The organism is Micromonospora trifolii, assembly GCF_022229005.1.
Lineage (GTDB): Bacteria > Actinomycetota > Actinomycetes > Mycobacteriales > Micromonosporaceae > Micromonospora > Micromonospora trifolii.
Genome location: NZ_JAKKFD010000022.1, coordinates 115,344 through 172,606, shown reverse-complemented (window position 1 = coordinate 172,606; position 57,263 = coordinate 115,344). Strand labels below are relative to the sequence as shown.

The 57,263-nt window shown below is 68.1% G+C and carries 48 protein-coding genes, 1 tRNA gene and 1 pseudogene (1 of these 50 only partly in view); 25 read left to right on the top strand and 25 right to left on the bottom strand.

The window, feature by feature from the left end:
- The 9 genes from NIE79_RS15640 to NIE79_RS15600 all read left to right on the top strand — a co-directional run.
- A partial coding sequence (locus tag NIE79_RS15640) for a tyrosine-type recombinase/integrase (RefSeq protein ID WP_238679278.1) occupies positions 1-370 on the top strand: 370 nt, incomplete at its 5' end.
- Positions 371-549: 179 nt separating this feature from the next.
- Positions 550-1,473: a ParA family protein gene (locus tag NIE79_RS15635; protein ID WP_238679277.1), complete on the top strand. Its 924-nt coding sequence runs from the start codon at positions 550-552 to the stop codon at positions 1,471-1,473.
- 41 nt (positions 1,474-1,514) lie between these two features.
- On the top strand, positions 1,515-2,537 hold the full coding sequence (locus tag NIE79_RS15630; RefSeq protein ID WP_372471561.1) for a segregation and condensation protein A: 1,023 nt from the start codon (positions 1,515-1,517) through the stop codon (positions 2,535-2,537).
- A complete protein-coding gene (gene scpB, locus NIE79_RS15625; protein ID WP_238679275.1) occupies positions 2,530-3,513 on the top strand; it encodes an SMC-Scp complex subunit ScpB in 984 nt (327 codons plus the stop codon). The genes NIE79_RS15630 and scpB overlap by 8 nt, the downstream gene beginning before the upstream one ends.
- Positions 3,500-4,270, top strand: a complete 771-nt coding sequence (locus tag NIE79_RS15620) for a pseudouridine synthase (protein ID WP_238679274.1) — start codon at positions 3,500-3,502, stop codon at positions 4,268-4,270. Before scpB ends, NIE79_RS15620 begins: the two co-directional genes overlap by 14 nt.
- A gap of 196 nt (positions 4,271-4,466) precedes the next feature.
- Positions 4,467-5,147, top strand: a complete 681-nt coding sequence (gene cmk / locus NIE79_RS15615; RefSeq protein WP_238679273.1) for a (d)CMP kinase — start codon at positions 4,467-4,469, stop codon at positions 5,145-5,147.
- A gap of 76 nt (positions 5,148-5,223) precedes the next feature.
- The gene (gene der / locus NIE79_RS15610) at positions 5,224-6,630 is read left to right on the top strand and encodes a ribosome biogenesis GTPase Der (protein WP_238679272.1); all 1,407 of its coding nucleotides are present in this window, start codon (positions 5,224-5,226) and stop codon (positions 6,628-6,630) included.
- Between the two features lie 219 nt (positions 6,631-6,849).
- A tRNA-Pro gene (locus tag NIE79_RS15605) sits at positions 6,850-6,923 on the top strand.
- A gap of 221 nt (positions 6,924-7,144) precedes the next feature.
- A complete protein-coding gene (locus tag NIE79_RS15600; protein ID WP_238679271.1) occupies positions 7,145-8,077 on the top strand; it encodes a GNAT family N-acetyltransferase in 933 nt (310 codons plus the stop codon).
- 142 nt (positions 8,078-8,219) lie between these two features.
- On the opposite strand, the pseudogene NIE79_RS15595 reads toward NIE79_RS15600, so the two are convergent.
- Positions 8,220-9,080 (bottom strand): annotated as a pseudogene (locus NIE79_RS15595) (replication initiator); the annotation flags it as partial.
- A 346-nt stretch (positions 9,081-9,426) separates the two neighbouring features.
- Here NIE79_RS15595 and NIE79_RS15590 point away from each other — a divergent pair.
- The 3 genes from NIE79_RS15590 (at position 9,427) to NIE79_RS15580 (ending at position 11,727) form a co-directional block, all read left to right on the top strand.
- The gene (locus tag NIE79_RS15590) at positions 9,427-9,885 is read left to right on the top strand and encodes a hypothetical protein (RefSeq protein WP_238679269.1); all 459 of its coding nucleotides are present in this window, start codon (positions 9,427-9,429) and stop codon (positions 9,883-9,885) included.
- Between the two features lie 432 nt (positions 9,886-10,317).
- A complete protein-coding gene (locus NIE79_RS15585; protein WP_238679268.1) occupies positions 10,318-10,851 on the top strand; it encodes a hypothetical protein in 534 nt (177 codons plus the stop codon).
- A gap of 510 nt (positions 10,852-11,361) precedes the next feature.
- Entirely contained in the window at positions 11,362-11,727 is a 366-nt protein-coding gene (locus NIE79_RS15580) for a hypothetical protein (RefSeq protein ID WP_238679267.1), read from the top strand.
- Between the two features lie 157 nt (positions 11,728-11,884).
- On the opposite strand, the gene NIE79_RS15575 is transcribed toward NIE79_RS15580, so the two are convergent.
- Both NIE79_RS15575 and NIE79_RS15570 read right to left on the bottom strand, forming a co-directional pair.
- On the bottom strand, positions 11,885-12,241 hold the full coding sequence (locus tag NIE79_RS15575; RefSeq protein WP_238679266.1) for a hypothetical protein: 357 nt from the start codon (positions 12,239-12,241) through the stop codon (positions 11,885-11,887).
- 70 nt (positions 12,242-12,311) lie between these two features.
- Entirely contained in the window at positions 12,312-12,707 is a 396-nt protein-coding gene (locus tag NIE79_RS15570) for a hypothetical protein (RefSeq protein ID WP_238679265.1), read from the bottom strand.
- A 744-nt stretch (positions 12,708-13,451) separates the two neighbouring features.
- Between NIE79_RS15570 and NIE79_RS15565 the strand changes: the two genes are divergently transcribed.
- Positions 13,452-17,324 carry a ThuA domain-containing protein gene (locus NIE79_RS15565; protein ID WP_238679264.1) on the top strand — a complete coding sequence of 1,291 codons (3,873 nt, stop codon included), beginning with the start codon at positions 13,452-13,454 and terminating at the stop codon, positions 17,322-17,324.
- 205 nt (positions 17,325-17,529) lie between these two features.
- Here NIE79_RS15565 and NIE79_RS15560 read toward each other — a convergent pair whose 3' ends face one another.
- Positions 17,530-19,218 (bottom strand): hypothetical protein, encoded by a 1,689-nt coding sequence (locus NIE79_RS15560; RefSeq protein ID WP_238679263.1) that lies wholly within the window; start codon positions 19,216-19,218, stop codon positions 17,530-17,532.
- 474 nt (positions 19,219-19,692) lie between these two features.
- Here NIE79_RS15560 and NIE79_RS15555 point away from each other — a divergent pair, with 474 nt between their 5' ends.
- A complete protein-coding gene (locus tag NIE79_RS15555) occupies positions 19,693-21,837 on the top strand; it encodes an MMPL family transporter (RefSeq protein ID WP_238679262.1) in 2,145 nt (714 codons plus the stop codon).
- A gap of 185 nt (positions 21,838-22,022) precedes the next feature.
- Here the strand turns inward: NIE79_RS15555 and NIE79_RS15550 are convergent, their stop codons facing one another.
- The 9 genes from NIE79_RS15550 to NIE79_RS15510 all read right to left on the bottom strand — a co-directional run bounded on the left by NIE79_RS15550 (position 22,023) and on the right by NIE79_RS15510 (position 29,145).
- On the bottom strand, positions 22,023-23,474 hold the full coding sequence (locus NIE79_RS15550) for a HAMP domain-containing sensor histidine kinase (protein ID WP_238679261.1): 1,452 nt from the start codon (positions 23,472-23,474) through the stop codon (positions 22,023-22,025).
- Positions 23,471-24,202 carry a response regulator transcription factor gene (locus tag NIE79_RS15545; protein ID WP_238679260.1) on the bottom strand — a complete coding sequence of 244 codons (732 nt, stop codon included), beginning with the start codon at positions 24,200-24,202 and terminating at the stop codon, positions 23,471-23,473. The genes NIE79_RS15550 and NIE79_RS15545 overlap by 4 nt, the downstream gene beginning before the upstream one ends.
- Positions 24,141-24,782 (bottom strand): SDR family NAD(P)-dependent oxidoreductase, encoded by a 642-nt coding sequence (locus NIE79_RS15540; RefSeq protein ID WP_238679259.1) that lies wholly within the window; start codon positions 24,780-24,782, stop codon positions 24,141-24,143. Before NIE79_RS15540 ends, NIE79_RS15545 begins: the two co-directional genes overlap by 62 nt.
- 196 nt (positions 24,783-24,978) lie before the next feature.
- Positions 24,979-26,172 (bottom strand): MFS transporter, encoded by a 1,194-nt coding sequence (locus tag NIE79_RS15535; protein WP_238679258.1) that lies wholly within the window; start codon positions 26,170-26,172, stop codon positions 24,979-24,981.
- Positions 26,169-26,756, bottom strand: a complete 588-nt coding sequence (locus NIE79_RS15530) for an ArsR/SmtB family transcription factor (protein WP_238679257.1) — start codon at positions 26,754-26,756, stop codon at positions 26,169-26,171. Before NIE79_RS15530 ends, NIE79_RS15535 begins: the two co-directional genes overlap by 4 nt.
- Positions 26,657-27,064, bottom strand: coding sequence for a transposase domain-containing protein (locus NIE79_RS15525; protein WP_372471562.1), 408 nt, complete (start codon positions 27,062-27,064; stop codon positions 26,657-26,659). Before NIE79_RS15525 ends, NIE79_RS15530 begins: the two co-directional genes overlap by 100 nt.
- 208 nt (positions 27,065-27,272) lie before the next feature.
- Positions 27,273-27,722, bottom strand: coding sequence for a hypothetical protein (locus NIE79_RS15520; protein WP_238679256.1), 450 nt, complete (start codon positions 27,720-27,722; stop codon positions 27,273-27,275).
- Positions 27,723-27,735: 13 nt separating this feature from the next.
- Complete coding sequence (locus NIE79_RS15515) at positions 27,736-28,320, bottom strand: hypothetical protein (RefSeq protein ID WP_238679255.1); 585 nt, start codon at positions 28,318-28,320, stop codon at positions 27,736-27,738.
- A gap of 270 nt (positions 28,321-28,590) precedes the next feature.
- A complete protein-coding gene (locus NIE79_RS15510) occupies positions 28,591-29,145 on the bottom strand; it encodes an alpha/beta hydrolase (RefSeq protein ID WP_238679254.1) in 555 nt (184 codons plus the stop codon).
- 492 nt (positions 29,146-29,637) lie between these two features.
- Between NIE79_RS15510 and NIE79_RS15505 the strand changes: the two genes are divergently transcribed.
- From NIE79_RS15505 to NIE79_RS15495, 3 genes are all read left to right on the top strand, one after another.
- Positions 29,638-30,702, top strand: a complete 1,065-nt coding sequence (locus NIE79_RS15505; protein ID WP_238679253.1) for a trypsin-like serine peptidase — start codon at positions 29,638-29,640, stop codon at positions 30,700-30,702.
- A 163-nt stretch (positions 30,703-30,865) separates the two neighbouring features.
- On the top strand, positions 30,866-31,135 hold the full coding sequence (locus NIE79_RS15500; protein ID WP_238679252.1) for a hypothetical protein: 270 nt from the start codon (positions 30,866-30,868) through the stop codon (positions 31,133-31,135).
- A 104-nt stretch (positions 31,136-31,239) separates the two neighbouring features.
- Positions 31,240-33,432: an ATP-binding protein gene (locus NIE79_RS15495; RefSeq protein ID WP_238679251.1), complete on the top strand. Its 2,193-nt coding sequence runs from the start codon at positions 31,240-31,242 to the stop codon at positions 33,430-33,432.
- Positions 33,433-33,587: 155 nt separating this feature from the next.
- Here the strand turns inward: NIE79_RS15495 and NIE79_RS33710 are convergent, their stop codons facing one another.
- The 9 genes from NIE79_RS33710 to NIE79_RS15455 all read right to left on the bottom strand — a co-directional run bounded on the left by NIE79_RS33710 (position 33,588) and on the right by NIE79_RS15455 (position 42,423).
- Entirely contained in the window at positions 33,588-33,722 is a 135-nt protein-coding gene (locus NIE79_RS33710) for a hypothetical protein (protein WP_007458894.1), read from the bottom strand.
- A 240-nt stretch (positions 33,723-33,962) separates the two neighbouring features.
- Positions 33,963-35,216 (bottom strand): iron-containing alcohol dehydrogenase, encoded by a 1,254-nt coding sequence (locus tag NIE79_RS15490; protein WP_238679250.1) that lies wholly within the window; start codon positions 35,214-35,216, stop codon positions 33,963-33,965.
- A gap of 1 nt (position 35,217) precedes the next feature.
- Entirely contained in the window at positions 35,218-35,358 is a 141-nt protein-coding gene (locus tag NIE79_RS15485; RefSeq protein WP_238679249.1) for a hypothetical protein, read from the bottom strand.
- The gene (locus NIE79_RS15480; protein WP_238679248.1) at positions 35,355-36,815 is read right to left on the bottom strand and encodes an NAD-dependent succinate-semialdehyde dehydrogenase; all 1,461 of its coding nucleotides are present in this window, start codon (positions 36,813-36,815) and stop codon (positions 35,355-35,357) included. The genes NIE79_RS15485 and NIE79_RS15480 overlap by 4 nt, the downstream gene beginning before the upstream one ends.
- Before the next feature lie 242 nt (positions 36,816-37,057).
- On the bottom strand, positions 37,058-38,134 hold the full coding sequence (locus NIE79_RS15475; protein WP_238679247.1) for an ABC transporter ATP-binding protein: 1,077 nt from the start codon (positions 38,132-38,134) through the stop codon (positions 37,058-37,060).
- On the bottom strand, positions 38,134-39,201 hold the full coding sequence (locus NIE79_RS15470) for an ABC transporter ATP-binding protein (protein ID WP_238679246.1): 1,068 nt from the start codon (positions 39,199-39,201) through the stop codon (positions 38,134-38,136). Before NIE79_RS15470 ends, NIE79_RS15475 begins: the two co-directional genes overlap by 1 nt.
- Complete coding sequence (locus tag NIE79_RS15465; protein ID WP_238679245.1) at positions 39,201-40,112, bottom strand: carbohydrate ABC transporter permease; 912 nt, start codon at positions 40,110-40,112, stop codon at positions 39,201-39,203. The genes NIE79_RS15470 and NIE79_RS15465 overlap by 1 nt, the downstream gene beginning before the upstream one ends.
- The gene (locus NIE79_RS15460) at positions 40,112-40,957 is read right to left on the bottom strand and encodes a carbohydrate ABC transporter permease (RefSeq protein ID WP_238679244.1); all 846 of its coding nucleotides are present in this window, start codon (positions 40,955-40,957) and stop codon (positions 40,112-40,114) included. The genes NIE79_RS15465 and NIE79_RS15460 overlap by 1 nt, the downstream gene beginning before the upstream one ends.
- A 101-nt stretch (positions 40,958-41,058) precedes the next feature.
- Positions 41,059-42,423 (bottom strand): extracellular solute-binding protein, encoded by a 1,365-nt coding sequence (locus NIE79_RS15455; protein WP_238679243.1) that lies wholly within the window; start codon positions 42,421-42,423, stop codon positions 41,059-41,061.
- 387 nt (positions 42,424-42,810) lie between these two features.
- On the opposite strand from NIE79_RS15455, the gene NIE79_RS15450 reads away from it, so the two are divergent.
- The 5 genes from NIE79_RS15450 (at position 42,811) to NIE79_RS15430 (ending at position 50,215) form a co-directional block, all read left to right on the top strand.
- The gene (locus NIE79_RS15450) at positions 42,811-43,554 is read left to right on the top strand and encodes a GntR family transcriptional regulator (RefSeq protein ID WP_238679242.1); all 744 of its coding nucleotides are present in this window, start codon (positions 42,811-42,813) and stop codon (positions 43,552-43,554) included.
- Positions 43,555-43,644: 90 nt separating this feature from the next.
- On the top strand, positions 43,645-44,214 hold the full coding sequence (locus NIE79_RS15445; protein WP_238679241.1) for a DJ-1/PfpI family protein: 570 nt from the start codon (positions 43,645-43,647) through the stop codon (positions 44,212-44,214).
- Positions 44,215-44,233: 19 nt separating this feature from the next.
- Complete coding sequence (locus NIE79_RS15440) at positions 44,234-45,055, top strand: alpha/beta fold hydrolase (RefSeq protein ID WP_238679240.1); 822 nt, start codon at positions 44,234-44,236, stop codon at positions 45,053-45,055.
- A gap of 331 nt (positions 45,056-45,386) precedes the next feature.
- Positions 45,387-46,184 carry a hypothetical protein gene (locus NIE79_RS15435; protein WP_238679239.1) on the top strand — a complete coding sequence of 266 codons (798 nt, stop codon included), beginning with the start codon at positions 45,387-45,389 and terminating at the stop codon, positions 46,182-46,184.
- 32 nt (positions 46,185-46,216) lie between these two features.
- A complete protein-coding gene (locus tag NIE79_RS15430; RefSeq protein WP_238679238.1) occupies positions 46,217-50,215 on the top strand; it encodes a protein phosphatase 2C domain-containing protein in 3,999 nt (1,332 codons plus the stop codon).
- A 228-nt stretch (positions 50,216-50,443) separates the two neighbouring features.
- Here NIE79_RS15430 and NIE79_RS15425 read toward each other — a convergent pair whose 3' ends face one another.
- Together NIE79_RS15425 and NIE79_RS15420 are read right to left on the bottom strand one after the other, a co-directional pair.
- Complete coding sequence (locus NIE79_RS15425; RefSeq protein WP_238679237.1) at positions 50,444-51,004, bottom strand: DinB family protein; 561 nt, start codon at positions 51,002-51,004, stop codon at positions 50,444-50,446.
- 211 nt (positions 51,005-51,215) lie between these two features.
- Positions 51,216-53,333: a double winged helix-containing putative transcriptional regulator gene (locus tag NIE79_RS15420; RefSeq protein WP_238679236.1), complete on the bottom strand. Its 2,118-nt coding sequence runs from the start codon at positions 53,331-53,333 to the stop codon at positions 51,216-51,218.
- A gap of 280 nt (positions 53,334-53,613) precedes the next feature.
- Between NIE79_RS15420 and NIE79_RS15415 the strand changes: the two genes are divergently transcribed.
- On the top strand, positions 53,614-54,306 hold the full coding sequence (locus NIE79_RS15415) for an SMI1/KNR4 family protein (protein ID WP_238679235.1): 693 nt from the start codon (positions 53,614-53,616) through the stop codon (positions 54,304-54,306).
- A gap of 135 nt (positions 54,307-54,441) precedes the next feature.
- Here NIE79_RS15415 and NIE79_RS15410 read toward each other — a convergent pair whose 3' ends face one another.
- Positions 54,442-55,686 carry a PQQ-dependent sugar dehydrogenase gene (locus NIE79_RS15410; protein ID WP_238679234.1) on the bottom strand — a complete coding sequence of 415 codons (1,245 nt, stop codon included), beginning with the start codon at positions 55,684-55,686 and terminating at the stop codon, positions 54,442-54,444.
- Positions 55,687-55,874: 188 nt separating this feature from the next.
- On the opposite strand from NIE79_RS15410, the gene NIE79_RS15405 reads away from it, so the two are divergent.
- Both NIE79_RS15405 and NIE79_RS15400 read left to right on the top strand, forming a co-directional pair.
- Entirely contained in the window at positions 55,875-56,384 is a 510-nt protein-coding gene (locus NIE79_RS15405) for a hypothetical protein (protein ID WP_238679233.1), read from the top strand.
- A 167-nt stretch (positions 56,385-56,551) separates the two neighbouring features.
- Positions 56,552-57,263, top strand: partial view of a low temperature requirement protein A gene (locus NIE79_RS15400; RefSeq protein WP_238679232.1) — the 5' portion only. Its footprint extends 524 nt past the window's final position; only the first 712 of its 1,236 coding nucleotides appear in the window; its start codon is at positions 56,552-56,554; its stop codon lies beyond the right edge, outside the window.

The following is a 57,263-nucleotide window of genomic DNA, read 5'->3' as shown; positions in this document are numbered from 1 at the left end:
CGGGTCTGCCGTCCACGCCGTCCGCGCCTACCTGGTCCGGGCCCGCCCCGGGCTGGCCGCCGCCGGCCGCGGCACCCCGGCGGTGTTCCTCAACGCCCGCGGTGGCGCGCTGTCCCGCCAGGGCGCGTGGGGCATCCTGCGCCGCGCCGCCGACCGGGCCGGGCTGCCCGTCGACGGGCCCGCCGCCGTCTCCCCGCACACCCTGCGCCACTCCTACGCCACCCATCTGCTCGACGGCGGCGCCGACGTTCGGGTGGTCCAGGAGCTGCTCGGCCACGCGTCGGTGACCACCACCCAGGTCTACACGTTGGTCACCGTGGAGCGGTTGCGCGAGGTGTACGCCACCGCGCATCCGCGCGCCCTGGGCTGAACCGGTAGCGGTCGACGCCGACACGCCGGGCCGGTGCCGAACCCCCTGCTGGTCGGTGGCGTACAGTCGGCATCGGCGCGGACCTCCTGGAGCGACACGACCGGGGTGCGCAGCGGCGCCGCGAAGGACGTCGGACGGCTCCGACGCCGGGTGGGTCGTCGGGAGGGGGCAACGAGCACATGGCTGGCAACGGTGAGCGTGCCGAGACCTGGACGTCGGAGCTTCGCGAGCAGCAGGCCACGCTCGGCGCGGACCTGGGTCCTGCGGACCCGGCTGCCTACACGATGCGCAAGCCCATCCCCGAGCCGATGCCCACCGACCGGCACGGCCCCGCGCGCATCATCGCGATGGCCAACCAGAAGGGTGGCGTCGGTAAGACCACCACCACCATCAACCTGGGCGCCGCTCTCGCCGAGTACGGCCGCAAGGTGCTGCTCGTCGACTTCGACCCGCAGGGCGCGCTCTCGGTGGGGCTGGGCGTCAACCCGCACAACCTCGACCTGTCCATCTACAACCTGCTCATGCAGGACGACATCCTCGCCGAGGACGTCGTCATCAAGACCGACGTGGCGGGCCTGCACCTGCTGCCGGCCAACATCGACCTCTCCGCGGCCGAGATCCAGCTCGTCAACGAGGTCGCCCGGGAGATGGCCCTGGCCCGGGTCCTGCGCACGGTCCGCAAGGAGTACGACTACATCCTGATCGACTGCCAGCCGTCACTCGGCCTGCTGGCGATCAACGCGTTGACTGTCGCGCACGGCGTGCTCATCCCGCTGGAGTGCGAGTTCTTCAGCCTGCGCGGTGTGGCACTGCTGCTCGACACCATCGACAAGGTGCGCGAGCGGCTCAACTTCGACCTGGAGCTCGAAGGCATCCTCGCCACCATGTACGACAGCCGCACCACGCACTGCCGCCAGGTCCTCCAGCGGGTGGTGGAGGCGTTCGGCGACAAGGTCTACCAGACGGTCATCACCAAGACGGTGAAGTTCCCCGAGTCCACCGTGGCCGGTGCCCCCATCACCACGATGGACCCGGCCTCCTCCGGGGCACGTAACTACCGTCAGCTGGCCCGCGAGGTGATCGCCGCCCAGTCGGAGCGGTAGCCGGAACGCCCGGTGCCCGCCTCGTGGACTACGGTCGTCCGGTGACCGCGCCACCCCTCGACCCACCCGAGACCGCCGCTGCGGCCGTGGTCGACGGTGTGCAGCCCGCCGGGTTCACGGTCCGGCTGGCCAACTTCACCGGTCCGTTCGACCTGCTGCTGCAACTGATCGGCAAGCACAAACTCGACGTCACCGAGGTGGCCCTGCACACGGTCACCGACGAGTTCATCGCCTACATCAGGGCAATGGGCGACGACTGGGACCTGGACGAGGCCAGCGAGTTCCTCCTCATCGCCGCGACCCTGCTCGACCTGAAGGCTGCCCGGCTGCTGCCCGCCGCCGAGGTCGAGGACGAGGCCGACCTCGCCCTGCTGGAGGCACGGGACCTGCTCTTCGCCCGGCTGTTGCAGTACAAGGCGTACAAGGAGGCGGCGGCGCACATCGCCGAGTTGGAGGCCGTCGGCGGCCGACGCTATCCACGCGCCGTCAGCCTGGAGGCCCGCTACGCCGAGGCGCTGCCCGACCTGGTGCTCGGCATCGGCCCCCAGCGGCTGCTGAAGCTGGCCGTGAGGGCGATGACCCCGAAGCCGGTGCCGGAGGTCTCCATCGCCCACGTGCACATGGTCCGGGTCAGTGTCCGGGAACACGCGGCGATCCTCACCGCCCGGCTGCGCCGGGCCGGCATCGCCACGTTCTCACTGCTCTGCGCGGACTGCGAGGCCACCCTGGAGGTGGTGGCCCGGTTCCTCGCGCTGTTGGAGTTGTACCGGGAGGGCCTGGTCTCCTTCGTGCAGGAGCAGGCCCTGGAGGAGCTGACAGTGCGCTGGACCGGCCCGGTCGACGGCGACACCGAGCTGCACGTCGACGAGTACGCCGGAACCCCGGCCGACCTGGAGGCTGGGCCTGAGCCTTCGGGGTCTGAGCCTTCGGGGTCTGAGCCTTTGGGGATTGGGCCCGCGCTGGTGGCGATTGAGCCTGGGCCGGCGGGGGCTGACCGTGCGTCGACGGGGGAGGCCGGCGGGCCGGACGGGACGGGAACGACGGAGGGTGCGCGGGATGAGTGACGAGCAACGTCGGGACTCGCTGGCCGACCAGGCCGCCGCCTGGGTCCCCCCGTGGGACCGCCCCCGCCCGCCCGCCGCCGCCGACCTCCCCGCGTCGCCGGACGAGTCAGCCACGGCACCGGACACCGAAGAACCCGAAGCGGCACCGCCCCGACCGGAGCCCGGCGCCGCCGCCACTTCCGTCGAGCCGAACGTGGTCGCGTCGGACTCGGCGCAGGCTGACCCGGATGGACCCGGCCCGGTCGAGGTGGGCCCGGGTCAGCCACATCGCGGTGAGGCGGCTGCGGACGAGGTGGGCTCGGCGGGACCGGACCTCGGCGGGGTGACGGAGACCACGGTGGGCGAGTCGGGTGGCGCTGGGGACGTACCCCGGCGGCAGTTGGCGGGGCGGCGGCGGGCGACTGTCGCGCCGGAGCCCGCGCCCGAGCTGTCCGACGCCGAGCTGCGCGGCGCGTTGGAGGCGATCCTGCTGGTCGTCGACGAGCCGGTCAGCGAGCTGGTGCTGGCCCAGGTGCTGGAGCAGCCCGCCGAACGGGTCGGGCCGATGCTCGACGAGATCGCCGCCGGTTACACAGCGGCCGGGCACGGGTTCGAGTTGCGGCGGGCGGCCGGCGGGTGGCGGCTGTACACCCGGCCGGAATACGCTACGTACGTTGAGCGGTTCGTGTTGGACGGGCAGTCCGTGCGGCTGACCCAGGCGGCGCTGGAGACGCTCGCCGTGGTTGCGTACAAGCAGCCGGTGACCCGTTCGCGAATCTCAGCCATCCGGGGTGTGAACTGCGACGGGGTCATCCGTACGCTGGTCACCCGTGGCCTCATCGAGGAGTGCGGCACCGAACAGGACAGCGGGGCGTTCCTCTACCGGACCACCACGTTGTTCCTGGAGAAGCTCGGGCTGAACACCGTCGACGAGCTGCCGCCCCTCGCACCCTTCCTGCCCGACGACGTAGAAGAGCTTGCTGATGCGACCCGATAACCGTTCCCCCAAAGCCGACGCGCCCGTCTACGAGGGGGCTGAGCGCCTGCAGAAGGTGCTCGCCGCCGCCGGCGTGGGTTCCCGGCGTGCCTGCGAAGACCTGATCTTCCGCCGCCGGGTCACGGTGGACGGGCGGGTCGCCAAGCTCGGCGACAAGGTCGACCCGGCCACCTCCGTGATCCACGTGGACGGGGAGCGTCTCCAGGTCGACGTTCGCCTGGTCTACGTGGCGATGAACAAGCCGCGTGGGGTGGTTACCACCATGGCGGACGAAAAGGGACGCAACGAGCTGGCCGACTTCATCGGCGCGCGGCTGGAGCAGCGGGTCTACCACGTCGGGCGGCTCGACGCGGACAGCGAGGGCCTGCTGTTGCTCACCAACGACGGCACCCTCGCCCACAAGCTCATGCACCCCTCGTACCAGGTGCTGAAGACCTACCTCGCCGAGGTGGTCGGGCCGATCCCGCGCAACCTGAGCAAGCGGCTGCTGGCCGGCGTCGAGCTGGAGGACGGGCCGGTCAAGGTCGACTCGTTCAAGGTGGTGGACACCCTGGGCAAAAGCGCCCAGGTGGAGCTGAGCCTGCACGAGGGCCGCAAGCACATCGTCCGGCGGCTGATGGACGAGGTAGGTCACCCGGTCACCCGGCTGGTGCGTACCTCGATCGGCCCGATCCGGCTCGGTGACCTGCGGACCGGGCGGATCCGGCGGCTGACCAACGCCGAGGTCGCCGCCCTGTTCAACGTGGTGGGTGACTGACCCCCGAGTTCGGGGTACGGCAGCCGGTAGGCTCCACCGATGGCCGGGACGCGGCCGTCCGGGTGGCGTGGGTCGCCTCCGGCGGCGTCGCGCGCGGGTCCGCTAGGGGCCCCGGGCATGATTGATGACGATTGACAAACCGCTTGCGGCGCCAGATCACCGGGCGATCCGTGAGGTACGGGCTGAGGAGGACACGGTGGAGGAAAACGTACGGGCCGGGCGATGTGTGGTCGCTGTGGACGGGCCGTCCGGTTCGGGTAAGTCCACCGTGTCGCGGCGGCTCGCCGTGAGCATCGGTGCGCGTTACCTGGACACCGGGGCGATGTACCGGGCGATCACGTGGGCGGTGCTGCGCTCCGGCGTGGATCTCACCGACGCCGCGTCGGTGGCAAAGGTCGCCGGCGAGGTCAACCTGCGCATCGGCACCCACCCGCAGGGGTACGCGGTGACCATCGACGGTGTGGGCGTTGACGCCGACATCCGTGGCACCGAGGTGACCGGCGCGGTTTCCGCCGTCGCCGCCGTGCCGGCTGTCCGTGAGCTGCTCGTCACCCGGCAGCGCGAGATGATCGCCAACGCTGGTCGGATGGTGGTCGAGGGTCGCGACATCGGCTCGGTCGTGGCGCCGGACGCCGACCTGAAGGTCTTCCTGACCGCCTCCGAGGCGGCCCGTGCCGCCCGGCGCAGCGCCGAGGACGCCGCCGACGTGGCGGCCACGGCCGCCGATCTGGCCCGGCGGGACCGGCTCGACTCGACCCGCAAGGTCAACCCGCTGGCCCAGGCGCCCGACGCGGTGGTGCTGGACACCACCGATCTGGGCATCGACGAGGTCGTGGCGCGGCTGCGCGAGCTGCTCACCGAGCGGGGCGTGGCATGAGCGAGCGGAGCGAGCGAATCATCGGGCTCAGTGCGGTTGTGTCTCATGACGCTTCGCAGCGAAGCGGAGGAGTGGCATGAGTAGCGATGGTGGTGGCTGGGTCGAGCTGCGTGAGCCCGAGGTCGTCGTCGAGGAACCGAGCGGCCCGCAGCCGGTGGTGGCCGTTGTCGGCCGCCCCAACGTGGGCAAGTCGACGCTTGTCAACCGGATCATCGGCCGCCGGCAGGCGGTCGTCGAGGACGTTCCTGGCGTGACCCGCGACCGGGTTCCCTACGACGCGCAGTGGAACGGCCGGGCGTTCACAGTGGTGGACACCGGCGGTTGGGAACCGGACGCGAAGGACCGGGCCGCGGCCATCGCGGCGCAGGCCGAGACGGCAGTCGTCACCGCCGACGTGGTGCTCTTCGTGGTCGACGCGATGGTGGGCTCCACCGACGTGGACGAGGCCGCGGTGAAGATGCTGCGGCGCAGTGCCAAGCCGGTGATCCTGGTGGCCAACAAGGCCGACAACAACTCCATCGAGATGGAGGCCACCTCGCTGTGGTCGCTCGGCCTCGGTGAACCGTTCCCGGTGTCCGCGCTGCACGGACGCGGCTCCGGCGACCTGCTGGACGCCATCCTCGCCGCGCTGCCGGAGGCGCCGACGATCCTGGAGAACCGTCCGCGTGGACCGCGCCGGGTGGCGCTGGTCGGGCGGCCGAACGTCGGCAAGTCCAGTCTGCTCAACCGGTTCTCCGGCGAGGAGCGGGCGGTCGTCGACTCGGTGGCGGGCACCACTGTGGACCCGGTGGACAGCCTGGTCGAGATCGGCGGTCAGACCTGGCAGCTGGTCGACACGGCCGGGCTGCGCAAGCGGGTCGGCAAGGCCAGCGGCACCGAGTACTACGCCAGCCTGCGTACCGCCGGCGCGATCGAGGCCGCCGAGGTGGCCGTGGTGCTGCTGGACTCCAGCGAGCCGATCAGCGAGCAGGACCAACGGATCCTGTCGATGGTGACCGAGTCGGGCCGGGCGCTGGTCATCGCGTTCAACAAGTGGGACCTGGTCGACGCCGACCGTCGGTACTACCTGGACAAGGAGATCGACCGGGAGCTGCGCCGCATCCCCTGGGCGATCCGGCTGAACCTGTCGGCGATGACCGGCCGTGCCGTGGACAAGCTGGCCCCCGCCCTGAACAAGGCGCTGGCCAGCTGGGAAACCCGCGTGCGGACCGCGCACCTCAACCAGTGGCTGACCGCGCTGGTGCAGGCCACCCCGCACCCGGTGCGTGGTGGGCGGGCGCCGAGGATCCTGTTCGCGACGCAAGCTGGTGTGGCGCCGCCACGGTTCGTGCTCTTCACCACGGGCCCGCTGGACGCCGGTTACCAGCGCTTCGTCGAGCGCAAGCTCCGCGAGGAATTCGGGTACGAGGGCAGCCCGATCGAGATCTCGGTCCGCCCGCGCAAGAAGCTCGGCCCCGGCGGCCGAGGCAAGGCGCACGGCTGACCCGGTCCAGTTCTGCCGAATGCCGGATGGGCGATCCTGCCCATCCGGCATTTCTGTCCGTCCGTCCATTCACCCACCCTCCTAGGACGCTTTAGGGGTTGTGCGGTGGCTCCTTGTGGGGTGGTTCGGCTGCGTCGCGATGCCGGTGGGGCCTGTGCGGACGGGCCGGAGCTGCTGCGCTAAGCTGTACCGGCTGCCGCGGGGGAAACCACGCGGGGGCGGGACGTGGCGCAGCTTGGTAGCGCACTTGACTGGGGGTCAAGGGGTCGTCGGTTCGAATCCGGCCGTCCCGACAGAATGAAACCGCAGGTCAGAAAGGCTGGTCCGAAACATCGGGCCAGCCTTTCTGGCTTTCTGGGGACCACGCCGGTCAAGTGCGCCGTCCGGCAGCGCTCCTTGACCGCTAGTCAAGCCAGGTGACCAGCCCTGTTGCCCTACCGAATCGTTTTCTTCGCGCCGTCAAGGCAGCCTCGGCCCCTGCCAGAGATGGTGCAAGCTTCGCTAGCCTCTGCACGTGATCTCCTACCGCCCGACCGCCCCCGCAGACGTCGACCGTGTGACCTCGTGGATCGTGACCGAGCCCGTTGGGTGGATCCCCGCCGACCGTTACCTGAGCGACTTGGCTGAGGGCATGTACCGGCCGGAGTGGACATGGATTGCTGAGCGCGACGGCCAGGTCGTGGGACGGGCATTGTGGTGGGGGCCGAAGGGCAGCCCGCATCCGGTCGCGCTCGACTGCCTCGACGTGGATCCTGCCGTGGACGACCGTGCCGCCGTCGCTGGCGAGCTGATCGGGGCCGCGCTGGCCGGGTTCCCGGCGTCGGTTCAGTATGCGATCAAGGTGACCGGTGGCTGGCGCGACGATCCGGCCACCTCGGCAGCCGTGGAGTGGCGGCGGGCGGCGGCGCACGCGGCGGGCCTCACCCGGGAGGTGGAGCGGCTGCAGTTCGAGTGGGCGCCCGCCGACGGGGTGCCCTCTGTGGCCGGCAGGCTGCGGTTCGCCGAGGCCTCTGACGAGGATTTCCTCGCCGCGTTCAGGCGAATCGCCGAGGGCAGCCTGGACGCCCAGACTCGTGCGAACCTGACCGCCAAGGGCGTGGACGCGACCGCACGAGAGGAGATGGACTTCTATCTCAGGGCGCCGGGCAAGCGGGAGTGGTGGCGGATTGCCTACACGCGCCAGGGCGAGGTGGCGGGCATGGCGATTCCCTCCGCGACCCCGTACAGCGTGAACGTCGGCTATCTCGGTGTGGTGCCGGAGTTCCGCGGGCGCGGCTACGTGGACGAGGTGCTCGCCGAGATCACCCGCCTTCACGCGGCAAACGGGGAGGCGCGTATCACCGCCACCACCGACATGGCCAACGCGCCTATGGCGGCCGCTTTCGCTCGCGCTCGGTACCGCAACACGGAGATCCGGATCAACCTTTCCAACGACGTCCAGCCCTAGACGAGTAAAGGCCAGCGCCTGGGGACCAGATGGGGACCACACGGTGTGCGTGGCGGCGGCCGGTATGCCGTCGACTGCACAGTCTTATCGTGGGGGATGGCGTGTGTGACGTGCGTGGGCGTGTGGCGAGGCGCCCTGGGGGTCAAGGGGTCGTCGGTTCGAATCCGGCCGTCCCGACGCAGGTCAGAGGCCATCCGGATTCTTCCGGGTGGCCATTTTTGATCTTGTACAGCAGCGAAGTGCAGGCGCGGCTCTTGGTGGCGATGTGTCCGCCGTAGCCGAACTGGTGCGTCCAGCGGCGAAGCCGGGCGTAGTCGGGGTGCTCACCGATGTCCCAGCACGCGCGGATCAGTCGGCCGAGGCGCGTGCCGGGGCCGCCGTGAATCTCAACGGAGAGGTCGTCAACGCGGCGCAGGCGCAGGCCGGTTACCTCGGTGCTCTTGGTGACGTACATGGCGATGTAGCCGGTGATCTGGGCGAGGTTGACCTCAGTGCCGGGCGCGTTGACGTGCTTGAGATCCAAGCCCTTGTCACCCCACGCGATGTGCCAGCCCTGCCCGCCGTTGGCGGGGTGCGGGGCGGAGGTGTAGGCCGTCTTGAGGAAGGCGGCTTCCACGGCGTCGGCGAACATCTGCCGGGCGATGGCGGCCGGCGGGCGCACGATCGCCCCAGGGCAGTCGGGGTTGTAGCCGTCGAGGCGGATGAGGGCGTGGTAGTGGATGACGCCGCGTACCTGAAATTCGTAGACCTTGATGTAGCGGCGGCGTAGGTCGACGCCGTGGGTGCGGCCGAGGCGGCGTAGCTCCCGGTCGGCTTGTTGGATGGTGCGGCGCCACAGCTCGGGTGCTTCGTGGTTCCAGACGACCTGGCCGGTGTGGTCGTAGCAGTCCAGGCACAACGGCTGCCCGAGGTGGGTGTCTGCGGCCTTGTGGCGCTGGCCGCAGCGCAGCTCGACACCGTGGGGGCAGGTCCGGCCGAACGGGTGGCACACCGAGGCCCGGCAGGTGCAGCCGTCCTTCTTGCGGCAGGATCCTAGAAGCCGACGCCCATGCTCGCATCAGCAACTCGGCGCAACAGCCTCGTGGGCCAGCCGACTGGAACACCTACCGCCTCCCGCGTTGATCTCAACCCACCGATGGGAACCGAAGAAGCGCGCACGGACGGCGGCAGATCCGTGCTGCGGTCAGCGCGTGACGCTTCGAATCCGAGGCAGCCCACGTCTGTCATGATCTCGGTGCAACTGGATCCGACGACGGCACCGCGTCCAAGGCCATCGCCCCCGCCCTCAACGACCTCCGGCACTGCCGCTTCGGATCGACTACAGCAGCTGGCATACCTGGAGGTGCTTCATGCGAGAAAACCATCCCATCGATCGACTCGTGGTCGCGCTCGAAGGCGAGGTATCCGCATCAATCGTCAGCGCGATGCAAGCGTCGATCGAAAGGCTTGCTGGCCGGCGGGCCTGGGTCCTCGGTCCGCCGGTCTTCCTCGACCAGTCAGATGAGCACGGCTCTCACTGGGTGGGGTTCGGGCTGATGCTTTATACAGCTCTGCCCCCTTGGGGAGAGCAGATCGATCCTCAGGTGGACAGGGCGCATCTTGAGGAGGTCAAGGAGCTGCTCGGCGAAGTCTGTCGTATCTCGGATGAGTATGGTGCCTCATTCCAGGCTGAGTACGCCGGCGAACTTCTAGGCATGGTCGAGTCTGGTCAGATGGACTCTGGGCTTGAGGTCACACTGATAGGCGAGTGGGAGCGTGTTCTCAACGCCGCGAGCCCCCGTGGAATGACACCGGGCAGCAACGCATGACGTGGTCGATGGGTGTCCCGCAGACACGCCCTCGATTCGACACGACAGGACGCTGTGTCGGCGGCCAGCCTGTTGCCCCTGGCTTGCCGGATCTGTCGCACATCAGCTGGCGGATTACACACGTTGATTCTCAGCTCGTGTGAGAATTTTCTGTACGGGATCAAGGCGGCTCGCTTCGCAGGCCGCTCGCGCCGCCGACCAGGGGCCGACCCACACCGACTTCCGCTACCTTCGCTTACCGAGCGTAGTTGACGTCGTGCCTACCAAACGGGGAGTGGCGAGCCAACCCGCGCGTTGTCTGCGGCACGAGAACGCGTACCCGCCAGCGGAGCGGGGCCAAGGGTATGACCGGGACTGACAGACCAAGATGTGTAGGCAAGAATCGAGGGGCGAAGACCAACGTTTTGTCAGTGACTGAGCATGGGGGAACGCGTGCAGGTTGCCCTGCTGGCAGCGCTATCTGGATTGATCGGAATTGTCCTGGGGCGGTTTTGGGACGCCCGCTCGGAGTCGCTGCGCTGGCGTCGGGACCAGCGGATGCAGAGTTACCAGGCTGTGGCCGGGGAGTTCTACCGGTATCGGGAGGCGATCCGTGAGCTGGGTCGCGCACCCGGCCCAGGATCGGAGCACGACGAAAGACGTGCCGAGGCCAGCAAGCTGCGTACCGACTGGAACCGTTGTTTAGCCACGCTTTGGCTGCACGGTTCCGAACGGGCGGCGGCCTGTGCCTTGTCCGTTGACCACCAGTTGAGCAAGTTGGGTACCCGGGCGGCAGAAGAGGGAATCCCTGACGAGCAGTGGTCGACGTACCGGGAGCCGGCCCTGGTGGCGTATGACGACTTCGTCGATGCCATCCGGAGTGATCTCAGACTATCGCCACTGGCGGCGCTGCGAGCGGGGGCGGCTACGCGCGCTTTAGGGTCGCCGGCTGGCCCGAAGGCTCCGAACCTTGACACCGTGGACTAGAACTCACTCGATTCGAGAGAAGTCGAAGCTGTGCCGCCCGTTGCTGGATGGCCGCTCGTCACGCAATGCCATCAACCGGAACCGTCGGCCGGTGGTCAAGACAGCCGATCAGGGGGCGGCTGACCTCGATGCGGCTTTGTATGGCAAGCGCTTCTGTCGTTGATCTTGTGATGGTGTGGGTTAGCTGGGTAGGAGTATTCGTTTGCGGAGTAGGTCGAACGTGACCACCTCGCGGGCCGCCGCGCTAACGGCCGTGACCAGCGTGGACACACCGTTGTACGCGTTCGGCAAGCCCGGCACGCCAGACGGGAAAGCGCAGGGTACGCCGTTCACCGCGATACTCGCCGTCGATGGCCGGGACATTGGTGCGTCGCCGAGGCTGACCTGGTCCCCGGCCGAGGAGGGATCGCAGCTGGCGACCGTTCCCGGTGCCCGGCGGGAGAGACGATGACGACACCACCAACGCCCCTGAAGCCTGGCCGGCATCGTCGCTGGTGGTAGGTTCTGACCGTGCTCATCACCGTCGTGGTGGTGGTTGGCGCCTGTGCCGTTGGCTGGGTGCGACAGTTCGGCGTTCCGCTGATGGATCGTGACTACAGTGCGGAAACGTTTGTTGTGGAGAATCATCTGGAGAGCAAGCTGGCGGTTGAGGTGACAGGCGGCGTCCCCATCACCCACAGCGTGTCTGCCACGAGCTCGGCATTGATCCCGCTGCGAGGCAGTTGCGGGCGGTTCATGCGGCTGGTGGCCCGAGATCCGGCCGGTCGAGAGATCGCCAGTCTGGATGACGCGCTGTGTGAGCCGTGTACCTGGGTAATCGAGGCCGACGGTTCGACGCAACTGCTGCGTGAGCACCGCTGGCCCTACCCTGGATAGTGCGCGCTCAACCCGGCCGCAGTGGCCGCCAGTTCATCTGGAGCGACGGGCGCGAGCGACGGCAGACATCCATGGCCCCCGTTGGACCGCCCAGCCAGCTAAGCCCTACTGCTGGCGCAGCTTGTCGACGGCCGATCGTTCCTTCGCACCGAGCGAGTCATCCGGCGAGTTCTCGCAGAGGACTTGTTTGGTCGTCGCTCCACAGTTCGATCGAGTAGCGCAGGCCAAGACCGGCGAGGACGGCACCGAGTTCGTCTACGCGGGATGGATCAACGACGCCGCTGAGAAGGCGTTCATCGGGTGACGACTCAACCAGTTCGATGCACACCCACTCGTGCTCGACCTCATACTCAGTCCACGAGCTTGCACGGGCACGCCAGCCTGCACGTACGAACATTTCAGCCAAGACCTTCGCCCTCGGGGCATGGGGGATGCGGCCATAGAGGTTGTTGCCGAGAACGGCTAGGTGGTCGGCAAGACGCGGCCCGGGCGTACCGCCAGAAGTGATTTCCATGTTCCCTCCCAGCCTCCGTCGTGCCCGTTCCGTGCCCGACGCGAAGGCCAACACCAGGCATCAGTAGCGGTCAGGGCTGCTGCCGAACTCGCCTCGCCAAGACGAAGTCCGCATAGTCATCCCCGGCAACCCCATGGTTGACCCACAGATTCGGGTACGCCCCGGTTTCCTGCTCTGCCAGCCACAGTGCCGCGGCCGGCTCTTGAAAGTGGCCGATCACGCGGCCGTAGCCCGTGTCGTCTTCGTCTTCGGGGTCGAGGGGCGGGAACACGGACAAGTCGCGGTAGTTCTCGTCATCCAGGTCCTGTACGTCATGGACGGACACGTTGTAGCCGTCCTGCCACGGCCAGACCGCAACCCAGCGGATGCCTCGCTCGCGCCCCAGGGTGAGGGGTCCGACGAACTGCTCAACGCCTTTCCTGCGAGCGAGTGCGCCGAGAGCGAACGGCCGGGTGAGGTGACGCATGCGGGGAGGCTATCCCGGATGCACGGGAGTCGAACTGAGTGACGACCGGTACCGACATCGGCGGACAGTCGTGGACGCCGGAGGACTGCTCTCGCCGCTCATCTGCCGTAGGGGAGCAGGTCGGGCAGTTGTGTTGGTTGCCTGGGGGTCAAGGGGTTGGGCAGGGCGGGTGCGGGTTTCTGCCGCCTCCCGTGGTCGGTCCCCGGTCGCTCGAGCGCCAGTGGCCTGCTGCCGGGCATCTCCGTCACGCCCTCGCCCCGCAGGGCAACGGCGACGACCGGATCCGGTCTGTCGAGAAACAGTCGGTCTCGATCTCTTCGCGCCCGAGCGCGTGCGTCATCTCATCGCCGCCACCTACCCGACCGGGGCGGACTTCGGCAGTCGGATTTCACGGCCGTCGATGAAACCGTTGTTGGGCGATGACGAATCTGTTAGCTTTTCCAAACCTCAGTGAGAGAGCGCTCTCCCGAGGATAGAGGTCAAGAAGATGACGGCTCTGCACCCCTGACCAGGCACCGTCAACACAGCCGCCCACGTCCACCCGCCCCCACCCCCATCCACCATCACGGCACCGCGCGACCTTCACCGAGGCGCGACGTGCCGACGACCCTCCACCGCCGGGACAGACGCGGCACCGCCATGCGCGTCCCGGGACCTACCCGCGTGGCCGCCTACCGCGGCCACGTTCGAGACGTGATCGGCGCACGTTTCGGCTGCTTCCTCACGAGAGGTAACCAACCGATCATGATTCGCAGAGTGCTGCTAATCGTCGCTCTTGTACTGGCCGGGGTGGGCGTCAACGTCGCCCCGGCATTCGCGGCCGACTTCTCGGTGCTGGTCTTCAGCAAGACCGCGGGGTTCCGGCATGACGCGATCCCCGCAGGGATCAGTGCGATCCAGCAACTGGGCACGCAGGGCAACTTCACGGTCGAGGCGACCGAGGACGCCGCCCAGTTCACCGACACGAACCTGGCCAGGTTCAGAGCGGTCATCTGGCTGTCCACGACCGCCGACGTGCTCGACTCGACCCAGCAGGCCGCGTTCGAGCGCTACATCCGCGCCGGCGGCGGCTATGTCGGCGTGCACGCGGCCTCCGACACCGAATACGACTGGCCCTGGTACGGCAACCTCGTCGGCGCCTACTTCTCCAGCCACCCCGCGATCCAGCCGGCCACCGTCCGCATCGAGGACACCGCCCACCCTTCGAACGCGGGCATCCCGGTGAACTGGAACCGCACCGACGAGTTGTACAACTACCGCACCAACCCCCGCTCGCAGGTGCACGTCCTCGCGAATCTCAACGAGGCCACGTACACCGGCGGCACCATGAACGGCGACCACCCGATCTCGTGGTGCCGGCCCTACGACGGCGGCCGCTCCTGGTACACCGGCCTCGGCCATACCCAGGAGAGCTACACCGAGGCCAACTTCCGCACCCACCTGCTCGGCGGCATCAGGTACGCCGCGCAGAACATCGGCAACTGCTCGGTGCAGGCTCCCGTCGGCACGTTCAACCAGGTGAACCTGGCCAAGGGCGTGGCGGAGACCGGTGAACCGATGGGCCTCACCGTACTGCCCAACCGGGGTGTGCTGCACACCTCGCGGAACGGCGTCATCCGGTACACCGACGTCAACGGCAACACCAAGATCGCCCTGACGCTGCCGGTCTACAGCCACGACGAGGAGGGTCTGCAGAGCATCAAGGCCGACCCGAACTTCGCCAGCAACCGCTGGGTGTACGTCTACTACGCGCCGCCGCTCAGCACGCCGGGCGGCGACGCTCCGTCCACCGGCACGGCGGCGCAGTTCGCCCCGTTCAACGGCTCCAACAAGCTGGCCCGGCTCACCGTGCGGGACGACAACACAATCGACCCGGCCTCGCTGGTGACGATCCTCGACGTGCCGACCAGCCGTGGGCTGTGCTGCCACGTCGGCGGTGACATCGACTTCGACGCCGCCGGCAACCTGTACCTGTCCACCGGTGACGACACCAACCCGTTCGATTCGGCCGGTTCCGCGCCGCTCGACGAGCGGGCCGACCGCAACCCCGCCTACGACGCGCAGCGCACCTCGGCCAACAGCAACGACCTGCGCGGCAAGGTGCTGCGGATCAAGCCGGGTGCGACGGGCGGCTACACCGTCCCGGCCGGCAACATGTTCGCCCCGGGCACGGCGAACACCAGGCCCGAGGTGTACGCCATGGGCTTCCGCAACCCGTTCCGGATGAGCGTGGACAAGGCGACGGGGGTCGTCTACCTCGGTGACTACGGCCCCGACGCCGGCTCTGCCGACCCGCAGCGCGGGCCGGCGGGCACCGTCTCGTTCGAGCGGATCACCCAGCCGGGCTTCTACGGCTGGCCGTACTGCTCCAACTACAACACCCCCTACCAGGAGTTCACGTTCCCCAGCGGGCCGTCGTCCGGCCCGTACAACTGTGCCGGTGGGCCGACGAACAACTCCCGGAACAACACCGGCATCACCACGCTGCCGCCGTCGCAGGCGGCATGGCTGCCCTACGGCGGGCAGGGGCCCTGGCGGCCCGAGTTGGGTGGGGGCGGGCCCATGGGCGGTCCGGTCTACAACTTCAACCCGGCGCTGGCCTCCGACGTGAAGTTCCCGGCGTCGTACAACGGGAAGGTCTTCCTCGGGGAGTTCACCAGTCGCTGGATCAAGGCGGTCACCCTGAACGCCAACGGCACGGCCGGCGCGATCGAGCCGATCCCGTGGTCCGGGACCGCGATCATGGACATGGAGTTCGGGCCTGACGGCGCCCTGTACGTGCTCGACTACGGCACCACCTGGTTCGGCGGCGACGCCAACTCGGCCCTCTACCGGATCGAGTACAACACCGGCGGCAACCGGGCACCGATCGCGCAGATCAGCGCCACCCCGTCCTCCGGCGCGGCGCCGCTGGCCGTGCAGTTCAGCTCGGCGGGTAGCAACGACCCGGACGGCGACCCGATCACGTACGCCTGGGACTTCACCAGTAACGGCAGCACCGACTCGACGGCGGCGAACCCGACGTTCACCTACCCGGCGAACGGCGAGTACACCGCGACGCTGACGGTACGGGACCCCGGCGGCAGAACCTCGACGGCCAGTACGGTCATCGGGGTCGGCCGACCCTCCATCCAATTGATCACACCCGCCGACGGATCGGTGTTCCAGTTCGGCGACCTGGTGCCGTACGAGGTGAGGGTCACCGATCCGAACGCCGGCACCATCGACTGCAACCGGGTCCAGCTCAACTACATCCTCGGCCACGACAGTCACGGTCACCCGATCACCAGCAAGAACGGCTGCACCGGGTCGATCCAGACCACTGTGGATGGTGAACATGACGCGTCGGCGAACATCTTCGGGGTGCTCGCCGCGGTCTACACCCCGGTCAGCGGGGTCGCGGTCCAGGACCAGCACGTGCTGCAGCCGCGGACCCGGCAGGCCGAGCACTTCGGCACCATGAACGGCGTCCAGCTCGCCGCAAAGCCCAGCGCCCACGGCGGCAACGCCATCGGGTACATCGAGAACGGTGACTGGATTTCCTTCACGCCGTACAACCTGGCCGGCGTCACCGGTATCAGGGCGCGGGTCGCCTCGGCCGGCGTCGGTGGCACGCTGACCGTGCGGGTCGACTCACCGACCGGCCCGGTGGCCGGCACGGTGCAGGTCGCCCCGACCGGTGGCTGGGAGACGTGGGCCGACGTCACCGGGACGATCAGCCCACCGGCCGGAACGCACCAGCTGTACCTGGTGTTCACCGGAGGCGCGGGATCGCTGTTCGACATCGACGACTTCACGTTCACCTCCGGCACCACGCAACCGCCGTCGGGGAATCTGGCGTTGAACAAGCCGGTGACGGCGTCGAGCACGGAGTCGGGCACATTCCCGGCCTCGGCTGCGGTCGACGGTTCGCTGACCACCAGGTGGGCGAGCGCCTTCAGCGATCCGCAGTGGATCCAGGTGGACCTCGGCCAGTCGACCTCCATCGACCGGGTCAGGCTGAGCTGGGAAGCGGCGTACGGTTCGGGGTACCAGATCCAGACGTCGGCCAACGGGACGACGTGGACCACGGTCCGGACGGTGACCGGCGGCGACGGTGGAGTGGACGACAACACCGCGCTGGCCGCCACGGGTCGTTACGTGCGGATCAACGGTACGGCCCGCGCCACCGCCTACGGATATTCGCTGTTCGAGTTCGAGGTCTACGGGGGCGGCGTCACACAGCCGCCTGCGGGCAACCTGGCGTTGAACAAGCCGGCGACCGCGTCGAGCACCGAGGCGGTCGCCTACCCGGCCTCCGCCGCGGTGGACGGTTCGCTGACCAGCAGGTGGGCGAGTGCCTTCGCCGACCCGCAGTGGATCCAGGTGGATCTCGGTCAGTCGTACCCCGTCAACCGGGTCAAGTTGACCTGGGAGGGGGCGTACGGCTCGGGGTACCAGATCCAGACGTCGGCCAACGGGACAACCTGGACCACAGCCCGGACGATCGCCGGTGGCGACGGCGCCGTGGACGACATCACCGCGTTGGCCGCCACCGGCCGATATGTGCGGATCAACGGCACGACCCGCGCCACGGCCTGGGGCTACTCGCTGTTCGAGTTCGAGGTCTACAGCTGATCGGGTAGACCGGCGCATCGATGGGGCGCAGGGGCCTTCGAAGGTCCCTGCGCCCTGGTCAGTCCCGGCCATCGCCATGACGAGCGGCGGTGGCCGGTGCCGCGTCGATCAACCGTGCCACGGACGATCCACGGCGGCTGCTCACCCCTGCTCACGTTCAGGCAGAACGATGCTCGTGTCCCGAGGACACGCCCATCATCGTTCGTCAGGGGTTCTTGGTGTTGGTGTCGATGGTGTAAACCACGTCTGGCCCGACGTCATGGCGGGTGATGCCGGGTACGTCGGGGATGTCAAGCAGTGGTTGGTACGGGGTGCCTTGGACCCGGTCGCGCAGCAGGACGACGCTGCGGATGCCGAGCTGGTGCAACCGATCCAGGGCCGGCTCGCTGGGGAAGGTCGCCATGACGTCGCGGATCCCCTGACGGTTGGGTGTGGTGTAGCTGGCCGCACCGTTGACCATGGTGGGAAAACCGTCGGTCGACCACAGTAGAACGTGGAGGTCGATACTGTCGTTGGACGGCAATACCAGGATGGGAGCGTGCGCGGAGGCTAGCGCCATCGCGGCCGGTGCGGCTGGGGTTTGGGGGTGGCCCAGGTCAGGTAGGCCCTCAGCTAGCACGAGGACCAGCAACGGAACGGTCAGCAGACGTGCCTCTCTCACCGACCATTTCGGCTCGGCGCCCCTGCGAGCCACCTCGGCCAGGTGGGTAACCAGGCCAGCCGCGAGGATGGCCAGGCAGAGAGTGGGCCACAAGATCAAGCGGCCTGGTGTACGGGATCCATCGAACCCGGGCACGTAGAGGTAGAGCAGGCGGTAGATCGGCCCGTTCGTGCCCAGCGCGAGCAACACTCCGACGACCGCCCCAAACAGCAGCAGAAGCCGTTGCGCCGGTGACCAGCGGGATAGGAACAGGCCGGCGAAGGCCAGTAGATACAGTGCATACCCGCATAGCAGCACTTTCTCAGTCGGTACGTCACCGAGAGCGGTGCGGGCGTCGGTGTGCAGGGTGCCCCAGGTCAGCGAGGACTGCGGCGCCACGAGAAGCCCGCGCAGTGTCGGGGAGAAATGCGCGACGTAGTCCCAGTCCCGGGTGACATCTGGGTTGAGCTCGCGCACGTGTTTGTACGCGTACGCGAAGTATCCGGTCACCGCGGTGAAGACCAGCCCGCCGATCAGATCACCGACGATCAGCCGGCGGCTGAGGCGTGGGCGATGGATCAGCCAGGCTGTCAGTGTGATCAGGCAGAGGGCGGCGAGGACGTATACGAATCCCAGCCCCACGCCGAAGCCCAGGCTGACCTGCCAGGCCGCAACCAGCCAGCCAGCGAACGCCCAGCCCGGCCGGACTCGTTCGGCACGGTAGCCGCGGGTGAACGAGAGTCCGTGGCCGCGCGCCAGCATCGCCAGGGCCAGAGTGATGCCACCGGTGGACAGAATATTCAAATGGCCGTCGTGGCCGTAGCGCCAGGGCGCGTAGGCGAGGGCGGCCCCGGCTACCGCGGCGGCGACCTTGTTCGCGCCAAGCTGGCGCAGGAGCGCGTAGCCGCCGAGGAAGGCGAGCGCGAAAGCCAGCACGAACAGGACGTTGTAGCGCAGCACGGCGCCGACCACACCGTTGCCTATCAGCCCTGCCGGGGCATAGCCGAGCAGGCTGTCGTTCAGGGCTAGGCCGTACGGGTCGGGATAGAAAGCGTTGGTATCCCACAGGCCACGCAGACCGTGGGTGAGTGCGTGGCCACCCCATCCCACCAGCCATGCTTGGGCCGTCGGGTCACCCAGGTCACCGACGATGGTGTGGGCCGGGTCGGCGATCGGCACAGTCCTGGCGCCGGCAGTCCTCATGCGAACCACGTACGGCGGAATCAGCCAGATCATCGCGACAGCGAGGAGCACCGAACCGAGGCTCGCGATACTCAGTTCCCGCCAATGGGCCCTACGTGTCAGCCAGTCCCTCGTGCCTCGACCGGCGCGCGCGAGTCGGCCAGTTTGTCCAAGCTCGCTTGGAGCGACGGCTGATGTGGGGCCTTCTGCCGGTGGCTCTCCCTGCGTCATCACATCCACCCTCACTTTTGAACCGCCGGAGTAAATCATGAGCAGGGCGGCGCACAGAGTCAATGCATCGACCGATGTCGCTTCGGTGGCCGGGCCTTGCGCTGCTTGTCAGAGGCGCCTTGTCAGGCAGGAGTCGCGATCGGTGCAGCGGCGAATTCTGCCGCTGTCGGAACAGGACCCGCCAGGGTTGCCACAGGCCCTCGCCCGGGTTCCGGACCCACGGGACGGTCTGATCACCGGTTTAACGGTCGTCTCAGATTCGCTCGGTACGAAGTTGGCCTCAGACAAGCGATGCAACCCGTCAGGAGGCTATTGATGTCAGTCAACGCAGCGCGGCCCAGGGAGGCGCCGCCCGGTCGGTTGGCGGGCCGGTGGGTGCCGTGGCTGGTGATCGGCTTGTGGCTGGCGCTGGCGGCGGTCATGGTGCCGTTGAGCGGAAAGTTGAGCTCGGTCACCACCGACAGAGCCGTGGACACCCTGCCGGCCAGCGCCGAGTCCACCAAGGTGGCGGTGCTGGAGGACAGTCTCCCCGGCGGCGAGGACAACACGTTCGTCTTCGTGTACCACCGCGCCGGCGGCATGACCGACACCGACCGCGCAACGGTCGAGCGCCATTACGACGCCCTTGCCGAGCGGTACCCGCCGAAGGCGGCGGCCGGCGAGGACGACGAGGGCCCGGCGACGAGACTCTCCACCGACGGCAAGGCGATGATGTTCACCCTCGACGTGAGCACGACCTACGGCGCGCCGGAGGCCATCGTCGGCCCGTTGCGTGACGCCGCGAAGGACCGCCCCACCGGCCTGGAACTCGACGTGACCGGCCCGGCCGCGATCGACGGCGATATGGACGCTGTCTTCGACGGCATCGACCTGCAGGTCTTCCTCACCACCGTCGTCGTCGTCACGCTCCTGCTCATCCTCACCTACCGAAGCCCGGTGTTGTGGTTCATTCCGCTCGTGGCCGTGGGCGCGGCCGCACTGACCGCGATGGCGACCGTCTACCTGCTCGTCAAAAGCTTCGGCATCGTGGTCAACGACCAGAACTCGGCGCTGCTGACGATCCTGGTATTCGGCGTCGGCACGGACTACGCGCTGTTGCTCATCGCTCGATATCGGGAGGCACTGCACCACCACGAGAACGTCCGGGTCGCGATGGTCCACGCGCTACGCGGCGCGGCGCCGGCCATCGTCGCGTCCGCAGCCACCGTGATCGCCGGCCTGCTCTGCCTGCTCGTCGCGGACCTGAACAGCACCAGCGGGTTGGGCCCGATCGGCGCGGCCGGCATCCTGTGCGCGCTGGTGGCCATGCTGACGCTGTTCCCGGCGGTGCTCGTAGTGCTCGGCAGGCGGATCTTCTGGCCGGCCATCCCGCGGTTCAGCACCGCCGTGCAGGACAAGCCGGGGTTGTGGGGACGGCTCGGCATCGCCATCAGTCGCCGACGGTGGGTGGCGACACTCAGCTCACTCGGAGTCCTCGGCGTGCTCGCCATCGGTCTGACGGGTAACACCGGCGCGTTGCGAGAGCAGGACCAGTTCCTGTCCGCGCCGGAGTCCGTCACCGGCTTCACCGTCCTCCGCCAGCACTTCCCGGAGCTCGGCGGCCAGCCGATGACGATCTATACGCGGCCGGCGTACCAAGAGCGGGTGGTCGACATCGTCAAGCGCACTCCCGGCGTGGCAGAGGCCGTCCCGGGCCAGACCGTCGGAGGCTGGGCCGACATCTCCGTGTTCCCGACCGACGCGCCGGACACCCCCGCGGAGTACGACACGATCAAGCGGGTGCGCACCGCTGTACACGCGGTGAACGGGGCGGAGGCGATCGTCGGCGGGCCGAGCGCGGAGAACCTCGACACCGAGGTGACCACCAGCCGCGACGAGAAGTGGGTGATCCCGCTGGTGCTCGCCGTCGTCCTGATCGTCCTCGGGTTGCTGCTGCGCGCGATCGTGGCCCCGCTGGTGCTGATGGCGACTGTGGTCGTCTCGTTCGCGGCGGCCTTCGGCGGCAGCGTGTTCGTCTTCGACACGATCCTCGGGTTCAACGGTATCGACTATTCGGTGCCGCTGCTGGCATTCCTGTTCCTGGTGGCGCTCGGCGTCGACTACAACATCTTCCTGGCCAGCCGGGCCCGGGAGGAGACCGTGCGGCTCGGCACCCGAGAGGGCATGCTGAAGGCCCTGTCGGCCACCGGTGGCGTCATCACCTCGGCCGGGCTGGTCCTGGCGGCCACGTTCGCGGTCCTCGCCACACTTCCGCTGGTGATGCTGATCGAGGTCGGGTTCCTGGTCGCCTTCGGCGTGCTGCTCGACGCCCTGCTGGTGCGGTCGGTCCTGGTGCCCGCCCTCACCCTCCTGATCGGCCGGCGGATCTGGTGGCCGAGCCGGCTGTCCCGTCCAGCGGCAGGGCCGCCGATCGGTCGACACACGCCCGCCGACGAGGAGGAGCCCGCGCCGCGACGCTGAGCGCGGCGGCACGGACGAGGTCCGGGACGGGCATCCAGCCCGTCCCGTGTCCTTTGTGGACCCGACAGCCGCCACCCTCCGGGCCTGGGGTCGGGCACCGCGATGTCCGGCCCCCAAGGTGAACGGCGCGGGGTCATGCCCGAAGGCGGCCGTCTCTTGTCCTGCGCCGCACCGCCGCGACGGGGTCAGCGCGCCGCGGTGTCCTCCCCGGCGGTGCGGTGCGCGATCGGGGCGGGCGGGGCCGTGGCCGGAAGGTCGACCCGAAGCAGAGCGCCACCGCGTGTGGAACGGGCGACAGCGGCCCGGCCGCCGTGGGCGTCGGCGACCCGCTGCACGATCGACAGTCCCAGACCGGATCCCGGCAACCCCCGGGCGCTGTCGGCGCGGTAGAACCGGTCGAACACCCGCGGTACGTCGACCGCGTCGATGCCCGGCCCGGCGTCGTCGACCTCGAGCACCGCGGACGCGCCCTCGGTACGCAAACGGACCTGGACCGGCTGGTCCGCGGGGGACCACTTGCCGGCGTTGTCGATGAGGTTGAGCACCGCCCGCTGGAGCGCAGCGGGACGCCCGCTCACCCAGACGGAGGTCACGTCGAGCGCGACCTCGATGTCAGGCACGCGGGAACGCGCCCGGGTCGCGGCGGCCACCACCACATCGGCGAGGTCGAGCAGCTCGGTGCTCTCGTCGCTGACGTCACCGCGCGCCACCTCGGTCAGCTCGGCAGCAAGGGTGCTCAACTCGGCCACCTGGGCGCCGAGATCGTTGAGTAACCGGGTCCGGCTCTCCGCCGGCAGTGCGCTGTCCAGGGTGCCGCGCCGATCGAGCCGGATCAGCAGTTCGACGTTGAGGCGCAGGCTGGTGAGCGGGGTCTTGAGCTCGTGGGCGGCGTCCTCGGCGAGCAGCCGCTGGGCCTGCCGGGAGTCCCGGAGCGCGGCGAGCATCTCGTTGATCGACTGGATCAGCCTGCGGATCTCCCCACCGCCCTCATCCGGGATGTCGGCGTCGAGGACCCGGGTGTGCGCGACACGTACCGCTGCGGCAGTCAGCCGGTCGATCGGTGCCAGCCCGGCCCGCGCCACGGTCCGCCCGACAAGGGCGCCGCCAACCACGCAGAGCAGCCCGATCAGCAACATCCCGAACCCGAACCGGTTGATCGGGCTGTCGTCGGCCACGCGGGCCACCTGGACCGCGCCGTCGCCCGCCCGCAGCGTGTAAATGCGGTAGCCGTCCTCGTCGCTGTCGTTCGATTCCATCAGGTCGGTCGACGCGCCCTGCGCCACGCGCCCGGCGCGCCCGCTGACCGGAGGCAGCGCGGGTTGGCCGACCGGCGTCCGGGTCGAGCCGTCGGGCAGGATGACCCGTACCAGCCGACCGGACCCGGGATACGGCGGTAGCTGGACCTGCGCCAGACCGGCGTGCTCCGCGTCCGTCGCCAGGACGCGGGAGTCGGCGCGCAGCTGATCCTCGGCGGTGTCCTGCAGCTCCCAGTCCATGAGCTCGCTGGCCACCTGGAAGGCCACGAACACGCTGACCGCGATGGCCGTCGCCGCGATCACCGTCAGCCTGGTCCGTAGGGACCGCCGGCGCCACCATCGGGTCAGCCGGCGCGGTTCCCGGCCGGCGGGCCTGCTCACGGAGGAGTCTCCCGCAACGTGTATCCCAGGCCGCGCAGCGTGTAGATCAATCGCGGCTCACCCTCGGCCTCCATCTTGCGGCGCAGGTAGCTCACGTACACCTGGAGGTTGTTGGCGGTGGCGCTCATGTCGAAGCCCCAGATCGCCTCGAACAGCGCGTCGCGGGTCAAGACCCGGGTCGCGTTGCGCACGAGAACCTCCAGCAGGGAGAACTCGGTCCGGGTCAAGCGCAGCGGCCGCCCGCCACGCCACGCCTCGAACCTGTCGGGATCGACCCGGACGTCGGCGAACGACAGGATCTGCGACTCCCCGTCGGCCGGCGTGCGCCGGCGCAGCAGGGCGCGCACCCGGGCCAGCAACTCCTCGATGGCGAACGGCTTGGGCAGGTAGTCGTCAGCGCCAGCGTCGAGCCCGGCGACCCGGTCGGAGACCTGATCACGGGCGGTCAGCATCAGCACCGGCAGATCCCGACCCGCGGCCCGCAACCGCCGGCAGGTCTCCAACCCGCCGAGGCGAGGCATCATCACGTCGAGGATCAGCAGATCCAGTGTGTCAGCGCCCGCCCCACCGACCCCGTCGAGCACGGCGAGACCGTTGGCGGCGGTGCTGGTGTCGTAACCCTCGACCTGGAGCACCCGCTCCAGCGACTCACGGATGGCCCCGTCATCATCCGCGATCAGGATCCGCACGCCGGCCCGCCCCCTTCCAGTCGATGTTTTGCCGCTCATCCTTACCGATCAACCTGAAGCCAGGATTAGAACCGTCGCCTCCGTGGTGCCCGCGGGCCGTGCTCTTACGGATGCCTGAGCTCAGACGCCCGAATCGGCCACGGTGTTCCCAGGCACGCGGAGTCAGGTTGGTGCGGGTGAGACCGGGGTGGGCCAGGGCGCTGACGATCGGCGTTCCGGCGGCGCGCAGGCGGCGGTCCAGTTCGATGCCGAAGATCGTGGTGGCGAGCTTGGACCGGCCGTAGGCGGTGGTTGCCCGATAGTCGTGTTCGAACATCAGGTCATTGAAGTCCAGGTGCGCGTTCCTGTGGGTGATCGAGCTGAGACTGACCACTCGGGCTTCCCGCGCCGCGGCCAGGTTGCCGAGCAGCAGGCCGGTCAGTACGAAGTGGCCCAGCATGTTGGTGGCGAGGTGCAGCTCGAATCCGTCGGCGGAGGTGCGACGTGGGCCAAGCAGCACCACGCCGGCGTTGTTGACCAGCAGGTCGATCGCCGGGTGGTCGCCAGCCAGCTTCGCCGCGAAGGTCCGCACGGAGGCGAGGGAGGCCAGGTCCAGCTCGCGTACCTCACCGTCGCTCACCAACAAGCACCCCTCCCGGACGGTCTGGACCGCCGCCGGCCCTGGTGCGACTTCATGATCGGGTGCACGCTCATGCCGCTGACGGGGCGTTCCTGCGCACGTTCCGGACGGGCCGCAACGTGCTCGGCGCGGCGGTCTGTGCGCGTTGCCCTGGCTGGGCTACGACGGGGCGTTGCGGCGCAACTATGAGGGTCCACTATGGAAGGCCAGGACTTGCACCACGGCTACGGAACAGTAGTGCCGCGAGCGCGGGAAGGGTGGCGGCGACGGCGATCGTCGCCCACGGCCCAGCGCCGGCGACCAGCACTCCGCCCGCGGCGTAGGCCAAGGATCCGGCCAGCCCGTTCGCGGACGCCAGCCAAGCGAACGCGGTCAGCCGATGCCCGCCCGTCAGGTTCTCGCTCAGATCGGTCAGCAGGGCCGCGGCCGCCGGGGTGATGAACACGCCGGCGAGGAACGCCAGCGGGTACAGGGCGGGAGCGGACCGGGCGGCGAGCAGCAGGGCGAACCCGACAGCGCTGCCGAGCAGCAGTAGCCGTACCTGCCGGCGCACCGGCACGCGCCACGACCGCGACCCGTACCACAATCCACCCACGACACTGCCCGCCGCCCATGTCGCGAGCACTGCCCCGCCGGCGGCCGAGGAGCTGAACGTGACCGCGACCGCGATCAGCGCGACCTCCACAAGGCCGATCGCGGCCATCTGGACCGCCGCCACGCCCAGCCACGGGGAAAGCCGGATCAGCATCCGGCGGTCCGCAGCCTGCTCCGGCGCGTCCGGCGACGACTCCGACGACGGGACGCGACGCTGCTGGATCAGCAGGGTCGTGGCACCGGCAACCGGGAGTAGCGCGGTTCCGGCCAGGGCAGCCGTCGGGCTGCTCAAGGCCACGACCAGCCCGACGAGGGCAGGCCCCAGTACGAACAGCACTTCAGTGCCCACGGTGTCCAGGCCGTACGCGGCGATGCGTTCCTGCGGGTCCTCGATGGCAGTCGCGATCGTGGCTCGCAGCGTTGCGCTCAACGGCGGGATCGCCGCACCGGCCAGCACGACACCGGCCCAGAAGTTCCACGACTGCCACGGCAGGACGACGACTAACAGGCCGGTGCTGCTCAGGATCCCGGCGACCAGTAGGACGACATTGCCGTAGCGCTCGGCCAGCCGGGCGATCAGCGGCCCGCTCAGGCTCGCGCAGAGTCCGTAGGTGGCGGTGGCCGCGCCCGCAATGGCGAACCCGCCGTACCGCTGGTTGGCCAGCAGCAGGATGAGCAGCGGTGACATCGTCTGGGCTAGCCGTGCGACGAGTGCGCCGATCAGGGCCGCCAGAATCTGCCGGTTCGCGACCACTCCGGCGTAGCGGCGCAGGCCCGTCGTCTCGCTACCGGTCATTCGGCAGGCTCCGTCCCTGGTGCGGTCTGAGCGAAGCCGCGCACGGCCAGCCGGACCGGGCCGCGTCCGTCGCGGCGCGTCCGGCCCGCCTTCTCCACGTGGCCGCGGGTGATTTCCTCGACCGCCTCGCCCCAGGCTTTGAGTTCGGCGGGTGTCATGAGGGCGGTCCGGGTGTACACGGTGGTGCTCGATGCCCAGTCGTCGCTCCCTGCCTGCGGTGACGCCAGGAAGCTCAGGAAGAGCCTGAGGTCGTGCCGGGCCGCGGCGCCGATCGCGTCTGTGCGGGCGCTGTCGGAGTCTGCGCCACCGGTCTGTCCTGGCAGGGGCATCCGTACCTCGTCGAAGCGGCGTTGCCAGGGTCGCTGCCGGGTGTCTTCGGCAAGTGGAGAGCTCTGCTCCACTAGGCCCTGTTTGGCGAGCACGTGCAAGTGGTACGAGCAGGACTTGGGAGAGAGTTTGAGCTGCGCCGCGCATTCCGAGGCGGTCAGCCGGTCGTGGACGCGGAGCAGATCCAGGATCCGGAGCCGCGTGGGATGAGCCAGCGCGCGCAGCCCTTCCAAATCCGTGACAGATGTGGAAGACATGTTCCGAATCTACCCGCAGCGCCGGATCCCCGCCACCGTCCGGCTGCTGCGGCAGGGCCAGCGATCAGGGTGAACAGGGCAGCCAACGGCTTGACGCCGATCCGGCGGCGGGCCTGGGCCAGAGCCGATGACGTCTGAGCGGCCACGGCGGGACCGCCGAGGCCGGAGACGAGTCTGGCCCAGACCTGGCGGTAGCCGGCCTCGGCGAACAGGCCGGCGGCCAGCAGCAGGTACACCACGACGCGTGACGGCAGGTCCCGGATCCGGGTCTGTGTCGTGCCGGTCATGGCGAGGACGTCATCGACCATCTCGAACGGGGACAAGGTGGAGCGCCCTACCGGACGAACAACCTTGGCCCCTTCCGAGGAGGCCGGACGGTCTGACGACTGCCCGACGAGGAGATCAGTGACGTGAGCCTGGTCCGCTGCGTCTTTCTGCTCCTGAGCCCTATGGCGTTGCCGAGGCCCCAGACAACCCGGGGCCCCTACGAGTCAGGAGCGTGTGCGTTGGCTGCAGCTAGCACCGGGAGCGTAGGTGGTTGTCTCGGTACCACGAGCAGACCTTCGTCACACCGGGCACCTCCGCCAGGTGTCGCCGGAGCCGCTCCTGCCCGTCTGCGGAAAGGTTGGAGCGGAACTGGATGGTGATGGTGGGGCCGTCACCGTCGCCCGCAGCGTCGACGCGCACGCCATCTTCCACGCCATAGCCGCTGGGGGCACGTTGGACGACGCGTTCAAACGTCGGCTCGGTCGCCGTGAACTCGGAACTGGTGTGGACAATGAACCCGACCGGCGGGGACGTCAGCGCCGGGTAGATTCCCCCGGCCAGCACCACGCCGGCAACGATTGCCAGTAACACGCCGACGAGCACCGACACACGTGCCCGCCGCGGTGCCCGCCGCGGATCCGCGACCGCAGCCAAGAGAATCAGCGCGGCTGGGAAGATCATCACGAGGGATATGCCCACGGCCGTCAGGCAGTCACGACGTGCCGGTGACCGACAGGCGGAAGCCCATCGGCACCCTCTGGTGACGAGGCAGGCCGAGTACCTCGTAGTCGACCGCGAGATCGTCGAAGAACAGCGATGATCCGGTGGCAAACTCCACGTCCGGGATCGTGATCGTGACGAAGACCGGCAGTTCCGAGCCCGCCGCCACCCGTATCGACCGAAACGGCTCTGCCGCAGCCGGGTCGAACACGACGTCGGTGGCCTCGTCGGCATGGTTTGCCGCCAGGCGGGCGACCTTGAATACTTGCTGATCCGCTGGGCGGTCATTGATGCCCGTGATCGTCACCGGCCACGGACCGGGATTGCGGATGGACGCGCCGAACGTGAGGTGCCCTCCGGGGTTGAAGGGGAACCGCAGCTCCGTCCGCTGCCCTTCCGTGCGGGACTCCGCGTCAGCCCCGTGCCACCACGAGCTGCCGTGCTCGAGGCGATGGCCCATGGTGGCCCACAGATACCCGGCGCACAGTGCGACAGCCAGAGCTGCGGCGACCGGGAGCCGCCTACGGCGCGCCACAGGAGGCATCCGCTTAAAACGAGCGGCCGCGTCAATGCCCACGACAGCGGACCTTACAAGGCGCATCCGCCCGCCGCTGCTCACATGTTGGCCGACCTGTGGCGGTGTTCTGCGGGCGCTACGCGATCGCCGACCACGATGCGATCCGACAGGCAGGCGTGAACACGGGGTCGCGCTGGCCGGCTGCATCGAGTCCGCAAGAGGATGACGGACGGTGGGGGACCGCTGTGAGATGTCGAGAGGTGTTTCCGCTGCTGGACACGCACGTGCCCAGGTTGTCGGAGCGGGCAATCTGATCGCATAATTCGCCGGTCAACGGACCTGGGATGGCGCCGGCCAGAGAACCCGGTCAAGGAAGTCCTCTACCGCCGTAGCCATCTCACCAAGCACCGCCGCAGACCCGGCAAGTGGCCCCGGGACGCGAAGCCCGTGATCAGCACCCTCTACTTCGAACACATGCGGTGACAGGTCGCGAGCGAGCTTGGGACGCCAGCTGCTGTCCGCCGTGCCCCCGATCAGAAGGCAGGGAGCGCCGGCCCGGCGAAGACCCTCGACCACCTCTGAGCGGTGCAGCAACGGCGCGATCCAGATCGCCGGCAGTTCATGGTCGGCAGCAAGGTCTGCGGAGAGGGTGCCGAGGGAGTAGGCGATGATCAGCGGGTTGGGCAATCCACGAAGCGCCGCCGTTATTTGCTCCACTGCCCACGGTCCCCGCGCCTCCGGCTGGGGTGGCACCTCGCCGCTCCATGACACGTAGTGCATCTGTGCACCGCGCATCTGCGCCGCATTGGCAGCGAAGAACTGGTGGGGAAAGTGCCAGCAGCCACTGCTGCCCGGGATCACCAAAACCGTGCGCTGCGTCGTCATGCATCCTCCCCGCGGCCAAAACCCTGCCGACAAGCCGCGGCGGGCTTCGTGGGATCTTCGCAACGGCACCCTACCCGGCGCCCCAGCTGGCCCGTGCCCCTCGCGTGCCCGATCACACGGGCGTCGAAGGTCAACGGCGGTCAAGAATTATGGAGTTTTGGGTCGTTTCCCGAAAACCCTCCACATCGGGGCGCATCCCATGGAAATGAGGCGGATGAAGTGGCGTGGCGGGCAGCTATGACATAGATGGGATTACATGTCTTGCCCGATCTCAGGTATGAAGGCCGAAGGCACGTCTCGGTGCTGATTCCTGAGAAGGAGCGACAGATGACACATGCCCTACGACGCCTACGAACGGGGGCGGTCGCGCTCGCTGCCTGCACACTTGGGCTGAGCCTGCTGTCGGTACCCGCCGCCGAGGCGTACTCGGTTGCCCCTCTCACGCCACAATCCGAGCGTGCGCCGGAATCGAACCAGTTTTCGGCAGAGGGTGTGACCACGATCGGTGAACTCCGCACCGTCGACAGCTCCGTGTCCTACGCCCCCAACGGCGGAACGCAGATCATTCAGCACCCCGGTGCCACGTACGTCAAGGTGCACTTCAGCTCGCTGCGACTGGCTCAGGGCGACTACGTCACCGTGTCGAGCCGCGACGGCAAGGAGAGCTACCGGTACGACCGCCACCTGAACCGGTCGACCGGTTCGGACTACACCACCGACGGACAGCCGGGTTTCTGGGCGATGTCCGTGGAGGGCGACACCGCCGTGGTGACACTGCACAGCAGCCGCCCCGCACGTGGCAGCGCCGCAACCATCGACCGGTTCTGGCGCGGATACGACCGCACGGAGATCGCCGCGCACAACTTCTCCACCCAGTCCGTGTGCAGCACCGACGCGCGCCGGGACGTGGTCTGCTACCAGAACAGCCACCCCACCGAGTACGCCCGCGGCAGGGCGGTGGCGCGGCTGTTGATCAGCGGCGGTGGACTGTGCACCACCTGGCGGGTCGGCAACACCAACCGGATGCTGACGAACAAGCACTGCTTCTCGACGCAGTCCGCCGTGAGCGGCAGCGAGATGCAGTTCAACTACCAGTGCGCCACCTGCGGCGGCGCGAATCCCGGTGCCGGCACCAAGGTCAGTGGTGCCACCCTCTACAGGGTGAGCAGCGGCGGCTCCAACCAGCTGGACTACACCCTGTTCTCGGTCAACAACTTCGCCGCCATCCAGGGATTCGGCACGCTGTACCTGGCAACAACCGCCACCAGCAACGGCACCCGGATCTATGTCCCCGGGCACGGCGACGGCACCGCGAAGAGGCTGTCGATCTACGAGGACACCCAGAACGGTGCGACCTGCGCCGTGCGGAACGCGAACTACAACACCTGGAACATCAGTTACAGCTGTGACACCTCCGGCGGCAACTCGGGTTCACCCGTGCTGAACGCCAGCCACCGCGTGATCGCCCTGCACCACCTCGGCGGTTGTCCGTCGAACCAGGGCGCGAAGGCGCACCTGATCTACAACGAGATCGCCAGCCTGATCGACAACGGCTGAGACGGTGGGCCGCCGATGCGCGCTCTGCGCCTTGGCGGCCCATCGGCATCCCCGCCGCTCGACCTCGCCGACGGCGTTCTGCGTCGTTCACCTTCCGTGCCGCGGAGCGGTGGCTGCCTTGCAGTGGAAGTTCCGCGTGGAGCGGAACTGGCATCATGGCCGCATGCCGAGCGATCTCTGGGTGTCGATGGTCTCGCTGGGCGGCGTGGTCCTCGGTGGCGCCCTGTCCTTCGGCGTGCAGCAAGAGTCCCAGCGATCGGCGGAGCGGGCCGAGGAGCGGCGGCGGGGTCTGGCTCTGGCGGAGCGGCTCGCCCCACCTGAGAGGTTCATCGAGGTGACGGCTGAGAGGCTGCCGGACGGGGAAAGCGTCCGGGACCATCTCGAAGCGAACCGCCCGGCGTTCCTCGACGTGGCGAGGGTGGCTGTCGGTTGAGTGGCATCAGAGGGCGTGGTGGCCCGCGTCGGGTCGCCCGAGACGGAGATCCTGGCCGGCTTGTGGCTCTGCTGCTGGTGACGGTATCGAGTCTGCTTTCGGTCGTGCTGGCTGTCGTGGTCAACGTCGCGACAGGTGGTGAACTGCCCGAGCCGGTCGCGGCGTACGGATGGCTGGCCTGGCCCACGGTCGCCGTCCTGGCCCTCACCGGGGTCGGTCTCGCCCTGTGGCAGCACCGGCTGGGACAGGCCAGCCAGCCTTCGGCGTCAGCGGTTCCCCCACCTGTGGGCGACCCGGCTCCGCAGAGTGAACTTCCGGTCGCGCCCCGACTCGTCGGCCGCGAGGCGGAGCTGGCTGCTGTCGAGGAGTTGGTCGGGGCGGGAGCGCAGCTCGTCGTTGTCTCCGCGGCGGGGGGCACGGGAAAGTCGGCGCTGGCACTGTCGTACGCCCATGGGGTCCGTGAGCATTTCCCGGACGGCCAGTTGTACGTTGCCCTGGGCGGCGCCAGCGGCATTGCCGTGTCACCACAGGACGCCCTGATCCGGTTGCTCAGGGCGGTCGGCCGCGATGCTGAGGAACGGCGGGGCACGCTCGACGAGTTGTCCTCGCGCTTCCGGTCGGCGGTCGCCGATCGACGGCTTCTCGTCCTGCTCGACGATGCCGTCGACGCGGCGCAGGTGCGACCGCTGATCCCGGCGGGAGCGGGTTGTCTCACCCTGGTCACGAGTCGCCGGCTCATCGCCGATCTGCCGGGAGCCGCGGTCCTGACCCTCGACGCGCTATCGCCCGGGCAGGCACTGAAGTTGTTGACCGCCACGATCGGCGCGGACCGGGTCGCAGCCGACCCCTCAGGGGCACGACGGCTGGTCGAGATCTGCGCGGGGCTACCGCTTGCGGTGCGCATCGTCGGATCTCGGCTCCGGGTCCGACCCAGCTGGACTCCGTCCGCCCTCGCCGACCGCTTGGCGGACGAGGACCGTCGGCTCGACGAGTTGCAGCTGGGCGACCGGGCAATCAGGTCTACCTTCCTGTCCACGTACGACGAGTTGAGCGACGTGGACCGGCTGGTGTTCCGGCGAGCCGGGGCGCATCCAGGTGTGGTGTTCGGCGCGGAGTCGGCAGCCCGTCGGTGCGGACTTGATCGACGCGTCGTGCAGGATGCCCTGGACCGGCTGGTGGACGCCTTCCTGATCGAGGCGCCGACACCGTCGAGTTATCGGCTGCACGACCTCCTGCGGTTGTTCGCCGCCGAGATGCTGGAGCGGGAAGAGACGCCCGGCGACCGTGTTGCCTGCCTGATGCGGCAGCTGGACTGGCTGCGGGACCTGGCCGTATCCGGCGGCGATGTCGCGTACGAACGCGACAACATCCTGGCCGTGCTGCGCACCGCGGTCGCGGAGGGACTCACCGATCAGGCGTGGGCACTGGTGGAGGCGGTGCACCCGCTGCTGACCGCAGCCGACGACCACACTTATCGGCTACAGCTGTGGCGGTCGGTAGAGCGGGCGGCAGCCGATGACCGGAGAAGGGTGCGGGCATTGCGATGGGTGTCGCATTCCTACGGGCTGGCCGGCGAGGTCGAGCGTGAGCTGAGCACAGCGCGGGAGGCCGTCGCAGTCGCCGAGCGACTTGACGACTCTGGGGAGCTGGCACAGACCACGCGCCGGTTGGGTGAGGCGCTGCGGGCGCACGGCCGCCCGGATGAGGCGGAGGGGCAGCTGCTCCGGGCCCTGCGACTGTTCCACCGATCGCACGCGGTCGAGGAGGAGATCGAGGTTCGCTCCGCCCTGGGCGTCCTCTACAACACTCTTCGTCGTCCAGAGCGCAGCATTCCCATACTGGAACGAGCGGCGGCGCTCCTCTCGGCGCCGGAGACGGCTGTGCACGGCTACGTGCTCCTGGGGTTGGCTGCAGGACACAAGCTCGCTGGCCACCCGACGGAGGCGTCTGCCCTGACGACGCGGGCCTTCAGCATCGCCGACCGGCTGGACGACGCGTTCCTCCGCGGATACTGCCTCCACGAGCGTGGCTGGCTCGCGGTGGAGGACGACCGGCACCGGGACGCCGAGAAGGACTTCCGCGCCATGCTGGGGATCTTCCTGCGGATCCGACATGGCGCCGGGGTGGGCGCGGCGCACCAAGCCCTCGGATCAGTCGCTGCCGCTCAGGGTCGTCGGGACGAGGCGGTCCAGGCGCTCCGGGCCGCGATCGACGAATACGAAAGGCTGGGGAACAGGAACCTCGCCGACGAGGCCCGGAGTTCCCTGTCCGCGCTGGACTTGCCCCGGCCATCGTGATGAATATCAAGGGCTGTACCGCCCTGGCAGGCCCATGGGCGTTGCGCGGTGACGGCAGGGCGTCGGCTTCAAGGCAGCAGCGGCAGGTGGGGATCCGACGATCGTCAGCCCCCACCTTCATCGCCGCATGTGGACAATTGGCGATGTTGCCGGCGTCAGCGCCCGGTGGGCACGATGTTTGAGGATTTGCCGTTCTGCTCGTCGCGCTTCAGGCGCTTCGCAGTCTGCTTCTCCTTGATCGTCTTACCCTTCTTCTTGACGTTCGCCTTGCTCGTCGAGTCCTTGGACATGTTCGAACCTCCTGGAGCAGGTCGGTGAACGTGCAGCGTGGTACTCGCCTGATCGCGGCGTGCAGGTGACGAAAGACCCGCGGCGGGCGCGAGGTCCTTCACTGCACGCCGACCCTACGCTGTTGCAGCTCTTGCCGACGCTGAAAAATGCATCGCCGATGGTGAGGCAATAGATCGCGTCACCCCACCGACACAGCATCGAACTGAACGGCTCACCCTCGGTGGGCAGGGCAATCGTCGTCAGGTGAAGGGCCGGTCACTGTCTCTGCTCGGAGTCAGGACGTGTCGGGTCCGGCCCCCGGTCCAGGCCGCTTCGAGGATCGCGGTCAGGCTGGCGGTGTCGGTCGGGCCTGGGTGGTTCTGGATCAAGCGGGTGACGCCACTGGCCATCTCCGCGAAGCGGGGGAGGTCGGCGCGGGCCACGCCGATGTCCGCCAAGGTGCGGGGGATGCCGATGTCGGAGAGGAGCCCGTCGAGCCAGGTGAGGAACGTGTCTGTGGCCTCGGCATCGGAGGCGTCGGCCACGTCGAGCCCGCACACCCGGGCGAGGATCGACAACCGGTCGCCAATGGCATCCCTGGCCGCGTCCAGCGCGTAGGGCAGTAGCAGCCCGACGCCCACGCCGTGCGGCGTGTGCGTGGCCGCGCCGATGGGGTACTGGAGGGCGTGCGGGGCCGCGTTGCCCGCGTGGGAGAAGGCGAGCCCGGCGAGCATGGACCCGTAGGACATGTCCGCGCGCGCGTCCGTGTCGCCTCCGTCCCTGACAGCACGACGCAAGCTACGGGCGATCCGCTCGGCGGCCAGCAGCGCGTAGTGGTCGGTGATCGGGTTGCGGCCGAGGAACACCTGCTCCACCGGGTCGCGCGGTCCGTGGGCCCGGGGGCGCGCGGTGTAGCTCTCGACGGCGTGACAGAAAGCGTCGATGCCGGAGTGGGCGGTGACGGTCGCCGGGCAGGTGTAGGTCAGTTCGGGGTCGACGATGGCGAAGTCGGGGACGATATGGACGCTGGAAACCCCCACCTTCAGCTCGCGGTCCGGGTCGGTCAACACCGAGACGGGTGTGAGCTCGGAGCCGGTGCCTGACGTCGTCGGGACCGCGACGAGAGGAATCGTCGGCCCCGGCACCTTCGACTCGCCGTAATAGTCGCGCGGTGTCCCACCGTGGCGCCGGATGACGCCGACGATTTTGGCGAGGTCGATCACCGTGCCACCGCCGATGGCGAGGATCACGTTGGCGTCCACCTCGGCGGCGGCCGAGACGGCCAGTGCGACATCGGCGAGTGGCACGTCTGGGGTCGCGTCGGAGAACACCTCGACGACACTGACCTTCTCCCGCACGGCGGCCACGATCTCGGCCACGCCCGGCTGCCCGAGGAGAACCTGGTCGGTCACGATGAGGACTCGCGAGCCACTCTCGGCCACCACTCGGGGGATGTTCTGCGCGACCCCTTCGCCCACTATCAGCTGGCGTGGTCCGCGGACGGTCTCGAGCATGTCAGTGCCTCTCCGGAACGTCGGCGACGATGGGCTGGGCGGACGTCCAGGTCACCTGCGAGACCGGGACGGCGTCGGCGAGGCTGGCCGCCCGGGTGGCGCGGGCGCGCGTGCTGGGCGCCCGGAGCGGCAGGCTTGTCACGGTAGGTCGATCGCCACGTAGGTGAGGTCGAGGTATTCGAGGATGCCCTCGTGCGACCCCTCCTTGCCGATCCCGGACTGCTTCACGCCTCCGAACGGAGCTGACGGATCCGATATCAGACCGCGGTTGATGCCGAGCATCCCCGTATCCAGCCCCTCGGCGAACCGGAGCGCCCGCTGGAGGTCACGGGTGAAGACGTACCCGGCCAGGCCGTGCTCGGTGTCGTTGGCCTTGGCCATCACCTCGTCGTCGGACGTGAACGAGATGATCGGCGCAACCGGGCCGAAGATCTCCGCCTTCAGCATGTGCGCATCTTCGGGCACGTCGACGAGAACCGTGGGCGGGTAGAAGTGGCCCGGGCCATCCGGACGCTCGCCGCCCACCAGGACCCGGGCGCCGCGATCGACCGCGTCGGCGACCAGCTCGTCGATCTTGGCGACAGAAGGCTCGTCGATCAACGCCCCGACGTTCACGCCGTCGTCGAGACCATGGCCCACCGACAGCGCGCCCATCCGCTCGGCGAAGCGCGCCGCGAACTCCTCGCGTACCGGCTCCTCGACGTAGATCCGGTTGGCCGCGATGCAGGACTCCCCGATGTTGCGCATCTTGGCCACCATGGCACCGTCGAGCGCGACGTCCAGGTCAGCGTCGGCACACACGATCAGGGCCGCGTTGCCGCCCAGTTCCATGGACGTCCGCAGCACGTTGTCCGCGGCCTGTCGTAGCAGTACGCGCCCGACCTCGGTCGACCCGGTGAACGAGAGCTTGCGGGTCCGACCGTCGGCCAGCAGTGCGGAGACCACCTCGCCGGAACGCTTGGTGGTCACCACGTTGACGACGCCCGGGGGAACGCCGACCTCCTCCATGATGCGGGCCAGGAACAGCATGGTGAGTGGCGTCTGGCCTGCTGGTTTGGTGATCGTCGTGCAGCCTGCGGCCAGCGCGGGAGCGATCTTGCGGGCACCCATGGCCAACGGAAAATTCCAGGGCGTCACGAAGACGCACGGTCCGACCGGCTTCGGCACGGTGAGAATGCGATATCCGCCGGCGGGAGCGATGCTGTAGCGACCCTCGACGCGCACCGCCTCCTCGGCGAACCAACGGAAGAACTCGGCGCCGTAGGCCACCTCACCCCGAGCCTCGGCGAGCGGCTTGCCCATCTCGAGCGTTATCAGCCGAGCAACCTCCTCGGATCGCTCGGTCAGTGCCCGGTACGTCGCGGTCAACAACTCTGACCGTTTCCGCGGCGGAGTCGCCGCCCACTGCGCCATCGCCGTGCTGGCCGCGTCCAGGGCTGCGAGCCCGTCAACGACGTCGGCGTCCGCCACCTCGGCGATGGTCTTGCCGGTGGCCGGGTCCTCGACGGCAAAGGTGGCTCCGCTTGCGGCGTCACGCCAGGCGTCGCCGATCCGCAGCCGCCGGTGCTCGGGGGCCAGCACGTTCATCGGGTCACTCATCGCGTCGCCTCCTGTGATCTTCTTCGTGATGTCCGGCGTGCCTCAGCGATCGCGCTGCGCGCGTAGACGGACGGGTTACACGCCCTCGTCGGGGCGAGGTCGCCGGGGCGTCGCCCCGCGCCACCGATCGCCTTGTCGGGCCACTGTCGTCTCAGCGTCGTCAGGCCCCGCTCGCTGGTGGCGGCCCACCGAGGCTCGATTGCCAGGTGCGGGCGCATGTCGCCGTCGTCGCCGGGGCGCCGTTACCGCCCCGCCTCGGACAGCGACAGCCCAGTGCCCGCGTCGAACAGGTGCGCACGATCCAGGTCGACAGTGACGAGCAGCCGCTCGCCCGGCGTACCGGTGACTGTGGGTCGTGCCTTGACCTTGAGGATCTCCGTGCCCACTCGGACGTCGACCACCGTTCGGTCACCGAGCGGCTCAAGCCCGTAGAGCTCACCCGACAACGACGCGTTCCCACGCTGTTCGACGGACAGGTCCTCCGCCCGCAGGCCCAGCAGCAGCCCTTGACCGTCCTCGGCCGTGGTCCAGTGGGGCCGCGGCAGCGTCCAGCCTGCCGCACCGACCAGACGATCTCCCTCGGCGCGGCAAGCGAGCAGGCTGATGGGCGGGCTCCCGACGAATCCGGCGACCCACTGGTTGGCGGGACGCTCGTACACCTCGGTCGGCGTCCCGACCTGTTGCACCTTCCCCTCCTTGAGGATCGCGACCTGGTCGGCCATGGACAGGGCCTCGACCTGGTCATTCGTCACGTAGACGAACGTCGCTCCGAGGCTCCGGTGGATGCGGGTGAGCTCGGTGCGCATCTCGACGCGCAGCTTGAGGTCGAGGTTCGTCAGCGGTTCGTCCATGAGGAACGCGCGCGGGCGACGGACCAGCGCCCGGGCCAGGGCGACACGTTGCATCTCACCGCCCGACAACTGCGCGGGACGACGCTGCAGCAGACGTTCGATGTGCAGCAGGCTCGACATCTGCTCGACGGCCGCGGCGATCTCACTCGACGAGCAGCGGCGTGCCCGCAGCGGCGACGCGATGTTCTCGTACACGGTGTGTCGCGGGTAGAGGGCGTAGCTCTGGAAGACCATGGCCAGGTCACGGGCGGCCGGCGTGTCACCGGTCGCGTCCCTGCCGTCCAGATGCACGGACCCGGCGTCAAGCTTGTCAAGGCCGGCGATCGCCCGCAGGGTCGTCGTCTTGCCTGCCCCGGAAGGCCCGAGTACGACGAAGAACGAGCCGTCCGGCACGTCCAGCGTCACCCCGTCCAGGGCCTGGACTTTCCCGAAGGACTTGCGCAGCCCGTGCGCTGCCACGGTTCCCATCAGGCCACCAGCTCTTCCGTGCTCACGTCGTAGACCGCCGGGGTTCCGCCGGTGTGCCGCAATCCGACCGTTGCGTCAGCCGCGAAGCGGACAGTCGGCGGCATCCGAACCCGTACGTCGCGCTGGCCGCCGTGGTCGACCACGTAGATGATTTCGTCGCCCAGCCACTCCGCCGAGACCACGCGGGCCGGGACCGAACGGTCCTCCCCTGGTGCGGTGACTTCCAGCGCCTCCGGCCGGACGCCGGCGATGAGGCGACGGTCGCGCGACAGGCCTGGCGGTGGCGCGAGGGCCAGTCCGCCCTCACCGCGCAGCTTCCCGTCGGCCACCTCCACCTCGATCAGGTTCATCGGCGGGGAGCCGATGAAAGCGGCGCAGAAGAGACTCGCGGGACGGTCGTAGACCTCCAGCGGCGTGCCGATCTGCTCGACGCGGCCCTTGTTGAGGATGGCGATTCGGTGACCGAGCGACATCGCCTCGACCTGGTCGTGGGTGACGTAGACCATCGTCGCCCCCAGCTCGCCCTGCAGGTGCTTGATCTCGGTGCGCATGTCCGCCCTCAGCTCCGCGTCCAGATTGGTGAGAGGTTCGTCCATGAGGAAGGCGCGCGGTCGTCGCACCAGGGCGCGAGCGAGCGCGACGCGCTGCTGCTCCCCGCCGGACAGCTGGCGCGGTCGCCGGTCCAGGAGCGGACCAAGCCGCATCAGCCGGGCGGCCTCCTCGACCCGCTCGTGCACCTCCGGCTTGGGCAGTCCCTCGGCCCGCAGCGGGAACGCCAGGTTGTCGCGGGTCTTCAAATGCGGGTAGAGAGCGTAGAACTGGAACACCATGGCGATGTCGCGCTCGGCGGGCGGCAGGTCGTTGACCAGCGTGTCGCCGATGCGAATGTCGCCCGTCGTCTGCCTCTCCAGGCCGGCAATGGCCCGCAGCGTGGTCGTCTTGCCGCAACCCGATGGGCCGAGCATCACGAACAGCTCGCCGTCGCCGATGGACAGGTCCACGTGTTCAACCGCCACAGTTCCGTCCGGGTAGCGCTTGTGCAGCGCGGTCACCTCGATGCCCGCCATCAGCGTCGCACCGCCCCGAGCGTCACACCGGCGATGAGGTGCTTGCGCACCAGGTACGCGAAGACGAGCACCGGTAGGGCGAACACCACTGAGGCGGCGGCCACGAGACCCCAGTCCGTGGTGGTGCCGCCGATGAGGCCGGCGATGGCGGGTGGGGCCGTCCGGACGCTGTCGCTGGAGGTGAGGAAGGTGGCGAACACGAACTCGTTCCACGAGAAGATGAGGGCGAAGACCGCCGTCGCGGCGATGCCGGGCATGAGCAGGGGAAGGGTGAACCGCCGGAACGCCTGCAAGCGGGTGTAACCGTCGAGCATGGCGGCATCCTCGTACTCCGCGGGCACCTCGTCGACGAACCCCTTCATCATCCAGATCGTGAAAGGGACGTTGAACGCGGCGTAGATGAGGATCAGGCCGAGTTTGTTGTCGATGAGTCCGACCTGGCGGTACATGAGGAAGATCGGGATCACGACCACCACGGGCGGCATGAAGCGCGTGGACAGGATGAAGAACAGTTGGTCCTTCTTGGCCTTCACGGCGAAGCGTGAGTAGGCCCAGGCCGCGGGGACCCCCAGCACGGTGGCCAGCACCGTGGAGACTCCGGCGACCACGACGGAGTTGAGGAACGAGACGGACAGTGCCGAGCGACCACCGTCGGGGTCGACGAACACGTCCTTGTAGTGGGCCAGGGTGACTTTGAAGTCGAAGAGCTTGGCCGGGATGGCGTAGACGTCCCGGTTCTCCTTGATGGACGTCTCGATCATCCACAGCACCGGAAAGAGCATCACGACGGCCAGCACGGTCAGCAGCGTGACCTCCAGCACCGAGCGGCCTCGGCCGCCCAGGCGGCGCGCGGGGGGCGTGTGATCCCGGGCAGGACCCGTGGACACGGCCTCGTCGACGGAGACGGCCATCAGCCCTCCTTGAGCTTGTTCAGATAGCGCAGGTAGAGCTGCGTGAGGACGATGACGACGAGGACCATGAGAATCCCGTACGCCGAGGCGGTTCCCGTGTTGAAGCCCAGGAACGCGACCTTGTAGATGTGGAACGACAACGTCTCGGTGGAGACGCCCGGGCCCCCGTTGGTGAGGATGTAGACGAGGTCGAACAGCCGGAACGCCTCGATGGCCCGGAACATCACGGCAATGAGGAGCAGTGGCCACACCAGCGGAAGGGTGATGGTGCGGAACTTGAACCACTCGGACGCCCGGTCGATCGAGGCGGCCTCGTACAGGTACTTGGGCACCGCGGTAAGGCCCGCGAGCGCGATGAGCATGATGAACGGCGTCCACTGCCAGGTGTCGACAACGATCAGGGAGAGCAGTGCCGTTCGCTGGCGAGTGAGCCACTCCACCTGCCCCAGGCCGAGTGAGCCGAGCATGCTGTTGACCACACCGAACTGCGCGTCGAGCATGAACCGCCAGAACAGCCCGACCACGACCGGCGACAGCATCATCGGGACCAGGAAGAGCGTGGTCAGCACTCCTCGGCCCCGGGTGCGCCGGGAGATCAGGTAGGCGATGCCGAATCCGAGCACGGTCTGCAGGCCGACAGCGCCGACCACGTAGATCACCGTCGTCAGGGCCCTCGTGTGGACCTGCGCCGACGTCAGGATGGCGGTGTAGTTCCCGAACCCGATGAAATTGGCGGGCCCCCCGCGGGTGGCCGAGTAGTCGGTGAAAGACAGGTACAACGCCCACAGCAACGGAAACACCGACATGGCGAGCAACAGCAGCATCGCGGGGGAGATGAAGGCCACGGCGAGCCCGCGGTCGCTCAGCCGAGGGGACCGACCCCGGGCAGGCGGCCTCGCGGACGCCACCTGCCCGGAACCGTCGGTCGTCGAAGGGACGGGGTCACTCACAGTCCGCCGCCACCCTTGCGGTTGCTCGAGTCGAGCACGCCCTGCTGCTCCTTGGCGATGTCGTCGAGCGCATCCTTCGGCTTCTTCGCGCCATTGAGAGCGGCGTTCACGTTGGTGTTCTCGATGTCGACGAGGCGTGCGTACTCGGGCACGTTCCACATGTCCCGCATCCGCGGAACCGAGTCGGTGTACACCCGGTTGAACGGCCCGGCATTGAGGAACTCGGGCGACTCCAGGGCGTCCGTACGCGATGGCACGCCACCAGCCGCGGCCCACTTCTTCTGGACGTCAGCCCGCTCGAACCACTCCATGAAGTTCAGGGCTTCCGCCTGGTTCGCCGTGGCGGAGTAGGCCGACACGTGCATCCCCATACCGCCGAGAGGGACCAGGTTCGTCTTCTGGCTCGGCAGGGTGGCAAAGCCCAGCTTGTCGAGAATCTGCTCCCGCGTGGTGCCGAGCGTCGACTGCTTCGGATCGAGCAGGCCGCCGCTCGCGGCGATCCAGTTGAACGCGATGCAGGCCTTGCCCTGGGCGACCGCCGCGTTCACCTCGTCGATGAACCAGTTGCCGGATCCCTTGGCGGTCAGCGGCTTCATCTTGTTGACCAGGACGTCCATCGCCTCCTGGCCCGCGGCGTCGTTGATGACGCCATCGATCTTGCGGTTCTTGGAATCCCAGAGGTTGCCGCCGTAGACGCCGTTGACGGTGTTGTAGGTGACGGCCGCGGCGTCGGAGCCGTTGGCCTGGTGGAAGGCCAGCCCGCTGACGCCAGGGTTGTTCGCCTGGCACTTCTCGGCGGCTGCGATCATCTGGTCCCAGGTCTGCGGCGGCTTGTCGCCGATCAGGTCCTTGCGGTAGATCATCGTCCAGGTGTCGCCGAGCAGCGGCAGTCCGTACAGGCTGGCGTTCTCGTCGCGCTTGCCGGTCTCCGCCTGGGGGAATTGGCCGTATGCCGCCAGGAGGTACGGGTTGTACGCCGCGACGTCGATGTTCTCCTTGACGAAGTCGGTGAGATCGAGGATGTTGCCGTTCGTCACGGCCTCACCGATGTGTTGCGAGTCCAGGATCGCGATGTCGAAGTCCGTCTTGCGCGCGGCGAACTGGGTGAACATCGCGTCGTGCCAGTTCGCGTTCGGCACGGTGTTGACCTTGATGGTCGCGTTCGGCCGTTCCTTCTTGTACTCCGCGTTCGCGAAGGCTTCCAGCGCCTTGGCGGGCGGCCAGTCGAACCAGATGAAGCTGAGGGTCAGCGGGTCCTTGGTGAGTTCCGGGATGGTCGCCGGCGCCTTGGGTGCGCTCGCCTTCTCACCGTCGTCCTTGCCATCGCCGCACGCCGCCGCGGTCGTGGCCACCAGCAGCATGGCCATCGTCGCCAACTGCACCTTCCGACGGGAAGCGGATATTCGTCCTGTTCGCTGTGGATGCCGCATAGTTCTGCCTGCTTTCTGGGTGGGGACTTCTAGAGCCTCGCTATGTGCCTCGCCGAGCAGTTGCTGGGTTGTTCAGGCCTGTCGCAAGGCTGACGCGGGAGCCGACCCACGGACCGGCGTCACGAGTACGCCGCAGTGCACGCTCATGGGAGCTCCAGGTGATCGAAGTAGAGCGATCGCTGGCGGTGCCGCGATGGTGCTGGATGCCAGGCATCCGTCACTTTTCCTATACGATCCAGTTGGGGGCGTCAGCATGTCGCAGCCTTGTGACTGATGTCAACAGGTTCCCGAAGGTGCAAGAAAGGACCTCACGTCACGATGGACGACGAAGCGATGATCGCGCGGGGCCGCAGGGCCGTGACGGGCGCAACGCCGCCGGGAAGATCGGGCGGCCGGCTCGCCGACGAGGTGTACGACACGCTGCTCGGACAGCTGATGTCGCTGCGGATCGAGCCCGGCTCCCGCGTCACGATCGACGTCCTGGCGCGAGAGCTGGGGGTCTCGCAGACGCCGATCCGAGACGCTCTGAACCGCATGGAGGCAGAGGGCCTGGTCGTGCGCGTGCCCCATGCCGGTTACCGCATCCCTCCCCAGATCACCCGTCACCGATTCGAGGACATGCTTGAGGTCCGCCTGCTCCTCGAGCCGGCGGCGGCGCGCAGATCCGCCGAACGCGCAACCTCGGAGCAGGTGGCCGGTCTGCGACGGATGCTGGAGGAGATGGCCGAGCTGGAGGGGGGCAGCGGGCCCACGGCCTATGGCGCCTTCGGGCTGCGCGACGCCGCTTTTCACGATCTCGTCGCCCTGAGCGCGGAGAACCAGGTCATCCGAGAGGCGCTTGCTCGGCTGCACAGCCACGTGCACCTGTTCCGGCTTCACCACGACACCCAGGTCACTCACCTGGCCATGGCCGAGCATGAGGAAGTTGTGGCAGCGATCGCCGCGCGTGACCCCGACGCCGCCGCCTACGCGATGCGTCGGCACATCCTGCGATCGGGCGAGCGTTTCCGACGATTGTTCGACGAGATCGAGGACGCGGCCGGAATGGCGGTAGAGGCTTGACGGGCACGCTGGGCCCAGGAATGCTAACTCAATCCTGATCGGATCGGATTGGATCCACCTCACCCGCCCCCCAGATGCGAGGAGAAGCAGGTGCCCAGAGCGCTGCTCCTGACCGGCGACGCCGCCGAGGAGCTCGACACCATGTATCCCTACTACCGCGTGCAGGAGGGCGGCTGGGACGTCGACGTCTCGTCACGGACGTTGCGTGACGTGCAACTGGTCATCCACGAGTTCGACCCCAACTCCGACGCCTACGTGGAGAAGGACGGCCGGAAGCTGCCGGTCGACGTCCCCTGGGCCGAGGTCGACGTGGAGCGCTACGACGCCCTGATCATCCCCGGGGGACGTGCCCCCGAGTGGATCCGGGTCGACGCTGACGTCAGGCGCATCACCGAGCACTTCTTCGCGCGCAACCTCCCTATCGCGCTGGTGTGCCACGGCGCGCAGGTGCCAGCGGTCTACGGGCTGCTGAAGGGTCGGAAGACGGCGTGCTTCCCGCCCATCACCGGTGACATGGAGAACGCGGGCGCGACGGTCATCGACGCTCCCGACGTCGTGGACGGCAACCTCGTCTCCTGCCGGGGATGGCCCGACATGCCGCAATTCGGCAGGGCGATGATGGACGTCTTCTCGAAGTCGGTCAACCCCGCATCGGCATGAGCACGCCTGGCCTGCCCCGGTGACGGCAACTCGAATCGTCACAGTGGACGGTTCCCCCGTCCACGTCCTGGAGAGCGGCACCGGGCCTGCGGTGCTGATGCTGCACGGCTCCGGACCCGGCACGACCGGGTCCGGAGCCTGGGCGGCGACGGCGGAAGCGCTGGGCACGTCCTTGCACCTGGTGGCTCCGGACCAGGCGGGGTTCGGCCGCACACCTGTCCCCGCGGGCGCCAGCGGTGGGCTCCGGCTGTGGACAGGGCAGGCCGCGGGTCTGATGGATGCTCTCGGTATCGAGGACTACGCCGTGGTGGGTCACTCCATGGGCGGTGCCGTGGCGCTGGCGTTGGCGGCCGCGCGCCCCCAGCAGGTCACCCGTGTCGTGGCGGTCTCGACGATGGGCGCCCCCGGGGCGCCGCTGTCCGCCGACCTCGACGCGCTCTGGGCCGCCCCCGCCGGCCCGCTCGGAGCACGGGACATGCTGAGCCGCCTCGTCCTCGACCAGGCGCTCGTGACCGATTCGGCCGTCGAGGCCCGTGCGGCTGCTATGCGAGCGGGGGAAACCGCATTCGCGTCGTTGTTCCCTCCACCCAGGGCACGATGGGTCGACGACCTCACCCTCTCGGCGCAGACGCTGGCAGCGGTGCGCGCGCCCGTGCTGCTCGTCCACGGCGCCGAGGACCGAGTCACCCCGCTCGGAACGGCAGCGCAGCCCCTGCTCGCACACCTGGCCGATGTCCGTCTGCACGTCTTCGGCCGGTGCGGCCACGTGCCGGCGATCGAGCACCCGCACGAGTTCCGGCAACTGCTGTCGTGCTTCCTCCTCCGGGAGGGAGGTCACTGACTGCTGCGACAGCCATTCCCCGATCTCGCCGTCGACGAGGGTTCGGGTGCTGTCGCCGGCGATCGTGCTGGTTTCGAAGTCGACATCCGGCCACCGCAGCCCGACAACTGCGCGAGCCGCAGGCCCATGAGCAACAGCAGGCAGGGGTGGGCAGGCGCTCACCAGTCATGCGGGCCGCAAAGTCCGGAGGCATGCGCAGACGACGGATGGACGGACGGACTGGCTGCGCGGACGCGCTGGTCGTCATTCGACGATGATCGCGGTCTAGCTCTAGACCAATGTCGGGATTCTGTCCTCCGGCTCCAATGTCCACAGCGGATAGACTGTTTGGATGCTGCGGGTTGTCGGAGTACACGGCATCTTCAACTTCGACCGGAAGCGAAGCGTCTCGCTGGCAGCCGCCAATCTCACGGCGATCTGGAGTGCGGCCCTGACCTCCTCGATGGCTCATGTGCCAATGGCCGTACAGGTGGCCTATTACGCCGACTGCATCACCGGCGACACCCCCCAGGGAGGAAACGCGGATAACCTGCCGTTCGGCGCGCAACACGAGCTGGCGGAGTGGGTTCTAGCGCTCGGCGCGCCGCACGAAGTGGCGGAGGGCGTCGCTACGGTGCCGGTACGCCAGATCATCAGCTGGATTAGTCGACGTTACGGGCTGGCGTATGAGACCGTCGATCGGTTCGTCGATCGCTTCCTGCGGGAGGTGCCCGCCTACCTCGATGGTCCTGGCCGGCAGAACGCGCAGGACCGACTGGCGACAGTGCTGGCCGAGCATCGACCCCACGTGTTGGTCGCTCACTCGCTCGGCTCGGTGGTCGCCTTTGAGACGCTATGCGCGAATCCAGAGCTGGACGTGGACCTGTTAATCACCCTCGGCTCCCCGCTCGGGCTACCGAACGTCGTGTTCCACAAGATCCGGCCGCCGTTGGTACGCCGCCCCCCGCAGGTCCGACGCTGGGTGAACATTGCCGACATCGGCGATTTCGTGGCAGCCCCGCCACGCCTGGGCGATGTATTCGACGTCGACGCACACCACGAGGTGAACCTCGGGCTCTTCGAGTTCCATCGCGCCTCGAGGTACCTGGCCGCAGCCGTCACCGCCGAGGAGATCGGACGGCTGGCATGACTCGGCGACGGGTGGCGCTCAGCATCGGAGTGTTGGCGCAGACACCAGAGGGCGAGGAGCCGCACCCGGACGCGTTTGAGGAGCTGCCGGAGGTGGGCCTACGCGTCCATGCCGTGACCGACACGCTGGTCAAACTGGGCTACGAGTGTGCACCTATGGTCGGTGCGCACAGCGCCGCAGAGATTGGTGGCGCAGTGCGAGGGGCGATGCAGTCGCTCGACTCGAATGACGTGCTTATCGTGCATGTCTACAGCCACGGCATCACCTCGAACGACGCACTGTACGTGGTCGGGGCGGACGGCCGTCACCACAGCGAGTCCAACGTGGAGTGGTGGCTGCGCCAGGTCAGCGACCACGAGCCCCCCTCAGGTCCTCATACCCTTCTCCTCCTTGACCTCTGCCACGCCGGCATGGCCGCCCGACTGCACTGGCAGGCTAGGCAGAGCGACGAGCGCACCCGTGCTTGGGTGATCGCGGCGTGTGGGCCGCGGCAGCGAGCATTCGAGGGACGGTTCAGTGACGCCGTCGCCGAGGTCCTGCTCAAGCTCGCCGATGGCCGGCTCGACCTCGACCAGTCGGTGCCGTATGCGCCCCTGGAAACGATGGCGCGGGAAATCCGTCGTGAGGTGACCCGACGTGCCGGCCGAGCCGGCGCTCTGGGGCAGCGGGTCACCGCCAACCGTGTCGACATCAGCTCTCCGCCACCGCAGCTTCCATTCTTCCCGAACCGGGCGTACGCGAGCGGCCACCGCCAGCAAGTCCGAAACCGAGTGGACATTGCACTGCTTCCGTTCTTCGACGACGTCGACGAGGCCTTGGACGCCGTTCACTTCCTCTCCCGGGCGGCCGGATACGGCGTGCTCACCGCCGACCGGCTTATCGGCTGCTTCAGCGGCCGGTCACGGGAGTTGAGGTTTCTCGTGCCGTGGATAGATATCCCGGGCGGCACCGGGCTCTGTGTTGTCACGGGTGGACCAGGGGCAGGAAAGTCTGCCCTGATCGGTCTCCTGGTCTGTGCGGCGCACCCGGAGTTGCGGGAGCCCACCCGGGAGGTGTGGGAGCATGCTGAGCGGGCTCCGTATCCGAACCACCACATGGCTGCGATAAGCGCGCGCGAGCGCTCCCTGTCCCAGGTCGTCACCTCGGTGGCGCGACAGCTCAAACTTCTCCCGGACGTCCGGCAGCCGTCGATCGGCGAGGTTGTCTCGGCGGTCGCTGCGATGCCCGACGCCCCGCTGATGATCATTGACGGACTGGACGAGGCGCCGGACAAGCTCGCCATCATGGACGAATTCCTGCTGCCCCTGAGCCGGGTGAACCGTCCCGACGGCATCCTCGTGCGGATCCTGGTTGGAACGCGCCCCCTGCCGGAGTTCGCCTCACTCTTCGCCGCCGCCAACTCCGACAGCGGTTTCGTGCTGGACCTCGACCAGGTCGAGCCGAGGCGACTCCGCGCCGACATACGTGGCTACGTCTACAACCTCCTCGTCACGGACCAGCGTTGGGACCAGGGCGACTACGTGGGCCACGCGCAACAAATCGCCTGGGAGGTCGCGGATGCGTTGATCGGCGACGCCGTCAATCGAGAGTGGGGCGCATTCCTCGTCGCGGGTCTGTTCGCGGCCCACATCCTGAGCACCTACGACGAGCCGATCGGCGATAAGGACGCGGCGAAGCAGCTCGGCAGGAGCGTCCCGCGTACCCTTCCCGAGCTCTTGGATCTCGACCTGCGCACGCGCGCTGCCGGGCCGTGGGTCCAACCGGTGCTAGTGGCGCTGGCCCACGCCAAGGGCGATGGGATGCCGGTCCGAATACTGGCCCACGTGGCTGCCGCTATAGCAGACAAACCTGCCCCCGAGGCCGAGGAGATCCTCGCCGCGCTGGACACCGTACGGTTCTACCTGCGGATCAGTGCCGAGGTCGACGGCGCGACCCTGTACCGACTTTTCCACCAGGGCCTCGCCGACCATCTTCAACAACAGTGCGAGGTACGGACTGTCTGGGGCGGCCTGCTCAATGCGCTGGCCGACCAACTGGTCGGCGGGGAAGCCTCCGCCGACTGGCATTGGGAGGTCGCTGAGCCTTACCTGCTCCGTCATGCCGCCACCCACGCCGTACTGGCGGACCGGCTCCCGGAACTCATGGCGGACATCGGATACCTGATGGCCGCCGATCCGACCGTGGTGCTGGCCGAGGCGGAGGCGCTGTCCCCAACTGACGCCGCGAAGCTGGAGCTGCTCGCGATCTACCGGACAGTGTCGGACCTGCCGACGGGCGACGCCGTCCGTCGGCGCCAAGCGCTGGCACTGGCCGCGGTTCGCCGCAACCAGACCCAGCATCTGCGGCAGATCCTGGACGTTCCCGGTGCCCACGTCTTCTGGCAACCGGCGTGGATACACACGGACACGACGGGCCGTACGGTCACCGCCGTGGCTACGGCGGTGGACGAGGGTGGCTCATACGCGGCCCTCGGAACCGGTGACGGCAGCATCGCCCTGCGCGACCTGCGGACTGGCCTCCTGCTTGGGCTTGAACCAAGCGTGCATGAGGGGGCAGTCACCGGCCTCTGCATCGGCGACGTTGGGGCAAGAAAGGTCGTCGTCAGTTCCGGTGCCGATGGCATTCTTCTCGTCCATCCACTGACCGGCGAGCACACTCATCGTCCGGTACCGGTCAGCGACCAGAATCGTGTGCTTACCCTTGGCCGTATGGCGGGTTGGCATTCGGTGGTCGCCGTGGGGGACGCCGGGACCGGCGGCATCTGGGACCTCGACACCGGCACCCGCCTCGCCACCATTGACTTCGTTGCTGAGCTAGCGGAGTGCTTCAGCGTCGATGATGAACCGGCTCGCATCGTGCGCTTGGCAGACGAGCCGGAGGAAGCAGTGATCTACTACCGGGGCGTCGAGGGCCCTCGCCTCCGGCACGATGCGCCGGTGATGTCCGCCGCGGTCGGTCTCGTCAACGAAGCGCTCGTGTTCTTTACGGGGGACACGGACGGGACGGTACGCGCTTGGGACATCCACGGCACCGTTATCGACGAGATGGACGTGGCCGCCCCGGTGCAGGGCCTGCATGCCTCCGAGCAGGGTGACCTGCTGGTAAGGATGGGCAATGAGACGCTCGCCTTCCGTATCGAGGCACCCACGCCTCCCACGGGCAGTACCAATCGCATCCTGACTGGTGTCCTCGTGCCCGCGTCGTCGTTCACGGTCGACGACGCAATATTCCTGCTGGACGAGTCGCTGCGCTGGGGCCTCGGCCCGACCTCGACCCGGATCCCCAAGGCGGTGGGGCCGCAGGTGGACTCGTCGTTCACCATCGTCAGCGCCGGGCGGAGCGGCGCCGGCCCCGCGACGGAGGAGGCCCCGGCCTGGTACGCCGGTGCGACGATGTTCGCGGTTGGGGATGGGCGAGTCAGCGTGTCGGGTGCGGAAATTACGAGCCGTGCCGTGGTCGATGCGATGGCAGGGCTCGAACGGGCCGCGCCTCGCGACCTGAAACAGCACTTACGAGAGGCGATCGAGGCAGCCAACGGCGCGCTGCTGCGAGCGGTCCGGAAGGACGCTGCGCTGAATGGGGCGGCGGTCACCGTTGGCGCCCTGCTCTTCTCAGCCAACAAGGTCGGCGTGGTTCATGTGGGCGATGTCCGGGTGTATCGCCTCCGAGGCGGCCAACTTACCCAGCTCACTAGGGACGAGACCGAGGCACAACGACTCGTCGACGATCGTCGGATCAGCCCCGAGTTCGTCTATGCGAACGACAATCGGTGGGTTCCGTCCCGCGTGTTGAATGGTCAGCCGATCGAGGCGGCATGTTCGGTGCACGAGGTGTCGGCTGGAGATCGCTACCTCATCTGTAGCAGTGGTGTCTGGGGAACCTGCTCCCGCACCGACGTCTGGAGTGCCCTCTTGAAGAAGGGCCGTCCCGACCAGGCGGCAGGCATGCTGATCCCCTCATCAGAAGGACGGACGCGAAGCGCTACCGTGATCGTGGTGGACGTGGCGGCCCGGGATTCGAGATTGCGATGACGCGCAGTGGGCACGCCCCCCGGCCAGTGCAGGACAGGCGTCCTTAGCTGTCCGCCGAGATGAGGGCGAAGAGATCGTTCCTGTCCCGGGCGGACGGTAGGTGAGCGTTGCCGTGTCGCTGTCGTGGGTGCCAGGGCTCCCGAAGGGTCGGCTGATCGTTAGGCCCATGGGCGGTCCACCAGCTTCCATCAGAGATGGCAGGTGCTCGACCGCCGGCTCACCAGAAACTCAAAGGTGCGGTACGGCCCCGTCCTGCCAGCGGTAGAGGTCGCGCAGCAGGGAAATCTCGGCACCGTGATGGATCAACTCCCTGTTGACGTGCAGGACGATGCCCTCCATGGGAAACCGCTCGGGACCCGCAGTGGGCGGATTCTCCAGGTCGGCGTCCGAGAGCTCGCGGACCCCGGCGTTCCATCGTCCATACATCTCATCGAGCTGTTTCAGCGCCTCGTCAGCGGTCCCCGCGTAGGCGAACGTCTGGTCGTCGACGTCCTGGCCGCCGAAGTGCCATCCAACCCGATAGCCCAGGCAGGAGACGATGATGTGCGCCAGCCGCCAGGCAATCGTCGTCACCGGCGCCGGCTCCGGGTCATGAGACCCGCAGTCCATCGTCCATTCCCCTGAACCTGCCGACATCGGTGCGGCCGACGTGCCACGTGGGCGGATGCTCCAGCAGCCGCGCACCGGCTCCCAGAAGTACTCCTCATCGGCAAGACCGTGCAACCGCGGCCGCAGGTTCTTGTGCCAGTGCCGGTCCAACTGGTCCGCGATCCGCTCGCTCCTTGTCACTTCCGCACAGTACCTACGGCGGAGATCTGGCTGCGAGCCCACCGTTGTTCGTATTCGCAGCTGGGGTGTGCCGCGCAGCCCCTCCGGGCACCAGGTCAACCGTTGGACCAGCTTATTCGTCTGCCATGGGTCGGGCCGGCCTTCTCGTACGCTTCGATCACGGGCTGTTCCACCAGCCCGGAGAGGAGCCGGGAAAAATTGACCGCAGGGTCTATTGGGCTTCGCGGTGTCGGCGGTCAATGGCGTCGGCTAGTGCGCGGAGGCGCCTTGCTCCCGCCAGAGCATCGCCGAGAACGTACGTAGCAAACTTCGGGTCGTCGGCCGCGTCCACCAGCTGCAGGGCGCCGGCGTGCAAGCCTGACATGAGGTCGATCGCATTGACGATCTCTTCGACGCTCGGGCGGAGCTCCGTTCTGCGTCCGTCCCGGGAGATGTCTCGGGCGGAAATTGGCTCGCCCGCGTCGCTCTCCTCCTCGGCGAGCTTGCTGAGGAGGAACGACACAATCTCCAACTCCCGGCGGCGGTCCGCGATCAGGTCGTCGACATCTGAGAGTCCATTCGGAACGAGGAACAGCTGTCCTATCTCGTAAGGCCGGAGCCCCAGGGCGATCGCGGCCTCCGCCAGCGTTTCCAACCGGTCGGCGTCCAGCAGCACCCACTTCTTCTGCGACGCCATATTCTTGATGGTGTCACCGGTGAAACCCGGGCCGACGATCGCGATGCCGCTGGCATGATGGCGCCCCTTGTGGGTCTCGATCGCCACATCGCTGACGTCGGTATGGGTGACATGGCCAGACGATCGCGCCTTCGCCTCGATGATCGCCGTCGACCGTGAATCGTCGGCGTTGCGCCACTGGACAAGGATGTCCGTGTCGCCGGATCCGCCGATCATCCGGGCCTCGAAGCCCATGGCGAGGAAGGTGTCACAGATGGCCTTCTCGAAAGCCCGGCCGGCACCTTCGCCTCCTGCCAGGGGTTCCCGGGAGAGGTGGACCAGGTTTTGCTTCACCTCAAAGGGCTGGGCACTTGCCGGTATCAACCGAGCGTCCTGGATCTCAGCTGAACGCTCCTGCGGGGCACTGGGGATGTCGGCCAGAGGCAGCTGGGCCGCGAGCGCAGTCCCTCGTGGCGTGGCCCGGAGACTACCGTAGCGCGGCTCCTCTATCAGTCCGGTGTTCAGCAGGAAGCTGGCGATCCACCGGCACTTGTCGATATTCAAGCCGAATCTGGCAGCTTCGGAATACATGTCGTTCCGGGTGACGTCGTTCTCGACCGTGCGGATCATTTCGCCGACGAACCGCATGTTCGCATGCAGAATCCTTACAAAGTTCAGGTCTTCGCCTGACTCGACCCAGGCCCTCGCTGCCGGCGTGGCCTCAAAAACCCCCCGGCCCACCTCGACGAGAAGCCCCGACGCCCGCAGGAACGGCAGCATCGACTCCACGCTGCTGCTCCTCAGGTCGAACGTCTCGCTGATGAACGAGAAAAGCTCTCTTCGCTCCACCCTTCCCAGAGCCGCGTTCATGATGGTTCTGAGGTTCTCAACCTTGTTGGGATTCGACGATGGGCTCGGAACCCAGATGTTGTAGGTGTTGCGCGACTCGTGGGTGCGGGCCGACGTCGAGAACTCCTCCAGAAGACCAGCAATCTCGGCCGGGGCCTCAGGAACCTCAACCACGCTCACCGGTGCTTCATCGAAGGCGTCCGGCCCCACCAGCAGACGATCCGCAAGCACGGTCCGCCCAGCCTGGGTGATGCCCCACCGCCGGCTGCCAATTGCCTCGATCAGGCCGAGGACCTCCTGCCAGTCCATCCGGATGCGAGTGTTTCCCTTGCTCTTCCAGGGCTGCTTGTAGCGCGCTCGGATGCGCTCATCGACCTCGTCGATGGTGAGCGGTTCCTCGGCGATCAGCGACAGGACCTCTGCGAATAGCCTGATGCGATCGGCCAGGATCGTGGCCAGACGTGCGGGCGTCGGATCGGACTGGAGTTTCAACCCGGCCGCAGTGAGGCGAAGCTCGTCGCTGGTGTTTTCGACGAGTTTGAGGCCGCGAAGGAAGCCGTAGTATTCGCGCCACGCCGCAGGCTCCAGTCTGGGGGCGGCGCCACCTTGGCGCCGTTCGATGCTCCCGATGTCGAACGACAACTCAGGCTTGGTGTCGAGGCCGACCGCGTGCCCCTCACCGACCTGCCTGACGAGCTCGAGGACCAGCGGGAGCCACACCGCCTTACCGCCGAGCAGACCCGGGATCGCGCTGGCCTGCCTGCGCCAGAGCGCCCTCTGTTCGGCGAGACCTTGGGACCGGCCGAACGGATCACGGTGCGTCATGGAAGACATCCTAGATGCCCATTCAATAAGTTATCAATACCATCAAGTGGTACGTCAATCCGATTAACGGTCACCTATGAGGGTTCATGGCGATCTGCTTAGGGCGCACAGGTCCCACGGAGTTGAAGAACGGAGTTGCCGCGGACGCGTCCATCGTGGGAAGAGCTGTGCGCGTCGGTCATGGACTCGTCTCTTGGATAGGTCGCTGGTTGCCTCCCTCGGCATGCTGGCGGCCTCGGGCGGGCACCAACCGGGCCGACCGGCGCACGATACTGGGCGGATGCGCGACGATGAAGTATTGCGGCGCATCGCCGCTCGCGTGGCAGCTCGTGACTACAGCGATGACGTGTACATCCGCCCTGGCCGCCCTGACGCGAACGGCGTGTGGGTGCTGGATCCCATGCCCGAGGGCACCCGGTGGCTGGTGGCACGTGGATCGCAGGAGCACCTTGCCGCGCTGGCAGCCGACGCCGTCGACCCGCTGCCGCCGCTTGAACCTGCTTCCGTTCAAGCTGTAAACGACGCTGAGCAGGCGCTTGGGCATCCGCTGCCGCCTCTGCTTCGACGCATCTACTTGGAGGTCGCCAATGGCGGCTTCGGTCCCGTGCTGGGCGTCGCTGGCGGTTGCACGGACGATCTCGGACGTACGGCGATTGATCGGCTCAACCCTCGGGAACCCGCCGGCTTGCTGCCGATCGCCCATTGGGGATGTGCGATCTACTCGTATGTCGATTGCGCAGGCCGGGGAGCGATGATGTGGGGCTTTGACCCGAACTCGGGGCTCGGCGAACACTCGTTCTACTCGGAAGGGATTTCGCTTGTGGATTGGCTCGACGGGTGGCTCAACGGATGCCTCGAGCAGCCGCACCTTGAGCCCGACCCTACGAGTCGGTGGAGCACGACCAACTCTGAGCGGATACGCCGTCAGCCCGATCGAGAGTTCGTTCATCCGGCGCAACCGACCCTCTTCTAAGCCGAGGCGGGCCGAACGCGTCGGTGGTAGCCCACTGTCGAAGGCGGACGATCGCAGCCGGCAACAGTCCGGGGACGGCCGCCGAACGCGGCCGTCCCCAGAGGTAGTGCTGGTGTCAAGGGCGTGTCCCGAGGTTCAGCGGATCGTCGCCCCGCCGGTGGGGGTCGGCTGGACCCGCTCGAACCGCACCTTGCTCAGCCATCCCGGGAGGTCACTGAGCACGTACAGCTCGCCGTTCACGTCGGCGCCGAACGCCGTCGGCTGGGTGGGGAAGGTGCCGATCTCAACGGACTCGTAGCCACCCGTGGACTTCTGACGCACGGCGAAAGCGCGGGTCGAGCAGTAGTCGCTAGCGATGTAGGTGCCCCGCGCCTCCGGGGTGACGGATCCCCGGTACACCAGGCCGCCGATGATGGAGCAGTTCTCCGTCATGTAGTGGTCGTACTCGACGATTGGGTCGGTGAGCCGCACGCCCGGCCGGCACTGCGTCTCGTCGAAGACCGGCGTGCCCTCTCGACAGGACCAGCCGAGGTTCGCGCCACGCTGGGACGGGCGGACGTGGTTGATCTCCTCGATCAGGCCCTGGCCGACGTCACCGATCCACAGCGAGTTGTCGGCCGGGTCGATGGAGAACTTCCACGGGTTGCGCAGCCCGTAGACCCAGATTTCCGGCCGTGCGCCCGCCGTGCGGACGAACGGGTTGTCGTAGGGCACGCAGTAGGGCTTTCCCCCGCAGCTGCGGTTGACGTCGATCCGCAGAATCTTGCCGAGCAGGGTGCCGAGGTTCTGGCCGCTCTTGTAGGGGTCGTTCGCGTAGCCACCGTCGCCGAGGGACCAGTAGAGGTAGCCGTCGCGACCGAACGCCACCTGGCCGCCGTTGTGGTTGCCGTACTCGGCGTGCTCCTGGGTGAGCAGCACCTGCACCCGATCAGGAGCGTTGATGGGCACTCGCGCCAGGGTCAGCGCGCCGGCCGGCAGGCTCGTGTAGGCCACGTAGAGCATCCCGGTCCGCGCGAAGTTCGGCGCCGGAGTGATGCCGAGGAGGCCGCGCTCGTTGTCCGACGTGTCGATCCGGGCGCTCAGGTCGATCACCGGGTCGGGAGCCAGGCCGGTGTCGGGGTGGTAGGAGCGGACAGTGCCGTTCTTCTCCGCGATCAGCATCCGGCCGTCCGGCAGCCCGGTGATCGCGATCGGACGCTGCAGACCGAAAGCCACACGTTCGGAAACCACTGTCAGCTCGGCGAGTGGCACAGCGCGGGGTTTGGATGGGCTGGCCGCGGCGGTGCCGGTTACCGGCGCCGTTGGCGACAGGGACGCGGCCAAGGCCAGAGCAAGCAACCCGGCCAGCATGGCGGCCGGGCGACGACGTCGTCGTGACATGTTCAGCTCCTCGAGCAGGTGGGTGGTGGACGCGGTCTGGGAGCGTTCCCACGATACATTGGCTCTAGTCAATATCCAACTCTTGCCACCTCGCGGGCACGGACCGAACCCGAGCTGTCGCGCGACGTCCGGAGCGAATGACAACGGGCGGTAGGGTGAGCCACCGATCGATACGAACGGTGGTGCCGGTGAGTCTGATCCAGGTGGGTGTCACCGCGACGACGACGATGCTGGCGGTCCTGATCGGCGGATGGCTCACCGTCCGGGCTCAGGACCGACTGTGGCGGCGCGACCAGGATCGACAGTGGCGGGACATCCGGCTGAACGCGTACACCGACTTCATCGGCGCGGTCCGGGAGTACGTGGCCTACGTCCTCAACCCGACCGCCCGCATCACCGCGGTGCCGCGCCCGCGTGATCCGGGTGATCTCATGCCGTTCTTCGACGACGAGGGCAGTCGCTACCGGGAGCGACTGGAGAGCACGAAGACCGCGCTTCGGCTGGTGGCCGGTCAGGTCGAGGTGGTGAGCGGTTCGTCGGAGCTGGTGCGCCAGGCCCGGCTCCTGGCTGCCACACGGGCGGGTAGCGACGCTGAGGCGTTGCCCGCCGATCGGTTCGACGCCCTGTGGGAGGCCGAGCGCCGATTCATCGAGGTTGCCCGGGCCGAACTCGGCCTGCCATCCGCGTTCGTGCCATGACCGGTGACTACAACCCTCCGGCGACAGGTACACGTCAACGGCGCTCAGCCGCAGGATCTGCGCCTCGCTGACAGCAGCGTGCGGTGCCACGTCAGACACCAGGTGAGGCTGACGCAACTCCATTGGCGGCCGGCTCGTTGGTAGCGGGGGGCGGACGGAGGCTGACGATGGCGGCGGGGCGGGGTGCTGAGCTGCTGCGCCCTCCAACGAGTTCGGGTCGGGCGACGTTCCTGGAGTTGTTCTTCGATCTGGCCTTCGTTGTGGCCCTCACCCGGGTCTCGCAACGATTCGCCGGGTTGGGTGATGACACCGGCTGGGCGCTCGTCATGGGGTTCGGGCGTACCCTGCTGCTTTTTCTGGCGCTCTGGTTGATCTGGTCGCACACCGCCTGGATCACCAGCCGGTACGAACCGGAGCAGCCGATCATTCAGGCCGTCGTGGTCGGCACCATGTTCGCCAGCCTGATCATGGCGGTGACGCTGCCGCGCGCCATGGAGGAGCGTGCGCTGCCGTTCGCTGTCGCGTACCTGATGGTGATGGTGGTGCGGCCGCTCGTGGTCGCCGTGGCGCTGCGTGGACATCCGCGACGGCTGGTGCCGTTCCGGCTTGTCGTGTGGGCCTTGGCGAGCGCGCCGCTGTGGCTGACCGGCGCGTTGGGCCCGGATCACCTCCGCCTGCCGCTGTGGATTGTCGCCCTCGCTGTCGACTACCTCGCCTGGACATTGGGCTGGCCGCTGCCGTGGCTCGGGGTCTCGAAGGTAGGTCGGTGGCGGATCGCGGGGACCCATCTCGCCGACCGCTATCAGCAGATGTTCCTCATCGCGCTCGGTGAGTCGATTCTGGTCATCGGCGTGGTCTTCAGCGGCGCGGACTATTCCG

Coding starts and splice junctions, on each gene's coding strand:
- NIE79_RS15420 (WP_238679236.1), bottom strand. CDS start 53,333: ATGACGCACCGTGATCCGTTCGGCCGGTCCCAAGGTCTCGCCGAACAG.
- NIE79_RS15475 (WP_238679247.1), bottom strand. CDS start 38,134: ATGGGAACCGTGGCAGCGCACGGGCTGCGCAAGTCCTTCGGGAAAGTC.
- NIE79_RS15555 (WP_238679262.1), top strand. CDS start 19,693: ATGTCAGTCAACGCAGCGCGGCCCAGGGAGGCGCCGCCCGGTCGGTTG.
- NIE79_RS15525 (WP_372471562.1), bottom strand. CDS start 27,064: ATGGTCGATGACGTCCTCGCCATGACCGGCACGACACAGACCCGGATC.
- NIE79_RS15415 (WP_238679235.1), top strand. CDS start 53,614: ATGCGCGACGATGAAGTATTGCGGCGCATCGCCGCTCGCGTGGCAGCT.
- NIE79_RS15530 (WP_238679257.1), bottom strand. CDS start 26,756: ATGTCTTCCACATCTGTCACGGATTTGGAAGGGCTGCGCGCGCTGGCT.
- NIE79_RS15575 (WP_238679266.1), bottom strand. CDS start 12,241: ATGGAAATCACTTCTGGCGGTACGCCCGGGCCGCGTCTTGCCGACCAC.
- scpB (WP_238679275.1), top strand. CDS start 2,530: ATGAGTGACGAGCAACGTCGGGACTCGCTGGCCGACCAGGCCGCCGCC.
- NIE79_RS15535 (WP_238679258.1), bottom strand. CDS start 26,172: ATGACCGGTAGCGAGACGACGGGCCTGCGCCGCTACGCCGGAGTGGTC.
- NIE79_RS15500 (WP_238679252.1), top strand. CDS start 30,866: ATGCCGAGCGATCTCTGGGTGTCGATGGTCTCGCTGGGCGGCGTGGTC.
- NIE79_RS15635 (WP_238679277.1), top strand. CDS start 550: ATGGCTGGCAACGGTGAGCGTGCCGAGACCTGGACGTCGGAGCTTCGC.
- NIE79_RS15450 (WP_238679242.1), top strand. CDS start 42,811: ATGGACGACGAAGCGATGATCGCGCGGGGCCGCAGGGCCGTGACGGGC.
- NIE79_RS15470 (WP_238679246.1), bottom strand. CDS start 39,201: ATGGCGGGCATCGAGGTGACCGCGCTGCACAAGCGCTACCCGGACGGA.
- NIE79_RS15510 (WP_238679254.1), bottom strand. CDS start 29,145: ATGACGACGCAGCGCACGGTTTTGGTGATCCCGGGCAGCAGTGGCTGC.
- der (WP_238679272.1), top strand. CDS start 5,224: ATGAGTAGCGATGGTGGTGGCTGGGTCGAGCTGCGTGAGCCCGAGGTC.
- NIE79_RS15435 (WP_238679239.1), top strand. CDS start 45,387: ATGCTGCGGGTTGTCGGAGTACACGGCATCTTCAACTTCGACCGGAAG.
- NIE79_RS15465 (WP_238679245.1), bottom strand. CDS start 40,112: ATGGCCGTCTCCGTCGACGAGGCCGTGTCCACGGGTCCTGCCCGGGAT.
- NIE79_RS15545 (WP_238679260.1), bottom strand. CDS start 24,202: ATGAGCGGCAAAACATCGACTGGAAGGGGGCGGGCCGGCGTGCGGATC.
- NIE79_RS15480 (WP_238679248.1), bottom strand. CDS start 36,815: ATGAGTGACCCGATGAACGTGCTGGCCCCCGAGCACCGGCGGCTGCGG.
- NIE79_RS15455 (WP_238679243.1), bottom strand. CDS start 42,423: ATGCTGCTGGTGGCCACGACCGCGGCGGCGTGCGGCGATGGCAAGGAC.
- NIE79_RS33710 (WP_007458894.1), bottom strand. CDS start 33,722: ATGTCCAAGGACTCGACGAGCAAGGCGAACGTCAAGAAGAAGGGTAAG.
- NIE79_RS15570 (WP_238679265.1), bottom strand. CDS start 12,707: ATGCGTCACCTCACCCGGCCGTTCGCTCTCGGCGCACTCGCTCGCAGG.
- NIE79_RS15620 (WP_238679274.1), top strand. CDS start 3,500: ATGCGACCCGATAACCGTTCCCCCAAAGCCGACGCGCCCGTCTACGAG.
- NIE79_RS15565 (WP_238679264.1), top strand. CDS start 13,452: ATGATTCGCAGAGTGCTGCTAATCGTCGCTCTTGTACTGGCCGGGGTG.
- NIE79_RS15410 (WP_238679234.1), bottom strand. CDS start 55,686: ATGTCACGACGACGTCGTCGCCCGGCCGCCATGCTGGCCGGGTTGCTT.
- NIE79_RS15590 (WP_238679269.1), top strand. CDS start 9,427: ATGCGAGAAAACCATCCCATCGATCGACTCGTGGTCGCGCTCGAAGGC.
- NIE79_RS15490 (WP_238679250.1), bottom strand. CDS start 35,216: ATGCTCGAGACCGTCCGCGGACCACGCCAGCTGATAGTGGGCGAAGGG.